41 protein-coding genes (2 of these 41 cut by a window edge) are annotated in these 57671 nt (G+C 46.1%); 32 read left to right on the top strand and 9 right to left on the bottom strand.

Annotated features, from left to right (window positions below):
* The 12 genes from AC1DM9_RS02445 to AC1DM9_RS02500 all read left to right on the top strand — a co-directional run.
* Window positions 1-1201, top strand: the 3' end of a protein-coding gene (locus AC1DM9_RS02445; RefSeq protein WP_477578326.1) for an extracellular solute-binding protein. 1754 nt of this gene lie to the left of the window's left edge; the window shows 1201 of its 2955 coding nt (coding positions 1755-2955); its start codon lies off the left edge, out of view; it ends in the stop codon at window positions 1199-1201.
* Entirely contained in the window at window positions 1191-2087 is an 897-nt protein-coding gene (locus tag AC1DM9_RS02450) for a carbohydrate ABC transporter permease (protein ID WP_083682186.1), read from the top strand. Before AC1DM9_RS02445 ends, AC1DM9_RS02450 begins: the two co-directional genes overlap by 11 nt.
* Window positions 2088-2135: 48 nt before the next feature.
* On the top strand, window positions 2136-2939 hold the full coding sequence (locus AC1DM9_RS02455; protein WP_477510653.1) for a carbohydrate ABC transporter permease: 804 nt from the start codon (window positions 2136-2138) through the stop codon (window positions 2937-2939).
* A gap of 12 nt (window positions 2940-2951) precedes the next feature.
* Window positions 2952-5105 (top strand): SMP-30/gluconolactonase/LRE family protein, encoded by a 2154-nt coding sequence (locus AC1DM9_RS02460; protein WP_477510652.1) that lies wholly within the window; start codon window positions 2952-2954, stop codon window positions 5103-5105.
* Window positions 5102-7372 carry a DUF5696 domain-containing protein gene (locus AC1DM9_RS02465; RefSeq protein WP_477551778.1) on the top strand — a complete coding sequence of 757 codons (2271 nt, stop codon included), beginning with the start codon at window positions 5102-5104 and terminating at the stop codon, window positions 7370-7372. Before AC1DM9_RS02460 ends, AC1DM9_RS02465 begins: the two co-directional genes overlap by 4 nt.
* A complete protein-coding gene (locus AC1DM9_RS02470; RefSeq protein ID WP_076269028.1) occupies window positions 7369-8235 on the top strand; it encodes a carbohydrate ABC transporter permease in 867 nt (288 codons plus the stop codon). Before AC1DM9_RS02465 ends, AC1DM9_RS02470 begins: the two co-directional genes overlap by 4 nt.
* A gap of 23 nt (window positions 8236-8258) precedes the next feature.
* The gene (locus AC1DM9_RS02475; protein WP_339204716.1) at window positions 8259-9233 is read left to right on the top strand and encodes a carbohydrate ABC transporter permease; all 975 of its coding nucleotides are present in this window, start codon (window positions 8259-8261) and stop codon (window positions 9231-9233) included.
* A 197-nt stretch (window positions 9234-9430) separates the two neighbouring features.
* Entirely contained in the window at window positions 9431-10765 is a 1335-nt protein-coding gene (locus AC1DM9_RS02480) for an LLM class flavin-dependent oxidoreductase (RefSeq protein ID WP_477578329.1), read from the top strand.
* A complete protein-coding gene (locus AC1DM9_RS02485) occupies window positions 10765-12081 on the top strand; it encodes an LLM class flavin-dependent oxidoreductase (protein ID WP_477578331.1) in 1317 nt (438 codons plus the stop codon). The genes AC1DM9_RS02480 and AC1DM9_RS02485 overlap by 1 nt, the downstream gene beginning before the upstream one ends.
* Window positions 12082-12109: 28 nt before the next feature.
* Window positions 12110-13480: an ABC transporter substrate-binding protein gene (locus AC1DM9_RS02490; protein WP_477510648.1), complete on the top strand. Its 1371-nt coding sequence runs from the start codon at window positions 12110-12112 to the stop codon at window positions 13478-13480.
* 25 nt (window positions 13481-13505) lie between these two features.
* Window positions 13506-14828, top strand: coding sequence for an LLM class flavin-dependent oxidoreductase (locus tag AC1DM9_RS02495; protein ID WP_441883636.1), 1323 nt, complete (start codon window positions 13506-13508; stop codon window positions 14826-14828).
* A 73-nt stretch (window positions 14829-14901) separates the two neighbouring features.
* Window positions 14902-16287, top strand: coding sequence for an ABC transporter substrate-binding protein (locus AC1DM9_RS02500; protein WP_441883633.1), 1386 nt, complete (start codon window positions 14902-14904; stop codon window positions 16285-16287).
* Window positions 16288-16423: 136 nt separating this feature from the next.
* On the opposite strand, the gene AC1DM9_RS02505 is transcribed toward AC1DM9_RS02500, so the two are convergent.
* Window positions 16424-17548 (bottom strand): NAD(P)-binding domain-containing protein, encoded by a 1125-nt coding sequence (locus AC1DM9_RS02505; RefSeq protein ID WP_477578334.1) that lies wholly within the window; start codon window positions 17546-17548, stop codon window positions 16424-16426.
* A 286-nt stretch (window positions 17549-17834) separates the two neighbouring features.
* Between AC1DM9_RS02505 and nfsA the strand changes: the two genes are divergently transcribed.
* From nfsA to AC1DM9_RS02570, 13 genes are all read left to right on the top strand, one after another.
* A complete protein-coding gene (gene nfsA, locus AC1DM9_RS02510) occupies window positions 17835-18587 on the top strand; it encodes an oxygen-insensitive NADPH nitroreductase (protein ID WP_477578336.1) in 753 nt (250 codons plus the stop codon).
* A gap of 414 nt (window positions 18588-19001) precedes the next feature.
* Entirely contained in the window at window positions 19002-20360 is a 1359-nt protein-coding gene (locus AC1DM9_RS02515) for an LLM class flavin-dependent oxidoreductase (protein ID WP_477578338.1), read from the top strand.
* 82 nt (window positions 20361-20442) lie between these two features.
* Entirely contained in the window at window positions 20443-21417 is a 975-nt protein-coding gene (locus AC1DM9_RS02520) for an aldo/keto reductase family protein (protein ID WP_477578340.1), read from the top strand.
* 149 nt (window positions 21418-21566) lie between these two features.
* A complete protein-coding gene (locus tag AC1DM9_RS02525; RefSeq protein WP_477578342.1) occupies window positions 21567-22157 on the top strand; it encodes a PadR family transcriptional regulator in 591 nt (196 codons plus the stop codon).
* Entirely contained in the window at window positions 22154-23995 is a 1842-nt protein-coding gene (locus tag AC1DM9_RS02530; protein WP_477578344.1) for an ABC transporter ATP-binding protein, read from the top strand. The genes AC1DM9_RS02525 and AC1DM9_RS02530 overlap by 4 nt, the downstream gene beginning before the upstream one ends.
* A 27-nt stretch (window positions 23996-24022) precedes the next feature.
* Window positions 24023-25786 carry an ABC transporter ATP-binding protein gene (locus AC1DM9_RS02535; protein WP_477578346.1) on the top strand — a complete coding sequence of 588 codons (1764 nt, stop codon included), beginning with the start codon at window positions 24023-24025 and terminating at the stop codon, window positions 25784-25786.
* Window positions 25761-27644, top strand: a complete 1884-nt coding sequence (locus AC1DM9_RS02540) for an ABC transporter ATP-binding protein (protein ID WP_477578348.1) — start codon at window positions 25761-25763, stop codon at window positions 27642-27644. Before AC1DM9_RS02535 ends, AC1DM9_RS02540 begins: the two co-directional genes overlap by 26 nt.
* 73 nt (window positions 27645-27717) lie before the next feature.
* A complete protein-coding gene (gene cysK / locus AC1DM9_RS02545) occupies window positions 27718-28662 on the top strand; it encodes a cysteine synthase A (RefSeq protein WP_339204702.1) in 945 nt (314 codons plus the stop codon).
* Between the two features lie 824 nt (window positions 28663-29486).
* Window positions 29487-30419 (top strand): AEC family transporter, encoded by a 933-nt coding sequence (locus tag AC1DM9_RS02550; protein WP_477578350.1) that lies wholly within the window; start codon window positions 29487-29489, stop codon window positions 30417-30419.
* A gap of 135 nt (window positions 30420-30554) precedes the next feature.
* Window positions 30555-31247, top strand: a complete 693-nt coding sequence (locus tag AC1DM9_RS02555) for an ABC transporter ATP-binding protein (protein WP_339204699.1) — start codon at window positions 30555-30557, stop codon at window positions 31245-31247.
* On the top strand, window positions 31231-32256 hold the full coding sequence (locus tag AC1DM9_RS02560) for an efflux RND transporter periplasmic adaptor subunit (protein WP_441883600.1): 1026 nt from the start codon (window positions 31231-31233) through the stop codon (window positions 32254-32256). Before AC1DM9_RS02555 ends, AC1DM9_RS02560 begins: the two co-directional genes overlap by 17 nt.
* A gap of 81 nt (window positions 32257-32337) precedes the next feature.
* Entirely contained in the window at window positions 32338-35229 is a 2892-nt protein-coding gene (locus AC1DM9_RS02565) for an ABC transporter permease (protein WP_477578353.1), read from the top strand.
* A 3-nt stretch (window positions 35230-35232) separates the two neighbouring features.
* Window positions 35233-36120: an ABC transporter ATP-binding protein gene (locus AC1DM9_RS02570; protein ID WP_076269010.1), complete on the top strand. Its 888-nt coding sequence runs from the start codon at window positions 35233-35235 to the stop codon at window positions 36118-36120.
* A gap of 69 nt (window positions 36121-36189) precedes the next feature.
* Here AC1DM9_RS02570 and AC1DM9_RS02575 read toward each other — a convergent pair whose 3' ends face one another.
* The 8 genes from AC1DM9_RS02575 to argH all read right to left on the bottom strand — a co-directional run bounded on the left by AC1DM9_RS02575 (window position 36190) and on the right by argH (window position 44158).
* Window positions 36190-37056, bottom strand: coding sequence for a sulfurtransferase (locus AC1DM9_RS02575; RefSeq protein WP_477578394.1), 867 nt, complete (start codon window positions 37054-37056; stop codon window positions 36190-36192).
* 26 nt (window positions 37057-37082) lie between these two features.
* The gene (locus tag AC1DM9_RS02580; RefSeq protein ID WP_477578355.1) at window positions 37083-38393 is read right to left on the bottom strand and encodes an LLM class flavin-dependent oxidoreductase; all 1311 of its coding nucleotides are present in this window, start codon (window positions 38391-38393) and stop codon (window positions 37083-37085) included.
* Between the two features lie 16 nt (window positions 38394-38409).
* The gene (locus AC1DM9_RS02585; protein WP_477512513.1) at window positions 38410-39273 is read right to left on the bottom strand and encodes a carbohydrate ABC transporter permease; all 864 of its coding nucleotides are present in this window, start codon (window positions 39271-39273) and stop codon (window positions 38410-38412) included.
* A 15-nt stretch (window positions 39274-39288) separates the two neighbouring features.
* On the bottom strand, window positions 39289-40221 hold the full coding sequence (locus tag AC1DM9_RS02590) for a carbohydrate ABC transporter permease (RefSeq protein ID WP_477512514.1): 933 nt from the start codon (window positions 40219-40221) through the stop codon (window positions 39289-39291).
* A 63-nt stretch (window positions 40222-40284) separates the two neighbouring features.
* The gene (locus AC1DM9_RS02595; protein ID WP_477578357.1) at window positions 40285-41430 is read right to left on the bottom strand and encodes an extracellular solute-binding protein; all 1146 of its coding nucleotides are present in this window, start codon (window positions 41428-41430) and stop codon (window positions 40285-40287) included.
* Window positions 41354-41629, bottom strand: a complete 276-nt coding sequence (locus tag AC1DM9_RS02600; RefSeq protein ID WP_477578359.1) for a hypothetical protein — start codon at window positions 41627-41629, stop codon at window positions 41354-41356. Before AC1DM9_RS02600 ends, AC1DM9_RS02595 begins: the two co-directional genes overlap by 77 nt.
* A gap of 35 nt (window positions 41630-41664) precedes the next feature.
* Window positions 41665-42633 (bottom strand): amidohydrolase family protein, encoded by a 969-nt coding sequence (locus tag AC1DM9_RS02605; protein WP_477512516.1) that lies wholly within the window; start codon window positions 42631-42633, stop codon window positions 41665-41667.
* A gap of 13 nt (window positions 42634-42646) precedes the next feature.
* Window positions 42647-44158: an argininosuccinate lyase gene (gene argH / locus AC1DM9_RS02610; protein ID WP_477578362.1), complete on the bottom strand. Its 1512-nt coding sequence runs from the start codon at window positions 44156-44158 to the stop codon at window positions 42647-42649.
* A 376-nt stretch (window positions 44159-44534) separates the two neighbouring features.
* Between argH and AC1DM9_RS02615 the strand changes: the two genes are divergently transcribed.
* The 7 genes from AC1DM9_RS02615 to AC1DM9_RS02645 form a co-directional block, all read left to right on the top strand.
* Complete coding sequence (locus tag AC1DM9_RS02615; protein WP_477578364.1) at window positions 44535-46175, top strand: extracellular solute-binding protein; 1641 nt, start codon at window positions 44535-44537, stop codon at window positions 46173-46175.
* A 94-nt stretch (window positions 46176-46269) separates the two neighbouring features.
* Window positions 46270-47157 carry an ABC transporter permease gene (locus AC1DM9_RS02620; protein ID WP_430060408.1) on the top strand — a complete coding sequence of 296 codons (888 nt, stop codon included), beginning with the start codon at window positions 46270-46272 and terminating at the stop codon, window positions 47155-47157.
* A 33-nt stretch (window positions 47158-47190) separates the two neighbouring features.
* Complete coding sequence (locus AC1DM9_RS02625) at window positions 47191-48075, top strand: carbohydrate ABC transporter permease (protein WP_477578366.1); 885 nt, start codon at window positions 47191-47193, stop codon at window positions 48073-48075.
* Between the two features lie 39 nt (window positions 48076-48114).
* Window positions 48115-49848, top strand: a complete 1734-nt coding sequence (locus tag AC1DM9_RS02630) for a sensor histidine kinase (protein ID WP_477578368.1) — start codon at window positions 48115-48117, stop codon at window positions 49846-49848.
* Window positions 49849-49861: 13 nt separating this feature from the next.
* Window positions 49862-51553: a response regulator transcription factor gene (locus AC1DM9_RS02635; protein ID WP_477512518.1), complete on the top strand. Its 1692-nt coding sequence runs from the start codon at window positions 49862-49864 to the stop codon at window positions 51551-51553.
* 89 nt (window positions 51554-51642) lie between these two features.
* Complete coding sequence (locus AC1DM9_RS02640; RefSeq protein ID WP_430059633.1) at window positions 51643-52917, top strand: Gfo/Idh/MocA family protein; 1275 nt, start codon at window positions 51643-51645, stop codon at window positions 52915-52917.
* 1081 nt (window positions 52918-53998) lie between these two features.
* On the top strand, window positions 53999-57671 hold the 5' portion of the coding sequence (locus tag AC1DM9_RS02645; protein ID WP_477512519.1) for a DUF4855 domain-containing protein. The gene runs 749 nt beyond the window's last position; 3673 of the gene's 4422 nt are visible here — the first part of the coding sequence; the start codon lies at window positions 53999-54001; its stop codon lies beyond the right edge, outside the window.

A 57671-nucleotide genomic window follows, 5' to 3' on the forward strand; every position in this document is an offset into this window, starting at 1 on the left:
GCTTGCTGATGAGTCGTTCACGCCAGAAACAGGCATTGAGGTAAAGGTGAACCTGCTTCCAAATGCTGAGCTTTTGCTTATGTCTAATGCAGCTGGCGTGCAGCCGGATATTGCCCTTGGCTTGACGCAGGATTTGCCAGTCGATTATGCCATTCGCGGTACGCTGCAGGATTTAAGCAAGTTTGAAGATTTTGATCAGTTGTATCCGAAGTTTAGTCCGGGATCGTGGCTGCCGCTGCACTACGATGGCGGTTATTATGGCGTGCCGGAAACGCAGTCGTTTCAAGTTCTCTATTAMCGCAAGGATATTTTGAAGCGTATTGGAGCTGAAATTCCCGAGACATGGGAGGACGTATATCAGCTATTGCCTACGCTGCAGCAAAACTTTATGAACTTCTACGTAAATCCGAAGGAGTTTACGCATTTCTTCTATCAAAATGGCGTCGAGTTTTATGAACCCGGCGGTGTGAAATCAGGTCTCGATGGTCCAGAGGCTTATCGTGCTTTCAAGCAATGGACGGATCTATTTAATACATACGCTGTGGAGCGGGAGGTGCCGAGCTTCTATCAGCATTTCCGCAGCGGAACGATGCCAATCGGCATATCGGATTACAACATGTATGTGCAGCTTTCGGCTGCTGCGCCTGAGCTGAATGGACGCTGGGGCATCGCGCTTATTCCCGGTACGAAGCAGGCGGACGGATCGATAAGCCGCTGGGCTGGCGGGGGGCAGCGTACGGGTGTCATTTTTGACAAGTCCAATAAAAAAGCAGAGTCATGGCAATTCCTGAAGTGGTGGTTGTCAGCTGAGGTGCAGGAGCAATATGGCTCTGATTTGGAAGCGGTCAATGGCGTCGCTTTCCGCTGGAATACGTCCAACGTGGAAGCCTTCACGCATCTGCCGTGGAAAAAGGAGGATGCTGAAATTATTTTGAACCAGTGGAAATGGTATAAGGATATTCCGAATGTGCCCGGCGGATATTTCTTGGAACGCGAGATTCATAATGCATGGAATCGATCCGTTGTTGGAACAGCGAATTATATGTCCTCCTTGGAGCAAGCCGTTCGGGACATTAACCGCGAGCTTCTAAGGAAGCAGCAGGAATTTGGCTACATCAATGAGCGAGGCGAACAGGTGAATAAGCTGGACATTCCTATTGTCGATCAGCCTTGGGAAGGGATTGATCGTTATGTGGAGTAGATTATGGTCGTATCGTATTTCGTATTTGTTTATCGCGCCGTTTCTGATATGCTTCGCTCTGTTTATCGTTATTCCGATTCTTGCCGCGGTAGGCTTAAGCTTTACCTATTACAACGGGATTGAGCCTCCTCGCTTTATTGGCTGGAGCAACTTTCAGTATTTGATCGCGCAGGATCTGCTGTTCCTAAAATATGCGCTGCCCAATACATTTAAGTTTGCTGTCATTGTTGGTCCCGGCGGTTATGCTGCCGCCTTCCTGCTCGCATGGCTTATTTCACGGCTGCGCGGCGGCGTTCGCAAGTGGGTGGCGCTTGCGATGTATACGCCATCGCTTACCGTTGGCATAGCGATGACGATTATCTGGCTTCCCTTGCTGTCGGGCGATCGCATTGGCTATTTGAACAGCTTTCTATTAAAAGCAGGCCTTATCGACGTGCCAAAGTTATGGGTGACCAGTCCAGAGTTTCTTATGAACTCGATGATCGTCGTCACATTGTGGTCGAGCATGGGTGTAGGCTTCCTAGCAATGCTGGCGGGTATTCTTAACGTGGATACGATACTTTATGAGGCAGGAAGAATCGACGGCATCAGAAACAACATACAGGAGCTATGGTATATTACGATTCCGTCCATGAAGCCGCAAATGCTGTTTGGCGCCGTAATGGCGATTGTTACGACCTTTAAGACCGGATCAATTGGTGTTGAGCTATCCGGTCAAAACCCGACGCCCGAATATGCCGGGCATTTGATCGTGAACCATATTAACGATTATGGTCTCATCCGTTTTGAAATGGGTTATGCGGCGACGGTTTCGGTGTTTCTTCTTATATTTATGTATTTCGCGAACAAGCTCAGCTGGGGATTGTTCGGTACGAAGGAGGAGTAACAGCTGAAACAATCAAGCCTTGGTATAAAAATAAGCTTTAATCTGTTCATGCTTATCATATCCGTCATCATGATCCTGCCGATCATTTATATTTTTAATCATGCCTTCAAGCCTTATCATGAATTGTTCGTCTATCCGCCGACCTTCTTTGTGAAGGAGCCGAACATTCAGAACTTTGTTGAGCTCTTTTGGGTAACGTCCAATTCAATCGTTCCGGTATCGCGCTATTTGTTCAATAGTTTGTTCATTTCGGCTGCGAGTGTTGTTGGCGTGACGACTGTGAGTGCGCTTTGCGCTTATCCGTTGTCAAAACATCCTTTTCCGGGCCGCGCATTCATCTTTGCTACGATTATTCTAATGCTGATGTTTACGCCGGAGGTTATTCAAATTCCGAGGTATTTGGTCGTCAGCCACCTTGGCATTATGAATACGTATTGGGGGCATTTGCTGCCCGTACTTGCTTTGCCGGTGGGCGTGTTCCTGCTCAAGCAATTCGTGGATCAGATTCCTGATTCACTGCTGGAGGCTGCACGAATAGACGGGGCAAACGAATTTATCGTATTTGCTCGTATCGTCATTCCGATGTGTATGCCGGCCATCGCAACCGTTGCGATACTCTCCTTTCAGAACTCTTGGGGCAACGTGGAGACATCGATGCTGTTCATGCAGGACGATGAAATGAAAAACTTTCCGTTTTTCCTATCGACATTGACCAATAACTTGGCGAACAATGTGGCACGTCAAGGCGCCGCTGCTGTAGCAGCGCTTATTATGCTCGTTCCGAATTTAATTTTCTTTGTTATTTTGCAAAGCAAGGTCATTTCGACAATGGCGCATTCCGGTATTAAATAAGGGGGAAATCGTTTGAAGAACAGGAGGCTGCGGATTCGTCCGATCATTATAATCCTGATTACGGCGATTTACATAGCTTGGCCCATCTCACCGGCCACAGCCTCGCAGTTACCGTACGAAACCTACTATAAGGATGGATTCGGACAGCTGGTGAAGACGCAAGCGGCTTACATTCCTGCTGGCATTATTGGCACGGATGTTGAGATTACGGAAGCAAACCAAGCTGCGGGAGCCGAAGGGAAAACAAAGCTGCAGCTTAATCAGCCCAAGGATCTATTTGTGGATGATAAGGATCATATTTACATCGCAGACACGGGCAATAATCGAATCGTACACTTGGATGAGCAAGGCCAATATATTCGTGAAATCAAAGTAACAGAAAGCCCCCTCAAGAAGCCAAGCGGCATTTATGTCGATGAAGCTGGAGAGATTTACGTTGCAGATACGGGCAACAACCGGGTTGTAAGGCTCGATCAAGAAGGCAAGCTGCTAAAAGCATTTGGCCGTCCGGAGTCCAGCTATTTGCCGCCGGCTTTCAAGTATGATCCGGTTAACCTCATTGTAGATAAGCGCGGCTTTATTTATGTAACGACGCTTGGCGCTTTTCAAGGCTTGGTGCAGCTTGATCCAGAGGGCAATTTCATTAGTTTTTTTGGGCCGAATAGCGTAAGCTTCTCTTTGTTTGATGCATTTAAGCGATTTGTATATACGCGGGAAATGTATCAAAGGGAGCTGAAGAAGCTGCCTGGAGCTATCGCCAACTCAACGATAGACAAAAACGGATTTATTTATACGGTGACGAAGGAAATTAGCGCGGATCAGGTGAAGAAGCTCAACATCGCGGGTCTCGACCAGCTGGTAGGCAAAGGTGAATTTGCTGCCCTGCAGCCGGTGCGTTCTTACGGAGAGGTATTTCACAGAACGAAGCAAAGTGTAAGTCCCCAGCTCAATGATATTACGGTGGATGCTGCCGGCAACTTTACTGTGATCGACTCTGTAGGCAATATGATTAGTCAATATGATTCGAATGGCAATCTGTTGTTTTTCTGGGGCGGGGATGTCATTACCGCTACGTCCAAGACAGGAATCGTCAAAGCGCCAGCAGCTATTGCGAGCAATTCCAAGGGTGAGCTGCTCGTGCTGGACAGCGTCAATAATTTCATTCAAGTGCTGCGGCTGTCTGAGTTCGGCCATCTCGTCCACGAAGCGAATCAATTAACGCAGGAAGGCAGATACGAGCAAAGCGAGCCGCTCTGGAGCGAGGTTCATCGTTTAAATGCACAATATACACCGGCACTGATCGGTTTGGCGAAGGCCGCTTACAAAAAAGAGGAGTACGCAAGATCGGAGCAGCTGTTTTATCAGGCAGGCGTAGTAGGCGGCTATTCAGAATCCTTTTGGCAAAATCGGTTGACGTGGTTCCAGAAGCACTTTGGCGTCCTCATGAATGTGGCGCTCGTGCTTGGCATCGTGTATCTTCTCTGGAATGTTTTATCCAAAAAGCTTCGCTTAAAAGGCAAACCATCAGCTAAACGCAGTGCTAGGCATCCGATACTTGAACAGCTGCAGCATATGTTCTATTTAATAAAACATCCTGTAGACGGCTTCTATGCTATTCGGTACGAAAACAAAGCAGGATGGTTAAGCAGCATACTGATACTTGTATTTGCATTAGCATCGTACGGATATATGCAGGCGGGCACAAGCTTTGTCTTTAACCCTGCTGTGCATGTCGGTATTGATTTGTTTCCCATTACGATTCAATTTATCGGAATTTGGCTCGGCTTTGTCGTCTCCAACTATTTAATCAGCTCGCTTCTTAGAGGTGAGGGACGGTTCCGAGACGTATTTTATGGCAGCTGCTATGCCTTATTTCCGATTATTCTCATCGGTATACCTGTAACTCTACTCTCGAATGTACTGACCTTAAACGAGCTGGCGATCTTTAAGTTTTTGAAGCTGTTTATCGTTTTATGGGTAGTATTCCTGTTCATATGGATGGTGCAAGGCATACACAACTATACCTTCATCGAAGCTATTTTTATTATCCTCTTATCGTTGCTTGCGCTTGCGATAATCGTCATTCTTATTTTCATCTTGATTAGCCTAAGCATAGAATTGGTCAACTTTATTAATTCCTTATATCAGGAGGTGATCATCCGATGACTGTACGCAAAATAAACATAAAGCTCGTTATGAAGCTGCTGCTCTTAGCTGTTTTGCTGACCGGTATAGGATGGTTTGCTCTTGTGGCGGTCGGGTTATGGGGTAAACCCGCCGACGTGGCCGTAGTTGCTGCAAATCCATTTGAAACGAAAGGCACTGTTCCCTATAAAGCGGGATTGCCAGTTGAAGCAAATTTTGAGCAAATCGCAGAATCAGACCAATTACTGTTGCTTGTAGATAAGGAATCAGCTCACTTCCAAGTAATCAATAAAGCAACAGGGAAGATATGGCGTTCCTATCCAGAGCCGAAGTATTGGGAGGAAGAAACGGTACCGAATACGTGGAAAAATAATTTAACTTCTCCCGTCATCATTGAATACGTAAATGCTAAAAACTACAAATCCTCTTCTGTAACTGCCGGATTAATCGAGAACCAAGGTTACTTGGAAAACTTCCAGGCTGCGGAAAATGGATTTTCGGTCACCTTCGCGCTGCCGAAGGTGCAGTTGAAAATTCCGATTGAGGTGCGTCTGCACAAGGACTATGTAGAGACGAGAATTTTGGATGAGGGAATCGTCGAAGGCGCTTTAAGCTTATTGAATATTAAGCTTTACCCTTTGTTTGGGGCTCAGCCGTCTGCTGGCCAAGAGGGTTACCTTTTGCTGCCGGACGGCTCCGGCTCGTTGATCCATTTTGAGGCAGATCGCTTGATGCAGCAGTTGACCTACAATGAGAGTGTTTATGGGCAGGATCTATCCTATTACAACGAAAATACAGGCAGACAGGGGATTACGATGCCTGTATTCGGCTTAAAGTCAGGGGATCAGGCGTTTGTTGCGATCATCTCCGAAGGGGAGTCGTTCGCGAATGTTTATGCAGCGCCGTCAGGCGCGGTGGGCCGCTCGAACTGGGTGACGACCGAATGGCAGTATCGGAAAAAGTTTTTCCAAAGTGTAAGCAAGAGCACGGGTGAAGGCTTCTATACATACAGCGGCGATAAGTTTATAACGAAAGCTCGCGCAACGCGTTATTATCCACTGCTCCCTAATAAAAGCGATTATGCTGGCATGGCGGAGGTTTATCGCAATTATTTGATTCAAGAGCAGGGTGTAAAACCGCTGGAAACAAACAAAAAAGACATTCCGCTGTTTGTAGATATTGTAGGCGCAGACATCGAGAAGGGGCTTTTTGCAGATTCATATTTAAAAGCGACTACGACAGAAGAGGCGACCGAGCTTGTTCGTTCGATTTATGACAGCGGCATTCAGCATCTGCAAATTCAATTCTCAGGGTGGCAGCAGGACGGTTACAGCACGCATGGCGGCTACTTTCCTGTAGATAAGCGCTTAGGTGGAAACAAAGGGATGAAAAGCTTTATCTCCTTCGCTCATACCTTGGATATTCCTGTTTATTTGACGGCGAATTATACGCTCAATACGAATGGCGATGATCGGTTCTGGTGGAGGCGCGACGGCTTGCGCAATTTGGCAGGAACGGTGCTGGAGGAAAGGGGAAATGAGGACCAGGATGCAGCGAAGTTTGTAAGCCCGAGGTTTTATGAGAAGGTGGTCTCGGCCGATTTGAACAGCTATAAGAGCTTGGGAGCAGACGGCATCTATTTCGAGGATGGCATTGGCAAGCAGGTCAATACGGATTTCAACAGCCGATACTTGGCGAGCAGGGCAGAGGTTGTCGATGTACAGCGCAGCATTTTGAACAAGAGCAAGGAAGCACTCGGGTCGCTTGTGGCGAATAATGTGAATTTCTATGCGCTAGCTCAAATCGACCATATCCATCGCCTAACCGCTGATTATTCGTATGATGTCTTCATCAGTGAAGCGATTCCTTTTGCCCAAATCGTTCTCCATGGCTTGCGCACATATTCGCTGGAATGGTCTAATTTGCGCGATGAGTTTGATGATGAGCTGCTCCGCAGCATTGAATATGGGGCATACCCTGCTTATGTGCTTAGCGGCGACAAGGCAGCTGATTTGAAAAATTCCTATTCCTACTGGTATTACAGCTTGAACTATAAGGATTGGATCGATCATTTAAGTGCTGAATATGCCAAAACCAATGAGGCGCTTGCAGCTGTGCAGGAGCAGTTTATTACGGGACATCGTACGCTCGCTCCAAATGTGAAGGAAACAGAGTATGGCAGCGATTATCGCATTATCGTCAATTATAATCAGACCGATTACAGCAAGAATGGCATTATCGTTCCAGCAAAAGACTTTGTCGTCATAAAAGGAGGAACGAAGCCATGAGATGGAGTCGCAAGCTGGAAAATACGACAGTTAGGAAGCTCGAAGGCTCCCTGTTTATCGCGCCTTGGGTGTTTGGCTTCCTCGTTTTTGTGGCGTTCCCGCTCGGCTATTCGCTGTACATGAGCTTTCATCAGGTGAAAATTACGGTGAGCAGCGTCAACTATACGTTTATTGGACTCAGCCATTACCGGGAAATTTTGATCGCGAACGGAAGCTTGCTCTATGAGGAGCTGTTCCCGTTTCTAAGGGAGTCTGCCATGATGATTCCGATCATTCTTGTCTTTTCCCTGTTTGTCGCCATTTTGCTTAATTTGCGTTTTCCAGGCAGAACGCTGTTTCGGGTCATCTTCTTTTTGCCTGTTATTTTCTCCTCTGGCCAGATTGTGCAGGAGTTTATTGCGCAGGGGGAAGGCTCTCTCAGCATTATGGAGACGCTGCGTATCGACTATTATTTGCGTGAATATGTTCCGGGATCATGGGCGGCTCCGATTCAAAAGGTCATGAGCTCATTTGTTCTCGTCCTTTGGTATTCAGGCGTGCAAATCCTTATTTTCCTTGCTGGACGCCAGACGCTGCCAGCATCTGTGTACGAGGCTTCCCGTATTGACGGCTCGGGACCTTGGAATACATTTTGGAAAATAACGCTGCCCGGTCTTGTCCCTTATATCTTCTTGAACTTAATGTACACGGTAGTCGATTTATTCACCTTCCCATCCAATCCGATTGTCAGCCGAGTGAATACGAGCAATTATGGCAGCTCCAGCGCTTTGGCATGGATCTATTTCTTAATCATCCTAACCTTCGTACTCTTGACCTTATTGCTATACAGCCGAGTGGATAAGTCGCTTTCAGGAAAACGATAAGTGGGAAAGAGAGGTGAGCGTTCATGAAAATTGTGAAAAAAGGAAATGAGATTGCGGCTAATCTATATAGCGATGAAAAGCTGCGAAGAAGCTTGATTGGTCTCAGGTATCGGCTGCTTGGAGCAGAAATTGATAAGGGCATTCTCTTCAAGCTGTTTGTTTATATTATTCTGATTAATGTCGCCTTCATCTATATGAAGCCGATTCTATACATGGTGACGACGATGGTTAAGGATGCGAGAAACATTCTTGACCCAACCGTTATTTGGGTGCCGCGGTCCATATTTTTGGGGCATCTGCAGCAGGCGAGTGAAATGCTGAATTACACGAAGAGTTTCCTCATCAGCGTCTCGCTGGCTTCTTCCGTAGCGGTGCTGCAGGTATTCTCCTGTGCAATTGCCGGTTATGCGTTCGCAAGGCTGGAGTTCCCCTTCAAAAAAGTATGGGGAGCTCTGCTGTTGTTTACGTTTATTATGCCGCCGCAAATTACGATTTTGCCATCGATCATGCTCTTTAAAGAGTTCGGCTGGCTGAACACGTTTTTGCCGATGGTTGTCCCCGCTCTATTTGGCCATGGATTGAAAGGAGCAATGTTCGTTATCATCTATCGATCCTTCTATTCCACACTGCCCAAAGAGCTGGATGAGGCTGCGCGTATGGACGGAGCAGGCCCTTTCCGCCTGTTCTTTCGCGTCATGTTTCCGCTGTCGAGGTCGGCTACCGTTGTGGTCGTACTATTTTCCTTCGTTTGGAACTGGAATGATTTTTACTTTCCGTCACTCTTTATGTTTACTGCGGAGAACGTACCTCTCTCCATTACGCTGGCAAGAATGGCTGGCGAGATGAAGCTGGCTGAAGGGGCAGGGGAGATTACGGTTTATGCCGAAGCGATCAAGATGGCGGCCTCTTTCCTAATTATTATGCCGCTGCTTGTCGTGTATTTGTTCGCTCAGCGGTGGTTCATTGAAGGGGTTGAACGGACAGGATTGGTAGAATAGTAAATCAAAAAAACATTGACATTACGAAGTTGAGATGATAAATTCTTAGCACTTACTATAATCCTTATAAAACAAATTGGTTTAATTGGAAATAATCGACCGGATAGCCGGAGATTGCCTTAGGGCAGCTCTGGCTATTTTTTTTGGGAATTGAACAACGGTAATTAATTCGAAAATGACTTAAGGGGAGTCGTGCGATGAGTGGATCGGAGAGAAAACTAAATCTTAATGCGTTTCTGGCCGCATCAGGCCATCATGAAGCATCGTGGCGGCATGCGGATACGCAGCCGGAGCGAGGCGTTGATATTAAGCATTACTTGAAGCTGACTCAAATTGCCGAACGCGGCTTGCTCGATTCTGTATTTCTGGCGGATGGCTACTGGGCGGGATCGGGATCGCTTGAACCGTTCACCATGCTGTCAGCATTAGCAGCAGCAACCAAACATATCGGTCTAATTGCAACGGTAGAAACGACCTATAATCAACCGTTTCATATCGCAAGGAAGTTTGCATCCTTAGACCATATTAGCAAGGGTCGTGCAGGCTGGAATATCGTGACGGGAGCGGGACCTGCTGCAGAGCAGTTCAGCAGGGAACAGCATCCGGAGCATCATGATCGTTATGAATCAGCGGAGGAATTTGTAGAGATCGTCAAGCAGCTGTGGGACAGCTGGGAGGATGACGCGCTGCCAAATGACAAGATCAGCGGCATCCTGATCGATGAAGCCAAGGTTCATACGATTGATTATGCTGGGAAGTATTTCAAAGTAAAGGGACCGCTGAATATCGCGCGACCGCCGCAAGGTTATCCTGTACTTGTTCAAGCGGGCTCATCTGAGACGGGCAAGGAATTTGCCGCTAAGCTGGCGGAGGTCATTTTTACTGCTCAACTAACCTTCGAGGAGGCAGCAGCTTTTTATAAAGACGTGAAGTTACGTTTGGCGAAGTATGGCAGGACGACGGATCAGCTGAAAATATTGCCTGGGCTTAGTCCGATATTGGCGGATACAGAGGCAGAGGCGCAGGATCTGGAAAATGAGCTGTTTGCGTTTATCGATCATGAAGGGGCGATTAAGCGGTTATCGGGTCGCTTAGGCGTTGATTTGTCTAATCATTCACTTGATGACCTTGTCAATCTGGAGGGCGCACAAACGACAGATCAGGTAAGCGGCATGAAGAGTCGTCACCAGCTTATTTTGGATTTAGTAGAACGCGAACAGCCGACGCTCAGGCAATTGATCAATCGCTTAGCAGGGGCAAGAGGGCATTTTACTTTTACGGGTACACCGCTGCAGCTGGCTGATGTCATTGAAAAGTGGTTCAAGAATGGGGCGGCCGATGGCTTTAATGTGATGCCGCAGGTGTATCCGAGCGGGCTGGAGCGCTTTGTCGATAAAGTTATCCCTGAGCTGCAAAATCGCGGATTGTTCCGTACCTCCTATGAAGAGCAAACGCTGCGCGGAAATCTAGGTTTAGCGAGACCTGCAAATAGCTGGCAGGCCAAAAAAACGGAAGAAGAGGTGCATTCCTAATGAGTGAAGCGAGTCGAAAGGTTCATTTGAATGTTTTTTTGAGAGCGACAGGCCATCATGCGGGAGCTTGGCGGCATCCAGATGCGCGTCCGGATTTGGAGCTGGACATTGATTATTTAGGGCAGCTGGCTCGAATTGCTGAGCGAGGCAAGCTGGATTCCGTATTTTTAGCAGATGGATATGCAGGCGGCGGCAGCAAGCTGGAGCCGTTTACGCTGCTCGCAGCACTTGCTTCTGTAACGGAACATATCGGCTTGATTGCGACAGTCGGGACCGTATATAACGATCCGTTCCATGTCGCAAGGCAGTTCGCCTCGCTGGATCATATTAGCGGCGGCAGAGCTGGCTGGAATATTGTGACGGGTGCGGGCTCAGCTGCCCATAACTTCAGCAGAGACGAACATCCAGAGCATGCGCAGCGCTACGAGACGGGCGAGGAGTTCGTGGAAGTGGTGAAGCAGCTATGGGACAGCTGGGAAGACGACGCCCTTATTTTCGATAAAAAAGCGGGTATATTGCTGGATGCAAATAAGGTGCACGAGATCAACTTCAAAGGCCATACCTATTCGGTGAAGGGACCGCTTAACATTCCGCGTCCGCCGCAAGGTTACCCGGTGCTCGTGCAAGCAGGCTCCTCCGAGCAAGGCAAGGAGCTGGCAGCGAAAACGGCGGAGGTTATTTTTACGGCGCAGCAAACGTTCGATGCAGGCCGTGCCTTCTACTACGATGTGAAATCACGTTTAGCGAAGTATGGGAGAACCGTTGATGAGCTCGTTATTTTGCCGGGGCTCGCTCCGATTGTGGCTGATACGGAAGCGGAAGCGCGCGAGATCGAGGAGGAGCTGCATGCTTTTGTAGATACAAGGCGTGCACTTGATAGTTTATCGGAGCGATTCACGGTGAATTTGAATGATTATCCGCTGGATGCGCCGGTGCCGCTGGGTAAAGCAAAACCTGCTGAGGAGTTCAACGGCATTCGCAGCAGGCAGGAGGTTATTATCGATGCGGCGCGCAGAGAAAGCTTTACGATTCGCCAGCTTCTTTATCGCAGCAATGGAGGACATGGGCATATCACGTTTACCGGGTCTGTGCTTCAAACGGCCGATTTTATTGAAAAATGGTTTAAAAACCATGCGGCTGATGGCTTCAACGTGCTGCCGCAGCTCTTTCCTACAGGGCTTGAGACCTTTGTAGACAAGGTCATTCCAGAGCTGCAAAACCGTGGGTTATTCCGTACCGAATATGAAGGCAAGACGCTTCGTGACAGCTTAGGGCTACAGCGTCCTGCCAATACGCGCCATCTTCAGCAAATATAAATAAATAATAGAAATGAGAGGATATAGGATGAAGAAACTAGGGGTTATCATCGTCATATTTGTTCTTGCAGCATCGATCTCCGCATGCGGGGGAGACAATAACGCACCTGCAAAGCAGAATGATGCATCAGGCAAGAAGGAGGCAACGAACAGTGCGACCGAAACCGCGGATTTCAAGAAGCTTGGGGATGAGCCGCTGAAATTATCGTTTTATTCCACTGGCGCTACCTTTACAGACGTGGAATTCGAAGCAATGATTGCAGGTCCCATTCATGCGAAGTATCCGAACGTAACCATTGAACGAATAACGCCAGCAGCGACGACGACTCCGGAGGAAGTGCTGTCCACACATGTGCCGGACATTATATTTGGCAGTGTGCAGCAGCGGGTTATTCGGACGGGTGTATATCAGGATTTAAGAGAATTAATCAAAAAACATCATTTTGACGAGAGCCGTCTCAAACCGATTGGCTACGACTATATCAAGGACATAACGAAGGGCAAAGGAGATGCGGTTCTCGCACTTCCTTTCAATATCAATCAGCATGTTTTGTATTATAACAAAGATATTTTTGATAAATTCGGCGTTTCTTATCCAACCGAGAAGCAGTTGACATGGGACGAAGCGGTCGAGCTTGGCACGAAGCTGACCAGAACAGAAAACGGCATTCAATATATCGGGCTTGTTGTAGACAATTTAACTGGTTTGGGTAAATCGCTGGGCATTCCTTACTTGAACCGCGAGACGGGGCAGGCTGCACTCGATACGCCGGAATGGCTTCGTGTCTTCGAGCTGCAGAAGAAGATTTTTGAAATACCGGGTTATGTAGCGCAGGACGGCACATGGAACTGGACTCGTGACCATTTCATGAAGGATCAAAACATTGCCATTCGGGTTTCTTGGCTTGCCAATATGGTTGGTCCGCTTGAGGAGCTGCGCCAACAAGGTGTGGAGTTCAACTGGGATATTGCGCCGGCGCCAAACTTCAGCGATCAGCTTGGCAATACAAGAGAAGCGCAAATCCACTCGATTGCGATCAACAGCCAAAGCCCGCATCAAGATGAGGCGTTTCAAGTGATCGCGGAAATTTTATCGGATGAGGGGCAGCGGATTACTGCTAAGAACGGACGTGTTCCAGCTATTATCAATCCGGAACTGGAGAAGGATTACGGCTTAGAAATACCGGTTCTACAAGGCAAAACCGTTCAGAATGTTTTTATTGGGAAGCCCATTCAAGAGCATTTCATTCATCCTTATGAATCGAGCATTACGATACGGCTTACCGAAGCAGCTGAGGATCTTGCCATCCATGGTCTAGATGTTAACTCGGCTATACGCAAAGCAACGGATGCGATCAATAAAGATGTAGAGACTTTAAAAACGACGATCGGTCAATAAGCAGACGATGGAGAGGGGATTAAATATGGGAGAATCGGAGCGCAAATTAAATCTCAACGCCTTTTTGTTCGGGACCGGCCACCATGAAGCTTCATGGCGGCTCCCGGAGGCGGAGCCGAGCCGCAACCTTGATTTCGAGCATGTGCTGCAAATCGTTCAGACGGCTGAAAGAGGACTAATGGATTCCGTATTTTTGGCTGATGGCTATATCGGACGCTCCAATAAGCTCGAGCCATTCACGGAGCTGGCTGCGCTGGCAAGCAGGACGAAGCATATCGGTTTAATTGCTACGGTTGGCACTACGTATAATGAACCTTTTCATGTGGCGCGGAAATTTGCCTCCCTAGACCACATAAGCAAAGGCAGAGCGGGCTGGAATATCGTTACGGGTGCTGGATCAGCCGCACATAATTTCGGGAGGGAGGATCATCCCGATCATGCACTGCGTTACGAGGAAGCAGATGAATTCGTAGAAATCGCCAAGCAGCTGTGGGACAGCTGGGAGGATGAGGCGGTCATTAATGATAAAACGTTAGGAACTCGCGTCCATAAGGACAAAGTCCATACGATTGATTTTAAAGGGAAATATTATTCGGTGAAGGGACCTCTAAATATCGCAAGGCCGCCGCAGGGTTATCCTGTGCTGGTGCAGGCGGGTTCCTCGGAGAGCGGCAAGGAATTTGCGGCAAAGGTAGCGGAAGTTATTTTTACCGCGCATCAAAGCATTGAAAGTGCTCAGCAGTTTTATAAGGATGTAAAAGCAAGACTGCCGAAGTATGGAAGAGAGGCGGACCAGCTGAAGATTTTGCCGGGTATTAGCCCGATATTGGCAGACACGGTGGAGGAAGCGAGAGAAATCGAGAGCGAATTATTCAATTATGTAAATAAAGATGGTGCAATTAAACAGCTATCGGAGCGATTAGGCATTGATTTATCCGCGTATCCGCTTGATGAGCCGCTTTCTTTGGAGGGTGTGCGTGAAACGGATGAGGTTAATGGCAACAAAAGCAGGCATCAGCTTATACTGGATCTCGTTCGCCATGAGCAGTTAACGCTGAAGCAATTGATTAATCGTCTAGCAGGAGCCAGAGGGCATTTTACGTTTACAGGTACACCTCTTCAGCTTGCAGATGTGATTGAAAATTGGTTTGTTAACGGCGCTGCTGATGGGTTCAATGTTATGCCACAGATTTTCCCGAGCGGCCTTACGCAATTTGTAGATAAGGTGATTCCAGAGCTGCAAAATCGCGGATTGTTTCGGACGGAATATTCGGGAACGAGCTTGCGAGAGCAGCTTGGATTGAAGCGGCCGGCGAATATTCGTTATGAGAGTAAAGCTGTACTTTAAAAGACTAGGTGAGAGCTTGTTGGCTATTAAACGACACAGCTGTACCTCATGATAGAGGAGAGAGAGTTTAATCATGAAAAAACTTACGATAGGCGTAGTTATTTTAATGTTGTTTGCTTTATTGGGGGCTTGTGCCAGTAAGGATAATACACCGGCCAATAAGGCTGGGAGCAATGCAAATAAGCAGCAAGAAACGAACGCAGCCGTAGCGGAAGAAGCGGACTTTAAAAAGCTTGGCGACGAGCCGCTCACGTTAACCCTTTTCAGCACGAGCGGTACTTTTCCAGACGTGGAATTTAATACGCTCATCGCGGACCCGATTAAGAAAAAATATCCAAATGTAACCATCGAAAGAATAACGCCTGCAGCAACAACTACAAATGAAGAAGTGCTTTCCACACATGTTCCAGACATTATTTATTCCTCCTCTTCGTCCCATCAGCGCATTATTCGAACGGGCGCCTATGAGGATTTGAGAGAGCTGATTAAACGCCATCATTTTGATGAGAGCCGGATCAAACCGATTTTGTATGACTACATCAAAGATATAACGAAAGACAAGGGAGGCGAAATCTATGCGATTCCGTTTAACTCCAATCAGCATATCCTCTACTATAATAAAGATATTTTTGATAAGTTTGGTGTTCCGTATCCTACAGAAAAACAGCTGACCTGGGATGAGGTGCTGGATATTGCTGCAAAGCTGACTCGTACGGAGAATGGCGTGCAGTATATTGGTCTATCGGTTGATAACCTAACGGGGCTAGCCAAAGGGCTGGGCCTGCCGTACGTCGATCATGACACGGGAAATGCTGCACTCGATACGCCCGACTGGCTGCGCGTGTTTGAGCTTAACAAGCGCATCTTTGAAATTCCTGGTTACGTAACGCCAGATCATACTTGGAACTGGGGACGCGATCAATTTATGAAGGATCAAATTATCGGCATGCGGGTAACTTGGCTGGCGAATATGATCGGTCCGCTGGAGGAGCTGCGTCAGCAGGGCGTTGAGTTTAATTGGGATTTCGCTCCGGCACCAAACTTTAGCGACCAGCTGGGCAAAACTAGGGAGGCGCAAATTCATTCGCTTTCGGTGAACAGCCAGAGCAAGCATAAGGATGAAGCTTTCCAAGTCATTGCTGAAATTTTATCGGATGAGGGCCAGCGGATTTTATCTAGAAATGGCCGGGTTCCGGCTGTTATTAATCCAGAGCTGGAGAAGGAATATGGACTGGACATTCCAGTGCTGCAGGGTAAAACGGTGCAAAATGTGTTTATTGGCGAGCCGCTGCAGGAGCATTATGTTCATCCCTACGAACTGGAAATAACGACAAGATTGACAGAGGCGGCTGAGGATTTAGCCATCAACGGGTTGGATGTAAACTCTGCGATTCGCAAAGCAACGGAGGCCATCAATAAAGACGTTGAAACGCTCCGAACGACAATAGGAGATAAGTAGATTAGAGAGCCAGAGCAAAGGTGCAGCGTAAAATGCGGCCCCTTTGTTTTGTGCTGTTCATTTAAGCGGATTGGAATGCGTTAAGGAAGGAAAGCGAAGGAGCAAGTGAATGTAACATTCATTTGCCCCTGCTTTATTACGTATGCTGCTGGATATGAGGAATAATGCATCGGCATGCTTGGCGTAAGCCTGCAACGAAGCCGAAAGCGGGACCATGAGTAAAGGTCGCTAGTGGGCCGGCAAAGTAAAGTCCAGGTATGCTGCTTTCAAATTGCGCGCTTAGCAGAGGGAATTTTGCATTAGAATACGGCTCTCGCTCGATATGCTGCAATACATGGGGCGGCAGAAAAGGTACTTGGTCAAGATTGATCTGATAGCCGGTAGCGGCAATAACATGATCGACGAGGCGAGTTTCATTGTTTCCAAGCTGAAGCAGCACCTTGCCATCAATCGTAGCTTCTGCATGTGTAATGGCTGCGCCGCCAGTCATCGTCACTTTCCCTTCTACGTAGGGCTTTAAGAAAGGAGCAACACTGCTTTGACGCGGTGTATTTCGCCGCTCCGCCTTGAGCTGGTCGGGCTGTAGATAGAACTGTTCAGCGGAGTCGATGAGCTTCTGGCCAGATTCGACATTATCCTCGCTTGAATACTGAACGGCGTCACGCCGGAACAAAAGCTCAACTTCGCTTCCAGCCATATGAAGCAGTGCGGCAGCTTCCCAAGCGCTTTGGCCGCTGCCGATAACAGCTACCTTCTTGTTTGCGTAGGGCTTAAAATCACGATGAGCGAAGGTGTGGGAGATGAGCTGAGGCGGCAACGAGCTTAGTACTGGAGGGATGTAGCTATAATGCTGCAAACCTGTAGCTATGACCACATGTTTGGCTTGATATTGCTCACCTTCGTGAGTGATCACGCTGAAGCCTGAGGATGAATAATGAAGCTCTGATACGTGCTCCGATGTGAAGGAGATGTCGGTTTGTTTGGCAAACCATAAGGCATAATCAACAAAATGAGGACGAGGAAAGGGAGGCTGCAGTTCTATGCCGGTTTCGCAGCTAAATCGTTCGATGGTGAATTTATCATCCTTATCGGAGAGACTGATGTAGCGGGGATGGGTGCGAATGAACATATTTTGCGGCATTTGCTCCTTCCAGAAAAACATAGGTTTACCCAAAAGGACATAGGACATTTTGCTTGCGGTTGCATGAGCAGCAAGTGAAATTCCGTAGGGGCCGGCGCCAATAATGATGAGATCAACCACAGATTTCACCTCCATTTGAGTTGTTTTGATTTTATGCCGAGTATTATACTAAGAATAATATGTTTTGCAATATACTTTTTTCTAAAAGGTACGATAGATCGTATTGCGATAAACAATGATGATTGACAAAAGATTTATTACGTGATAAATTTTCAGTACATTTTTCACACTAAAACAGTTTGAATAATCGGAATTATAGTTCTACCGGAAAACCGGAGACTACAGTTGATCTGTGTCTTCGGTTTTTTGTTTCAAGAGCACTTATTCATGTAGAGGAGGTATAGCAATGAACGAAGTTATTGCTTTATTAAAAAACCATCGCTCCATCCGCAAATATAAAGATTCACCCATTCCTGAGCATCATTTGGAACAAATCATATTGGCAGGGCAAGCAGCCTCCACCTCATCCAATATCCAAGCTTACAGCGTAATTGCTGTAAAGGACTCTGAGCGGAAACGAAAGCTTGCGGAGCTTGCCGGCAATCAGCAGCAAATAGTTGAAAGTCCGGTGTTTCTCATCTGGTGTGCCGATCTAAATAAAGTCAGATTAGCAGCGAGGCTGCATGAGGATGTAGAGCTTCGTCAGAACGTGGAGCTGTTTCTGCTCGGAACGATTGACGCGACTCTGGCTGCTCAAAATGCGGCAATCGCTGCGGAGTCACTTGGTTATGGGATCGTTTATATCGGTGGAATTCGCAATAATCCTAAAGAAATAACTGAATTGCTTGAACTGCCTGAGCTTGTTTATCCGGTGTTTGGCATGTGCGTAGGCGCTGCTGATCAAGAGCCTGATCTTCGTCCAAGATTGCCGCTCGCAGCTGTCTATCATCAAGAAACGTATAAGCAGAGCGGGTTGGAGGATGAAATTATTGCTTACGATTCGATCACTCGGGAGTATTATGCTACGCGCAAAGGTGGAGGCAAAGGCGGAGAGCAGGAAACAAGGTGGTCTCGTGAAATGTTAAGAAGGTTTAAGTCGGACCGGCTGCGTGATCATTTGCATGACTTCCTTGTAGGTCAAGGGTTCAAGCTGAAATGAATTTATTTATAAAAGGCACAATCCATACCATACGACCGGACCACCGGAGATTTAGCTGACGATAAGCTAAGTCTCTTTTTATTTAGTTAGACTCATTTTATTTGGATTCTTATCTTGTTTATTAATCTAACGTGAAAAACTCCAGCTAATTTTGAGAATTAATCAGATTGGTGCCATTTAACAGGAAAAGTTCCTCTTAAATAGGCGGAAATAAGCGATTTTATCAGCAAATGTCTAAATTAACAGGAGAAATTCCTGTTAACTCTCTTTTCTATTCGAATTCCGCTGAATGAACAGGAGAAATTCCTGTTAAGTACTCCAATGGCACCAAATATCGTGGTGAAGAAACGATGCCTGAGCAGCAGCATTGAACTTAAAGTGTTTTCATAATGAACCGAAAATGAGGGATGGCAAATGAGCGAGATTAAGCGGGACAAGAAGGCGCATTTTAACGTGTTTTTGCGTGGAGCGGGTCATCATTCTGCCGCGTGGAAACACCCGGATTCGAATCCAAAGGAAGATTTGGATTTGGAGTATTATGCGAACATTGCAAAGATTGCGGAGAGAGGGCTGTTTGATTCGTTGTTTACAGCAGACAACTATTCCGGACTTGGCAGGAGACTGGAGCCATTTACGCTTCTCTCGGGGCTTGCTGCGCTGACTAAGCATGTTGGACTTATCGCAACCGTTAGTACAACCTATAACGATCCTTACCATGTAGCGCGGAAATTCGCTTCGCTGGATCATATCAGCAAAGGGCGGGCTGCTTGGAATATCGTAACGGGGCATTCGCAAGATGATGCTGAAAACTTTAATAAGACGGAGCATCCAGACGTGCAAAAGCGCTACGAAATCGGCGATGAATTTGTTGAGGTGACGAAGCAGCTTTGGGATAGCTGGGAAGAGGATGCGCTGATCTATGACAGAGCCGCAGATGTCTCATTGGACAAAAGCAAAGTGTACGAAATTAACTTTAAGGGCAAATATCACACGGTAAAAGGACCGCTTAACATCCCTCGGCCACCGCAGGGGTATCCGGTTCTAGTGCAAGCGGGCTCCTCGGAAAACGGCAAGGAGCTGGCAGCCAAAACAGCGGATGTTATTTTTACAGCACAGCAAACATTAGGTGCTGCCCAGGCGTTTTATACGGATGTGAAGGGAAGATTGCAGAAGCATGGAAGGACGCCGGATCAGCTGCTTATTATGCCAGGGCTTAGTCCAATTGTTGCTGATACGGAAGCAGAAGCCCGCGATATCGAAGACGAGTTTAATGGATTGCTGAATACGAAGCAAGCGTTAAAGCGGCTTTCAAACTATTTTACAGTCGATTTGTCAGAATATCCGCTTGATAGTCTTGTTCCAGTCGATAAAGCAAAGCCATACGGAACGATAACGACAGGCATTACAAGCCGGCAGGAGGTAGTGGTGGATGCTGCGGTACGAGACAAAATGACGATTCGGCAGTTTCTTGCTCGAAGCGCAGCCGGTCATGGTCATGTATCGTTTACGGGTTCTGTATTGCAAACGGCTGATTTCATTGAAAGCTGGATTAGAAATAACGGCGCGGACGGCTTTAATATTTTGCCGCATATTTATTACAGCGGGTTGGAGACGTTTGTTGATAAGGTCATTCCTGAGCTGCAAAATCGCGGACTCTTCCGAACGGCCTATGAGGGCAAAACGCTGCGCGAGAATTTAGGGCTGGAAAAGCCGGAAAACAAACATAAAGCGATATGGGCTTTAAGCAGAGAAGCAGAAAAGATAAACGGCTGATTCCCATAACGAGGCAGCAGTTGTCATTCCGCTGCCGCAGCAGAAAACTAACATTTGTATACATTTTGAGGAGGTTGTTCATATGGCGATTCAATATCGAAATTTAGGCGCAAGCGGGTTAAAGGTTAGTGAGATTAGTCTCGGGAGCTGGCTGACGTACGGCGGTTATGTCGAGCGTGAAAATGCAGTGAAGTCGATTCAAACGGCGTATGATCTTGGCATTAATTTTTTTGATACAGCTAATGTGTATGCGAAAGGTGAAGCCGAGAAAGTAGTCGGAGAAACGCTGCGTGCTTATCCCCGTGAATCCTATGTGCTGGCGACCAAGGTCTATGGAAAAATTGGCGATGGACCGAATGATCGCGGACTCTCTCGCAAACATGTTATTGAATCAGCAAATGCAAGCTTGAAGAGGCTTGGACTTGAATACGTAGATGTGTTCTACAGCCATCGCTTTGATCAGGAGACGCCGCTTGAAGAAACGCTGCGCGCCTTTGAGGATTTGGTCCGTCAAGGTAAGGTGCATTATGTCGGCGTCAGCGAATGGACGGCTGCTCAAATAACCGAAGCGTTCGCCATCGCAGACAAATATTTACTCGATCGTATTGTCGTGAATCAGCCAATCTATAATTTGTTTGAGCGCTATATCGAGAAGGAGATTATACCGCTAGGCATTAAAARGGGCTTTGGGCAGGTCGTGTTCTCGCCGCTAGCGCAAGGGCTGCTCACAGGGAAGTACTCTTCCAATCAACAAGTGCCAGAAGAGTCGCGAGCCGCGAAGCAAGAAAATTTTAAAAACCGCATAACGGAGGAAAAGCTGGCGAAGGTTGAGCTGCTGAAGGAAATCGCATCCGAATTGGAGCTGACGGTGGGTCAGCTGTCGCTCGCATGGATTTTGCGCCAGCCGAACGTATCGAGCGCTTTGATTGGTGCAAGCCGTCCCGATCAGGTCGAAGAAAACGTGAAGGCATCAGGTATTGAACTTGATCATGAGACACTAGAACGTATTGCAGCGGTTATCGATAACGGCCCTGTATCTACACGAGGTTCATTCTAATCATCTCTGGCCGAAAATGAGTAAAGTCCAGTAAAGAGCATCTCGTTACTGGACTTTGTCATGAAATCGCAAGAAGTAATTGCCAGTTAACGATATATCGTATAGTATGTAAATTAATACGATATATCGTTAACGAAGGAGATTGCACAATGACGAAAGAATGGCAGCCAGAGGAACAGTTGTTTTTACATCATGCGAATGAAAGGGAGGGACACGGCTCGGGCAGACGTTTTTTCAGCCGCGGCGGAGTTAAATATGCTTTGCTGGCACTGCTTGAACAGGAGGGCATGCACGGCTACCAAATGATGAAGGCGCTTGAGGAGCAATCAGGAGGCACCTATAAACCAAGTGCTGGCTCCATTTATCCCACGCTGCAGATGCTGCGGGATCAAGGATTTGTAGAGTCCTCCAAGCAAGACGGCAAAAAGGTGTTTGAGATTACTGAGGAAGGCAGAGCTTATTTGCTGGAGGAGAACGATAATGCTGGAACGGGAATGGAACGCCCTGAGCAGAGTGAATCCGAAGACGAAGGCGCTCCCTTTGAGAGAAGAAAGCCGAACCGACGATTAACGCCTGCTGGCAAGGAGCTGCTGCATTTGCTGAAGGCTGCAGAACGAGCGGCTGTCACTGATCCGAGCAAAGCTGCGCAGCTGCGCGTCATCCTGGATGACCTTCGAGTATCGCTTCGCCAAATCACAACAGAAACCGACTGTGACAGCAAAGAAGGCGGCGCGATATGAGAGAGCAGCACAATTCAGCGCCGGCATTTCGAGGCGGGGCAGGAATGGGCGGCATGAGAAAATTCGGAACAGGCGAGAAAGTAAAGCCTGCCAGCATTTACAGCATGTTTATACGAATATATGCGCATGCGCGGACGCAATTGCCCGCATTGATTGCAGCAGTTGCCTGCGTTATCGCCATATCGCTGCTTGAATTCATCGTTCCGCAGCTAACGAGACTGACGATTGACCACATCATTCCGAATAAGCTTTTTAATAAACTGCTGCTTATCGGCGGCGGCGTCATGGGAGCAGCTGTTGCGCTCGGTGCTTTGCGCTATATTAGCACTTCCCTTATGGCGTCTATCGGTCAAAGGGTGCTTTACAATTTGCGAAACGACTTGTACCGCCATATGCAAAGCCTTGATATTTCTTTCTTCGATCGCAATCGTACCGGTGATTTAATGTCTCGGGTTACGAATGACGTAAGCATCCTACAGCAAATGATTTCCTCCAGCATGATGCAGTTGTTTACCGATTTTTTCACCTTTACGGCCATTGCGGTTTATATGCTGTGGATCGATTGGAAGCTGACGCTAATGCTGCTTGCGACCTTCCCGTTTATGATTTTGACAACTAGATTTTTCAGCAAAAGAATGCGCTCCTCGTTCCGAACGGTACAGGAATCGGTGGCTGATGTTAGCGATCATCTGCAAAATACGTTAACCGGCATCCGCCTTATTAAAGCGTTTACTGCCGAGAATTACGAGTCTGAACGATTCTCCGAGCGAACACAGAAAAATATGGATGCGAATATTCAGGTGACTCGCCTGCGAGCCGCTTATGAACCTATTATTGATTTTCTTAATTTTCTTGGCCTTGCAATCGTCCTTGTTTTTGGCGCATGGCTTGCGATGAAAGAACAAATGACAGTGGGTACAATCGTTGCTTTTATAGCTTATCTCAGACTGCTGCAAAACCCGATTCGTCACTTTAGCCGCATTATTAATACGATTCAGCAATCGGCCGCCGCTTATGAACGCATTATGGAGGTCATGAATACGAAGGCTGAAATTATTGAGAAGAAAGGAGCTGTGAAGCTTCCGCCAGTGAGCGGGCATATTGTTTTTGATCATATTGATTTTTCTTATTCAGAAGATTCGACTGTGTTAAAAGATTTTCAATTGGAGCTTGCGGCAGGCAAGGTGACAGCGCTTGTTGGATCTTCGGGCTCTGGCAAAACAACCATTGCACATCTTATCGCTAGATTTTATGAACCTCAGTCTGGCGACATCACGATTGATGGTTATTCCTTAAAGGATATAACGATCGCGTCTCTTAGGGAGCAAATCGGCATCGTATCTCAGGATATCGTGCTGTTCAATGGCTCTATTGAAGAGAATATTCGGTACGGCAATCTGCATGCAACAGATCAGGAAGTGTTGGCAGCGGCAAAAGCGGCAAATGCTGCCGGCTTTATAGAATCGTTCCCGCAGGGCTATGAGACGCAAATTGGTGAGCGCGGCGTGAAGCTGTCTGGCGGGCAGAAGCAGCGGCTTTCTATTGCACGGGCGATTCTAAAAAATCCGCGGATTATTATTTTGGATGAAGCTACTGCATCACTTGATACCGAATCAGAGCAGCATATTCAAGACGCGCTCGCACAATTATTGCAAGGCCGCACTTGTCTCGTCATCGCGCATCGTCTGTCTACGATTCAGAAGGCGGATCGGATTTACGTGCTGGAGCAAGGAGAAATCGTCGAGCATGGAACACATGAAGAACTGCTAAATCATCAAGGCCGGTACAGTCAGCTCTATGAGCTGCAATTCCCGCAAAAGGATGCTTCAGAACAATAATTTTGAAAAATAGGAAGTGGTCGCTTCTTGAAATCAAAAAGGCTGTTGGCCGATTTTTTTCGGAGTACGTGGCATATTTACCTGTTCTCTCTCTTTTTCCATCTGATTTCTAACCTGATCAACGTTTTTTTTCCAAAGGTACTGGGACAATTCACGGATAAGCTGCAAATCGGTGGATTAACAAGCCAGCTTATTGTGGATTACAGCTTATTGCTGCTGCTTATTGGCGTTGGGCAGGTGCTGTTTAACGGCATCGCAATGTATTTGGTTATGTATGTAGGAAGAAAATTTGAGTTTGTTGTTCGCAGAGGGCTATTCAAGCATTTTACACAAATGGGCGAACGGTTTTATTCGAAAAATGGTGTAGGCAAGCTGCTCAGCTACTTTATGAACGATGTTACAGCTGTAAGGGAATCGATCTCGATGGGGGTCAATTCAACAGCGAATGCGTCGATGCTGCTCGTGGCTTCCATAACGATGATGCTTGTCAGCCACATTCCTTATTATTTGATATTGGCTTCGATATTTCCGCTGCTGCTTATCCCTTTTATCGTCGTATATCTCGGGCCTATTATTAGAAAACGGTCGCTTGAGGTGCAGGAATCTCTAGGCCTCATGACAGAGACAGCAGAGGAGCAATTCGGCGGCATCCGTGTAACGAAAAAATTTGCGGTAGAAGACATTATGAATGAGCGCTTCGGCAAAACGGTCGACCAGATCAGGCTGAGGCAATTGCGGCTAGTGCGCGTTTCTTCTTTTTTCCAAGCGTTGATTCCGTTTCTAGGAGCAATTTCTTTAATCGTCGCGCTTGCTTTTGGCGGTTACATGACGATCACGAAGCAAATTACGCTGGGCAACTTCGTTGCATTGACGCTTTATATTAGAATGCTGATGAATCCACTCCAGCAAATCGGCAATGTTATTAATTCCATTCAGCGCTCTCGCGCTTCACTTGAGCGCTTAAACGGCTTATTGTCGCAGCAAACCGAAATTATGGAGCTTCCTAACGCGAAAGAAGTGAATTTGACAGACGCGGGCATTGCGATTCGTAATCTATCCTTTTCATACGATCCATTGTCTAGTCCAGTACTGAAAAATATAAACCTGAACGTTAAACCAGGCTCAACGCTTGGTATCATCGGGCGAACAGGGAGCGGCAAGACAACATTGATGAAGCTGCTGCTTCGCACCTACGACCCGCCTCCAGAGACGGTCAGGTATGGAGAAACAGATATAAGAGAAATGACGCTTGAAAGCTTGCGAACTCAAGTTGCCTACGTACCGCAGGACGGCTTTTTGTTCAGTACCACAATTAGAGAAAATATTGCTTTCTCTAATCGCGAGCTTAAGCTTGAAGCGGTTGAGCAAGCTGCGATGCAAGCTCAAATTTATAATAATATTGCTGAGCTGCCTGATCAGTTTGAAACGAGGCTCGGCGAGCGCGGATTAACTTTATCCGGCGGTCAGCGTCAGCGCACAAGCTTGGCCCGCGGAATGATTAAGAATGCTCCGATTATGATTTTGGACGATAGTGTCAGTGCCGTAGATGCGGTGACAGAGAAGGATATTATAGAAGCGATTCAAACGGAAAGAGACAGCAAAACGACGATCATTATTGCGCACCGAATTAGTGCAATCAAGCATGCGGATGAAATCATTGTGATGGATGACGGCTTGATTGTGCAGCGGGGCACTCATATAGAGCTGCTCTCGCAGCAAGGACTCTATGCGACGCTTCATGCGATACAGGAGGAGGGAAGTCAACATGCGACCGGCACAAGCCATTCATAATTGGCAGGCAGATCAGAAGGCTGATCCGAATCAACCGGAGCAGAAACCGGAATATGTCTCGGCCTTCCGCACATTGTTCGGGTATGCGAGACCTCATCTATGGGCTTTTATTGGTGTGTTTTGTTGCACGTTAATCGCGATTTTATCTGATTTGTTCCAGCCTTTTTTAATGAAAATAGCGATCGATGACAATTTGTTATCCGGCAAAAATGACTACAAAGGGTTGTTAACCATTTGTTTCATATATCTGGGCTTATCCATGTCTAGTTTGCTGTTTAGCTATTTGCAAAATAATCTGCTTCAAAATATTGGGCAAAGCATCGTGTCGCGCATTCGCAAGCAGCTGTTTGGTCATATTTTGAAGCAGTCTATGCGGTATTTCGATCGGATGTCGAGCGGCAGCTTAATTACGCATGTCTCAAGCGATACAGAGGCGCTGAACCAGTTTTTTAATCAGGTGCTGCTGAGCCTGTTTAGGGATGGGCTTACACTCATTTTTATCATGGTGATGATGTTTCAATTAGACACGGAGCTTGCGCTTTATTGCTTGATTTTATTGCCGATCATATGGGCGATTGCAATTGCCTTCCGCTCGTTTATGCGCACGACCTATCAGCTTGCTAGAACGAGGCTATCCCGGCTTGTAGCGTTTGTTGCCGAGAACCTGTCGGGGATGAACCTTATACAGGTGTTTCATCAGCAGAAGGAGCAAGAGAAGCAATTCAACGAGAGAAACAGCTTATATTTTAAAGCAAATCTTCGGGAAATTCGGACGAATGTTGTGTTTGGCCGAACCTTTGATATTTTGAGCAATTTATCGATTGCCTTTGTGACATGGATCGGCGGGAATGCTGTTCTTGGCCACCAGCTGGAATTCGGCGTATTGTATGCGTTTATTACGTATATCCGCCAGTTTTTTCAGCCGATTAATACGATCACGCAGCAATGGAATACGTTGCAGTCTGCTACCGTTGCCATTACAAGAATTTGGGGCGTATTCGCGAATAAGCCGGACATTACAGACCGCGAGCTTGATTCGATTGAGCTGCATAAGACGGATAGCGAAGAAGAGGCGGATGAACGTCAAGCGTCTATATCCACTTTGAGCTTGGAGCAGGTGAAGGGCCAAATCGATTTTAATCGGATCTCCTTCTCCTATGAAGAAGGAATTCCGATCATAAAAGATTTGGATTTGCATATCCATTCGGGTGAGCTTATTGGCGTCGTAGGTACGACAGGAGCGGGCAAAAGCTCGTTGATCAGCTTATTATGCAGATTCTATGATGTGAAGGAAGGCAGCATAAGAATAGATGAGATCGATGTAAGGGACATCCCGCAAGCAACCTTGCATCGACTAGTCGGCTTGGTTCAGCAGGAGCCTTATCTGTATTCGGGCAGCATTATTGAGAATATAAGAATGTTCGACGATTCCATTTCTCGCGAGGAGGTTATTCGTGCCTGTGAATTTGTAGGCGCGGATACGATTATCCATAAGCTGAGGGATGGCTATGATACGATGCTGTCAGAACGCGGCAGCGGTTTATCCGCAGGTGAGCGGCAGCTGATTTCTTTTGCGAGAATTATTGTGTTCAAGCCTAAAGTGCTTATTTTGGATGAAGCGAGCGCTAACTTGGATTCTCATACGGAACAATTGATTCAAAATGCGCTTCAGGTCGTATCGCAGGATCGAACAACTATTGTAATTGCACATCGCTTGTCGACGATCATGCAGGCGGATCGGATTATTGTGATGAGCCACGGTGAAATCGTGGAGCAAGGCAATCATCAGGAGCTGCTGGAGCATGATGGACATTATAAGGAGCTGTATGAGCATTCGCAAGGCAATATTGCTGTATAAAACTCTTTTTGCGCCATATTTACTTATTTCGGCACGAGCCGCTAGGCCATTCATCATATAGGAGGCAGATTAGATGAGTCATGTTGTCAATCATATTACGGATTTGATAGGAAACACGCCTTTGGTTCGTTTGAACAGGGTCGTGCCGGACGGAAGTGCAGAAATTTATTTGAAGCTGGAGTTTTTTAATCCGGGCAGCAGCGTAAAGGATCGGATTGCCATCAGCATTATTGAAGAGGCGGAGCGGGAAGGGAAGCTGAAGCCGGGCGATACGATCATTGAAGCGACGAGCGGCAATACGGGCATTGGCATTGCATTGGTAGCCGCAGCTAGAGGCTATAAAGCGGTGCTTGTTATGCCGGAGACGATGAGCTTGGAGCGCCGCAATCTGCTGCGGGCATACGGTGCGGAACTGGTGCTTACGCCCGGAGCTGAGGGAATGAAGGGAGCGATTCGCACCGCGAAGGAGCTGCAAGAGAAACATCCGGATTATTTTCCGGCGCTGCAATTCGATAATCCGGCAAATGTGAAAATTCACCGGGAAACGACTGGCCCTGAAATCGTAAGAGCGGTGGAATCGCTTGATGGCAAGCTGGACGGTTTTGTAGCAGGTGTGGGCACAGGAGGTACGATTACGGGCGCTGGCGAAGTACTGCGCGATCGTTTCCCTGATATCCATATTGTAGCTGTTGAGCCGTCCTCATCGCCGGTTTTATCGGGAGGTGCTCCTGGCCTGCACAAAATTCAAGGCATTGGCGCGGGTTTCGTGCCTTCGATATTGGATGCCGATATTTATAACGAGATTATTCAAGTGAGCAATGATGATGCATTCGAGACAGCTAGAAGAGTGGCCAAGGAGGAAGGGATCTTAGGCGGCATTTCCTCAGGAGCAGCTATATATGCCGCTATTCAATTGGCGCAGAAGCTGGGCACCGGCAAGCGGGTAGTTGCTGTAATCCCAAGCAACGGCGAGCGGTACTTGTCAACGGTGCTGTATCAACAGGAGCAGCAGCTTTGAGGTTTGGTAATAGTAGAAGGACAGACAGCCCGAGGCTTCATAGCCTAAGGCTGTCTTTTATTTGCTGCGTATGGTGGGAGCGTAAGGCAGTAACAGGCTCAGACTGTTTTGGAGTAAGCGGTAGGTTAACATGATTGGTTAATTGACTAAACGATTGTTTGCTTTGTTGATTGAGCGCCATATCGGGTGTAAGTCTGGTTTCTAGACTTATTTGCACGAATCAGGCTGGATTGGTGGGAATAGATCTAGTTTCTAGATCTATTTTTGCTGATTTGTTGCTTAGGCGAGGATAGTGTGGCGATTTATTTATAGATAAGACTAGTTTTTAGTCTTATATGCACGAAATAAGCAAATTTGATGGAAATAGAACTAGTTTCTAGTTCTATTACTGTTGATTCTCCGATTAGACGAGGATAGTGTGGCGATTTACATGAGGATAAGTCTAGTTTCTAGTCTTATTCGCACGAAACAAGCTGATTTGATGGAAATAGAACTAGTTTCTAGATCTATTTCAGCCGATTCGCGCGGCTTAGAGGGAGTATGGGCTGATTCGCCGAATGGATGAGCATGCGAATCGATTTGCAGCATCGCACATCACAGAGCAAGTAACATAAGGCGCAGATTCACACAAATCACAGCTAGTCACAGAATTCACAGCAAATCACTGAAGACCAAACGCCTTGGCACAACAACCAGCCCCACATGAATGCTTGCCTTATCAAGCATGAACCTATTAAAATGAGGAAGCGATCTTAGTCGCAATCATGGCCATTTCCGATACTATCATTTTTCACACTATATAATAGAAAGAAGCAGATGCAGCGATGAATATTTTCTTTCACATTTTAATGACAAACGTGCTTCCGATGGTCATCATGATTGGGCTTGGCATTGTCATTCAAAGAGCGTTCAAGCTGGATATTAAAACGTTATCGAAGCTGAATTTTTATTTATTTTCACCAGCTATTATGTTCGACCTCCTATATAAAACGGACATTTCTGCCCAAGTGGTAGGGAGAATCTTATTGTTTTTTGTGCTGTTTATGGTTACGCAATATATTATCGTTGAGCTGGTTATTAGAATAAGAGGGTATCAGCCAAGCATGAAAAGCGCGATGCGTAACAGCGTCTTGTTCTACAACAGTGCAAATTACGGCATACCGCTCAATCAGCTGGCTTTTGCAGGCAACGAGAAGACACTCGCTATTCAGATATTAATTATGATGATGCAATCTCTTATACCGAACACGTATGGCATATATAACGTTAACGCGCACAAAGCCGATATGCGGGCGATTTGGCGGACAATTATCTCAATGCCGATTATATATGTCATCCCGCTTGCCTTCCTGCTCAGAGGGTTCGACGTTCCCATCCCGCAGCCTATAGCTACACCGATCGGTTACTTATCAGCAGCGTTTATCGGTACAGCGCTTATTACGCTGGGCGTACAGCTGGGCAATATGGAGTGGAAAATAAAGCGATCACTCCTCATTGATGTCAGCATATCGGGCATACTCAGACTGATTGCCGGTCCTTTGCTCGCGTGGCTGATCGTCTGGCTGACGGGACTCGACAAGCTGACGGCAGCCGCACTCATCGTTTCATCAGCCGTCCCCACTTCACTCAGCAGTGTGCTGCTCGCTGTAGAGTTCGACAACGAGCCAGAGTTTGCCTCGCAATCTGTTTTTGTCTCTACCATTTTAAGCATAATCACCGTTACTGCAGTCATTTTTTTCTTAAATCTTGATATCTAGAAACTAGTAAACCTATCAACCTCTTAATTTTGAGTTTGTTAGGTTTTTTATTTCTTGTGCAACAAGATGGACAAGGTTAAAATGGAAAAAGATACAAGGGTAATCGATTTATTGGAAATGGAGGTCTATTACTAGATGCTGCCTATCACGCATGATATTATTCATGCAAGCGCTTTAAAAAGAACATTTGGACGTGGAAGCGGTGCAGTTACCGTATTAAAAGGTGTTGATTTGTCGATACCATCCGGCAAGCTTATTGCGTTTAAAGGAAGATCAGGTTCTGGAAAAACGACGCTTATTAATTTGTTAAGCGCACTGGATCGTCCGACCGAAGGAAATATTACGTTTGCTGGACGCGATTTGACGGCGATGTCGAATCATGAGAGAGATATGGTACGCCGCAAGGAAATGGGGCTTATTTTTCAATCCTTTGCACTCATTCCTCTAATGTCCGCCTATGAGAACGTGGAGTTTATATTAAGAGTTTCAGGTATGGCGGCAAACGGCCGCAAGGAAGCAGCGATTAACGCTTTAGAGCAGGTTGGCTTAAAAAGCCGCATGCATCATCGGCCATTCGAGCTATCGGGCGGAGAGCAGCAGCGAACAGCTATAGCACGGGCAATTGCCCATAAGCCGAAGCTTCTTTTGGCAGACGAGCCTACAGCTGAACTGGATAGCCGCACAGGCTTGCAAATTATGAAAGTGTTTCGTGATTTGGTAGAAATGGCAGGAATGACAATCATCATGACGACACATGATCCTGCAATAATGGAAATTGTTGACCATGTTTATGAATTGGAGGATGGACAAATTGTCGCAAAAGCTTAAGCCGATACTCGGCTGGTCATTCGCGCTGCTTCTTAGCGCTTCACTAACAGGGTGCTCCTTGCTTCCTGCCGAGGAGACTGCCTTGAAACCTCCTCTTGTTAAGCCGGCGCAAGAAAATTACCGCACGGTAACGGTCGAGAAGGGGACAATCACACAAGAAATTAAAGGAAGCGGAAGCCTGGAGTCTACGCAATCGGAGATTGCACAGTTTAAAGGACAAGGCGGCCGTATTGCGAAGATGATGGTAACCTCGGGAGCGCAGGTGAAGAAAGGAGATGTCTTGGTTCAGCTTAATGTAGATGGACTGGACATTCAATTAAAGGAACAGCAGCTCGCCCATGCCAAAGCTAAGCTTTCATTTAAACAGGCCAAATTAGGAGGTGACAATGATGCGATCGATATCGCTAAGCTGCAAATGGATATTGAACAGTTAAAGCTGGATCGTTTGACGGCGACCTTTAACAGCAAGCAGCTTGTTGCCGAAATGAACGGTCAAGTAACTTTCGTTGAGGATCTGAAGGAAGGCGATTTTGTTGAGGCTTATCAAACGCTTGTTGTCATATCCGATCCATCACAGCTGCGTCTAGCGCTGCGAGTTGAATCAGGTGCGGAAATTAGCAGCGTTGATGTTGGTTTCCCAGCAATGGTTACCTTCGGGTCTGAAGAAGTGAAAGGGAAAGTTGTACAGACACCATCATCGGCTCCTTCGACGCTGAACCAGCAGCTTCAGGATCGTTACTCCAAAACATTATTTATTGAAGTGCCGAAAGTGCCTGGAAACGCCACAATCGGAGCGTTTGCTGATGTCAAAATTATTTTGCAGCAGCGTGATGATGTACTCAAAATTCCACGCAGCGGCGTGCGCAGCTTCCTTGGCAGAACCTTCGTAAGAACGCTAGAGGATGGCAATAAAATTCGTGAGATTGATGTCGAAACGGGCATAAAAGGCTCGACGGAAATTGAAATTACGAAGGGCTTGGAAGAAGGCGCGATTGTTGTACTTCAATAATGAGTCTGTATAGAACGATTGATAACCATCAACTAGCTTGATAGGAAGGTTATGAGCCGTTTACGCTTGGGAGGTTTTGAAGTGGCTTTGTTTATTATGATTATTCGTAAAATGGTGCAAAATAAGTGGTTGGTCGGGAGCTTGTTTATAGGCTTAGTCATGTCCGTAGCCTTGGTAAGCAGCATGCCGATTTATTCGGAAGCCATTTTATCGAGGATGCTGGTCAAGGATTTAGAGACTATGCAGAGCGAGCGGGGGATATATCCCGGCAATCAATACAATAAACTTTTTTACACGAAAGAAACACCGGAGCAAGTAAATAAGATTTATACAAAAGTAGATCGCTACATACGTGAGCAAGCACAATCCAACTTTGGCATACCGGTGCAGGAGCTTATCGTTGATTTTCAATCCAGATCAATGAAGATCAGGCCGGAGAATGATCCAGAGCCAGATACGAAAAAAAATCTCAAGACGATGTCGCTTCGCTCCTTCAGTGATCTTGAAGAGCATATTACGCTGACGGACGGCAGAATGCCGGCTGAGCAGCAGCCAGTTGATGGCGTTTATGAGGTGCTTGTTACAGAACGAAGCCTGGTTCAGTTCAAAACAGTACTGGATTCAAAGTTTTATGTGAACGACGATAAAATTGCCGGGGAAATAGCATTTAAGCCGGTAGGCGTGTTCAAGAAAAAGCAGGATGACGACCCCTATTTTAGAGATACGGATCTAAGTGAGCTAAGCTCAAGCTTTGTCATTAGTGATAAAATCGCTAAGCAGCAGCTCATGCAGGAAAGCCGGATTCCGGTAGCGTCCGTTGGTTGGTTTTTTGTATTGGATTATTCTAAGCTTGAGCTAAGCTTGGTAGATGGCTTCATACAGACAACGAATAAAATTCGCAACGTTATGCTTAATAATGTAACGATGTATCAAGCCGTCTCGGAAACACCGGCGCTGGATACGATTTCGAAATACATGGTACGGGCAGAACAGCTGAAGACGCTCATGTGGTCGCTTAATGTTCCTGTTTTGATTATGCTCGGGTTCTACATGTTCATGGTATCTAATCTAATTGCGGATCGGCAAAAAAATGAGATTGCTGTTCTGCGAAGCAGAGGAGCTGCACGTTGGCAGGTTATTAGCTCTTATGCAGTGGAAGGCATTATTTTATGCGGCATCGCCTTTGGTGTGGGTCCTTTGCTTGGCGTCATCCTAACCGAGATGCTTGGTGCATCCAATGGTTTCCTTGAATTTGTACAGCGCGTTCGGCTCCCTGTCAAACTTACGGACGAGTCTTTCCGTTATGGAGCGGTTGCCTCCGGCGTTTGTTTTGTCATTATGATGATTCCTATCATTATGGCTACTCGCGTCTCTATTGTTGGTCATAAGCAGCAGCTGGCTAGACTTTTGAAATCACCGTTATGGCACAAAATGTTCCTTGATGTGATTGCATTAGCGTTAGCTATTTATGGCTTATATACATTCCGAAAAAGGCTTGCTGATTTGCAGAGCTTAGGTTTAAATGCAGATGATTTGAACATCGATCCGCTGCAATTTGTTGTTCCTGCTTTGTTTATTATGGGTGCGGGTTTGCTCTTGCTTCGTTTGTACCCTTGGGTTCTTAGACTCATCTATTGGATCGGCAAGAAATGGTGGCCGCCTTCCGTATATGCAACATTAATTCAGGTTGGACGCTCCAGTTCGCAATATCAGTTTTTAATGATTTTTCTTATTATGACGATTGCTACCGGCGTATTTAGCGCTTCAGCGGCAAGAACGATTAACAATAACACAGAGGATCGAATCAGGTATGGCAATGGCGCAGAGGTCGTATTGACTACACAATGGATGAATGATGCACCGCCGCCTCCACCTCCGGGAGCACMGTCAACGCCGGCGCAGGATTTAGCTATGCTCGCGCCTGTCCATTACTTGGAGCCGGCATTCGAGCCCTTTAAAGCACTCAAAGGTGTAGAGCATGCAGCTAAAGTATTCAAGAAAGAAGTCGCCTTTAGCGTAAATGAAAGTAATGGTCCTGCAACATTAATTGGTATTGATTCCGATGAGTTCGGTGAAACAACATGGTTCCGTGACAGCTTGCTTGACTATCCGCTTAATGATTATTTGAACCTGCTTGCAGCAGATCCGCAGGCTGTTCTCATATCGCGGACGTTAGCCGATCAGAACAAAGTGATGCCTGGCGACACGATTTGGGTAGGCTGGAGCGACGTACCGCAGCAGCCGTTCAAGGTGTATGGCATCATTAATTATTTTCCAACCTTTAATCCGAACCCTGCTGTAGGCAGCGTAAATGTTAGTGAAGATAAAGATACATCGGGTGGCCGAGCTCCGATGCTGATCGTCGGCCATTTGCCGCGTATTCAAGTTCAGCTTGCACTTGAACCTTATGACGTCTGGCTTAAATTAAAGCCGGAGGTGAGCACTTCCGAGTTTTATGAGGGGCTTAAGGAATCGAAGCTTCCGATTACGAATATTGTCAATACAAGAGAGAAGCTGGTGACTGCCAAAAACGATCCGTTCCTCATGGCACTAAACGGTATTTTGACATTAGGTTTCGTCTTGTCGATTCTTGTTAGCTTTATCGGGTTTCTATTATATTGGGTATTATCACTCCGAGGCCGGACCTTGCAAAATGGTATTTTGCGCGCGATTGGCCTATCGCTGAGACAGCTCATCGGCATGCTTGGGGTTGAGCAGCTGTTAACTTCGGGCGTTGCCGTTCTTATTGGAATAGGTGTCGGAAATATCGCGAGTCGATTGTATGTGCCTAACTTCCAAATTGCGTTCAATCCAAGCAGCCTTGTACCGCCATTCAAGGTCATGTTCGATGCGACGGATTTAATACGGATCTATGTGCTTGTCGGCTTTATGTTGGTCATCGGACTTGGCATATTAGCTTATATGCTATCGAAGCTGCGTATTCATCAAGCGATCAAGCTAGGGGAGGATTGACGGATGATTCATTGCGAAGGGCTTGTCAAAATATACAAAACAGCCGACCTAGAGGTATTCGCCCTGCAAGGCCTCGATCTTCAAATTGAAAGCGGCGAGCTGATGGCCATTATTGGCAACAGCGGCAGTGGCAAATCAACGCTGCTGAATATGCTTGGCGGGCTTGACCGTCCGACGGCGGGGAAGCTGACCGTTGACGGAAGAGACATGCTGAAGTTTAAGGAGCGCGACTTCGTTCGGTATAAGCGAGAGAGCGTAGGTTTCGTCTGGCAAAATAATGCGAGAAACTTGATTCCTTATTTAACCGCGCTTGAAAATGTAGAGCTGCCTATTTTGCTAACAGGCAGTCGCAAGCGCTGGAGAGCGAAGGAGCTGCTTGACGCCGTTGGCTTAAGCCACCGTGCTTCAAATAAGCTTTATGAATTATCAGGGGGAGAACAGCAGCGGGTGGCAATCGCCATTGCGCTCGCCAATCATCCTAAGCTGCTGCTTGCGGATGAGCCTACTGGGTCGGTAGACTCGCGAATGGCTAATCAGATTTTGGACTTATTCCGTGAACTGAATCGTACGATTGGCATTACCGTTGTTATCGTTACGCATGATCCAGAGCTTGCGAAGAAGGTAGATCGTGTAGCGGCCATCCGAGACGGCAAGATTTCATCCGAAATGCTGCGCAAACGTTCATATGCGGAAGAGCTGGCGGAGCTTGAGCAGGAGGATGAGGAAGGCACGCATGTAGAATATGCGGTGCTTGATAAAGCGGGCCGATTGCAGGTGCCTTCCAACTATTTGGAATCCATCGGTGTGAAAAACTCGAATAAGCTGCGCGTAGAGCTTGGAGAAGGAAAAATTATCCTGCTGCCTCCTGAGGAGAAAGAAAAAGCCGAGTAAAATATTGGGTGGCAAAAAGAGCTGTGCATGGTCTGCAATGACCGTTGCACAGCTCTTTTTCTTGCAAGCTTACGAGTTAGATAAGTTAGAGAATGAGGCGTTCGATTGGCTCACTTCGGTAAACTCGTCATTGCCCCATTCATCCCAAGAGCCTTCATAGGGGCGAATATGAGGATAGCCCATTAGTCGTAAAGTAAAATAAGTGTGCGCTCCGCGTTGATTTGTCTGGCAATAAGGCACGATTGTTTTTGCAGGGTCAATGCCAAGAGCATCAAATTGCTGCTTTAAATCTCGATAAGCTTTGAAACGCACGACGCCATCTTGATCTGCCCCTTCTAGGGAATCGTTCCACTCTCTATGGACTGCGCCAGAAATATGCCCGCCCTTACGATTCGAGCGTTGATCAGCTCCGGTGTATTCTAAAGAGGAACGTGTATCGACAAGAAGACAATTATCGAGCCCAGCTTGGATAGATGCTTTCGTGGCAACCAGCTCTGAATGAGCAGATAACGTCAGTGTTCCTTTAGAGGGCAGCGGCAAATCTATTGTTGTCTCATAGCCTGCCGCTGTCCACGCTGCGAAACCGCCATTCAATAGCTTCACTTGATCCTTCAGACCATAATACTCCAGCACATAAAAGACGCGCGCCGCTAACACTCCGCCTCCATCATCATAGGCGATAATTGTTGAATCATTGCTGACGCCAACATTTTCAAGCAAATAAGCAAGAGCATCCGCGGCAGCAATAGTGCAGCGTGAGCTATCCTTTAATGCTTTGGCGTCCAGCCAGTACGCCCCTGGAATGTGACCTGATTCATATCCGCTGGGTCTTACATCTAACAAAATGACGTTCGGCTCTTGGTAATGGTTTTTAAGGCAATGAGCGTCTGCCAGCAGATGTTCATTAGGGTAATGTAAATCGCTCGTATTCGTTATGTGAGCAGCCTCCTCATCTTTATAAGTTACAACGGACTGAAGCCGAGGTTTTCACGCAAATGTTGTCCAGCATACTCGCTAGGAAATAATCCTCGCCTTTGCAGCTCAGGAACGACTAGTTCCAGAAAGGCGTCAATACCGCCAAATGCCAGCTGAGGCATAACGCTAAAGCCATCAGCAGCACCATTCACGAACCAATGCTCCATAATATCAGCTACTTGGTTAGGTGTTCCAGCGATGCTTAGCTGACCGTTGCCTACCCAATATTTCTCGAGCAGCTCCCGGAGTGTCAGCTGTTCATTATCAACAATCTTTTTGACCATCTGATAGAAGGTTTGATACGCATTAACTTGGCCCATATCAGGCAGCTTAGGAAAAGGATCATCCAATGCATATCCCGAAAAATCGATGCCAAGCAAATTGGAAAGAGACATGACGGAACGTTCTATTGAACCGAGCTGCTGCAGTTCTCTCGCAATGTCACGAGCTTCAGCCTCCGTTTCACTAACAATAACATGAATGCCCGGCAATACTTTAATATCATGCGGGGAACGTCCGGCTTTGACAGTTCTTTCTTTGATGTCTTGATAAAACAGCTGCGCGTCTTCCAATGAGTTTTGGACGGTGAATATAAGCTCGGCATATTGAGCAGCTAAATTTCTGCCATCCTCTGAGGCTCCGGCCTGGATAAGCAGAGGTCTTCCCTGTGGAGGACGCATCATATTAAGCGCACCGCGTACGGAATAAAAATCTCCCTGATGCTGTATATCATGAACCTTGTTGACGTCGGCATACACTCCTGATGTTTTGTCTTGAACGAGCGCAACGGCTTCCCAGCTGCTCCACAATTTGAGCACGACCTCTGTGAATTCCCGCGCTCGCTCGTAACGTTCTGCATGAGCTGGCAATTGCTCCAGCCCAAAGTTGAAGGCTGTACGTTCTACGCCAGTAGTTACAATGTTCCAACCAGCTCGCCCGCCGCTTATATGATCAAGCGAGGCGAATATTCTAGCTGTGTTATAGGGCTCGGTGAAGCTTGTAGAAACGGTAGCAATAAGGCCGATTCGCTCCGTTACGGTCGCAATTGCAGATAACAATGTCAGTGGTTCGAAGCCGAAGATCGGACCATGCTGGACTGCTTTTGCCTCAATCGACAGACCGTCCGCGATAAATAGGGAGTCTATCCGGGCGGCTTCCGCTTTTTTGGCGATCCGCAGGAAATGATTGACGTCATGAATTTCATCCAGCTTCGTGCTTGCATGACGCCAAGCTCCTTTGTGAGCGCCCGCATTGTGTAGAAACAAATTTAAAATCATTCTGCGATTAGGCTCGCTCATCTGGATCACCTCCTGTTTATTTCATGCCGCTAAGCGCAATTCCACGAATGATTTGCTTCTGGAAAATAAGAAAAATAACAATAAGCGGAGCGATTGAAATCGTTGTTCCTGCCATAATTAAAATCCAATTGCTTGTATCCTTCAGCTCGCTGGAAAAATAAACAATCCCGACGGGCAGTGTGAATTTCTCCTCCGTTTGCAGCACGATGAGCGGCCAGATGAACTGGTTCCAGTTCCCGATAAAGGTAAGAATTATTAAAGTGATAATAGCTGGCTTCACTAGTGGGATGGCGATATGCAGCAGAATACGCCATTCATTAAGTCCATCAATGCGAGCCGCATCCAGCAAATCGGAAGGAATGGAGTCCATAAACTGCCTCATAAGAAAGATGCCGAAGGCCGTAATAATGCCGGGAAACAGCACGCCCCAATAAGTATCGGACCAGCCTAATTCATTCGCAATTAAATACCAGGGGATGATGAGCATCTCTGTTGGAACCATTAAGGTGCTGATTATGAGCAGAAAAATGAGCTGTTTACCGACGAATGAAAATTTGGCGAGCACGTACCCTGCCGCTGTATCGAAGATTAGAACAGTAGAGGTTGCAATCAGAGAGATGATGAGCGTATTTTTGATCCATTGTGCGAAAGGAGCCTTCTTGAATATGGCAGCGTAGTTGTCAAAGGTTATCGTCTCAGGAATTAAGCGAAGATTGTAAACGTCCTGAGGAAGCTTGAAGGAGGTAGCGACCATCCATAAAAACGGAAACAGCATGATGCCGACGCCGAGCGTTAGCAGAAAATAAATGACAAGCGTGCGCAGCCTCTCTGCGGGGGACTTGGCGTTTTTCTGTGTTTTGTAAACGCTTTGTGTGCTCACTGATTCGTCCTCCCATCAATATTCTACTTTTTTGTTCAACACTTTTAATTGAAGCAGCGTAAGCACCAAAATGACGACGAACAAAATAACTGTAGCAGCTGCGGCGCTGCCCATCTTAAACTGCTGAAACGCTAAATTGTAAATATGGAGCACCATCGTCGTTGTCGCATTTAGCGGTCCTCCATTTGTCATGCTCAGCACCTGTCCGAATGATTGCAAATAAGAGATAACGCCAATGACAGCCGAAAAAACGATGACGGGATTAAGCAGCGGAAGCGTAATATGACGGAATTTCCGCCATGCGCTTGCGCCATCGATAGCCGCCGCTTCATAATACATGCGCGGTATCGCTTCAAGCCCTGTCATAAAGATAAGCATTTGAAAGCCGGTGCTTTGCCATATCATCGTTAATGTAATGAGAATAAGCGCCTGACGCGGCGATTGCAGAAACAATTGCGGTTCGAGACCGAGATTTAATAATATCTCGTTTAACCAGCCGTTGCGCATGAGAATCCACCGGAATACCCAGCTTACTGCGACGATGCTTGTGACGTAAGGGATGAAGTACACGGTACGGAACAAGCCGCGCAGCCGCTTGATATTGTGAAGCAGCAATGCGACAAATAGCCCAACGATCAGCTGTCCGGGAACACCAATAACAACAAATTTGAACGTATTGGCGATCGACTTGAGGAAGATTTCATCTGTGAACAGCGTCTTGAAATTCGCCAGTCCAACATAAGGTTTGCTCGGGGACAATAAATCCCATTCACGAACGCTCACATTGAAGGCATACAGGATGGGGAGCAACCGCGTGCTGAGGAAATAAAGCAGAGGAATTCCGAGCGTAATATAAATAAACAAATAACGCTGCGTGCGGTAGGACAAACGGGTGAGAAACAGTTCTCGGCTTTTGCGTACGGTTAGCTTTAAGGCATGTGCAATCATAATGGAACTCACCTCCATTTCATCAAAAGAAAGGCGCTCGCTCTAGGCCGAGCGCCCTTATTATTACTTTTTGTCTGCAGCAGCCCAATAATCGTCATAGAGCTTTTGCGTTTTGGCTACAAGGTCTTGGAAGGCCTTCTCGACCGGAACTTTATTGAGCAGCACTTCATTTGTCGCATCAACAAACAATGTTTTTTCTTGGGTTTCGTCGATGAAGAAATGCGCGCGGCTATCGTCCAATTGGGAAATAAATGGCCCTAGCTTCTCATCGTTTACGTATTTATCCTGCGTCGCAACTGCTTTTTGTGCTGGAAGCTCTCCGATTTGCTCCACCCATTTCTCCTGAACCTCTTTGCTCGTTAGAAATTCCAAAAATTCAGAAGCAGCCTTCAGCTTGTCGCCTTCAACATTTTTGGGAATGGCGTTCGCCCAGAAGGAGGACGGGGCTGATTTGGTTTTGTAGGATGGAAGAGGTGCAACGCCATAGTTTAAATCTGGAAAGTCCTTCTTAATGGAGCCAAGCCGGAAGGAACCGTCGATATTAATAGCTGCATGACCGGTCATAAAGGCATTGCTGTCATTCTCATAAAATCCGTTGATCCCAACCTTATGCTTCACGGCAAAATCGATTAAATATTGAAATGACTCCAAACCTGCAGGTGTTTCTGCCCATAATATTTTGCGACGATCATCGCTTAAGTCTTGACCGCCTGCTTGATGCAGTAGACCGTCTCGATACCAGTGATGCAGCTGCGCGCCAGGCTCCCATGCGAAACCTTCAGTGACAAATTGCCCTTTGGCATCTGTTTCTGTCAGTTTCTTGGATACGTCTACCAGCTGCTCCCATGTTGTAGGAAGCTCAGTAATATTGGCTTTGGACAATAAATCCTTATTGTAGAACAAGGCGAGTGTGCGTACGGCAGTAGGAATAGCGTAATAGGAGCCATTAATTTTTGCGGCGCTGACTAATGGGTAAAAGTTGCTTTCAATTTCCGCAGTTGGAAAATGATCCTCAGGCAGCGGCTGCAAGTAACCGGATGAGACGTATTTCGGCAGCCAGCCATAGTAGAGGTTAATAACATCTGGGCCTTTGCCGGCTGGCACCAGCGTAGCAACCTTCTGATTGTATTGATCATAAGGGAAGTTGGTTTGTTTTACGGTAATATTCAGATGTAAGGTTTGGAATTCTTTTATGAGTTCGTTGATCAACCTTGGCTGGAAATTCATATTGCCAATATTCAATCGTCACTTTTTTATCTGTTTCTTTGTCTGTTGCCTTATCGGTTGGTTTTTCCGTTGCTTTATTTTGTTCTGTGCTGTTTGCTTGATTGCTGCTGCCGCAGCCTGCTAGAGCAAGTGCGATGATAAGTGATCCTGTAACGATAGAAACTGAGCTTTTTTTCTTCAATGGTATCCACTCCTTTTTTTATAAAAAAACGGTGCTTAAGCTTGGCTTGCGATGTCGGATTTCTTGGTAATCGTGTTTGGCGGCAGCTCAAGACCGAGCAGGCGCCTAGCGTTATTGCCGAATATGTTCTCGATATCGTCCTCTCCGAATCGCAGCTCGCGGCAGGCGCGAACTTGATCCTGCAGATAACGATACGGGTAACCTCGAGGAAACCCGCTGGCATCCGTACCAAAAATAATACGTTCAGGCCCGATCAGCTCATAGGTTTTGCGAAGCGCGAATTCCAAGGTGAGCTCATAGGGCATCCAGCGCATCCATTGATTGGAGCCGGAAGTATCGACATATACATTCGGGCAGCTCCAGCACAGATGAAGCAGCTCTTGGAAATAACCTGCGCCAAAGTGAGGAATGATGAACGGAATGTCCGGAAATTCTCTTGCCGTGTTGAAAATTGCTAGAGGACTTATATTCGGATGATGGGCAATTCCTCCCGCATGGCCGAGTAAACCGAAGTGGATCAACACAGGAAGCTTCTTCTCTGCGAGAAAGGTCCATACGGGCGTGAGTGACGGATCATCAAAAGGGATGGAAGTCAGCGGGCCGAACAGCTTATAACCTTTAAGCCCTAACTCATTAACTGCCCTTCGAAGTTCTTCCTCTGCGCCAGCATCCTCGATGGCGTGATGGGCAAAGCCGGTAAAACGATCAGGATGACTGGCTAGATGATCGGCCAAATTGTCATTATCAAGCGCGGTGAGGAAGTTGAGTCCTCCGATCCCGTACTTATCAAGCTCCTTCACCCATCGGTCAATTAACGGCGTGTTTTCATTTTCAGTATCGTTGTCTGCAATCGTTGCATCTGGAAAATCCCAAGTGAGCCGCATTCGCTCGCTTCTCTCTGCACCATAGCGAGCAACGGATTCATGTCGTTTGTTATTTCCTAGCACTAATCGGTAAGGAAGATGTCCATGCACATCAAATACTTTAAATTGGCTGCGAAACATAGCTTCACTCCATTCATAATTCCTTGATGATCCAATCGGTCAAAATCAAATCAATCTCTGCAGCACCAGCTGCCAATCGAGATTCTCGTTCCTCCAGCCATAGCGCAAGCTCTGATAACCTATCTTGCTGAACGGTAAGCGCCCGGTTCATCTCGGCAGGGCTAGGGCCGCCCCGCAGACTGCGAATATTTACAAAATGCGCAGGCTCCAGTGCTAGCTTTAATTGCTCGTCAGTTAACCCAAGCGGGAAGCCGATGGTTTGAATCGCAGCTTCGTTTAATTCTTCAATGTTCAAGTCAGCTATCTTGTTGCCATGCTGAACGGCATGCTTGACGAGCTTGCTTACGATTGAATGTGCTTTATGAAAAGATAATCCTTCATCTCTGACGATCGTATCAGCAAGCTCGGTAACAGTAGCGAAGCTTGCAGCAGTGCGCTGCCTCAGAACATCCTCGTTTAGCTGCAAGGTAGAGATGACCTTGGACAACAATCGATACACAACTTCAAGCGTCTCTAGGCTGCGCCAAGCATAGGGCTGCATATCGTCTTCGGTATCCACAATATCGCCAAAAGGCGTATTGTGAATCATCGTAAGGACGGTCTGAGCATTGCCTGTAATGCTGGATAAGAGTGAACGGATATGCTCAACGGAAACTGGATTTCTTTTTTGCGGCATAATGGAACTGATTTGGACGTATGGGGCGGCTATTTGAACGACTCCAAATTCCTGTGTGCACCACAGCAGCAGCTCCTGCGTAAACCGTCCAAGATTAATCGCTGCGAGCGTGATTCCTGCGGCGATTTCACCGACATAATCTGCTCCGCTTACAGCGTCATAAGAGTTTTCAATTAATCCGTCAAAAGCAAGCAGCTCGGCAACGCGTTCCCGGCTAATGGCAAAACCCGACGTTGTCAGAGCGGCAGCTCCCATGCTGCTTAAATTACAATTTGCGTAGGCCGCCTGCAATCTGCGTATATCCCTTGCGAGCGAGTCTGTTACCGCTGCAATGTAGTGGGCGATTGTCGTCGGCTGTGCTTGCTGGGTATGCGTATGAGCGATAAAGATCGTTTCCGTATGTTTCTGGGCGAAAGCGAGCAGTTCAGTGTGCAGCTGCAGGGCAGACGAGATCGTTCTAAGCAGTTTTTCTCGTAAAGTGATTCGGTATATGGCAATACCCATGTCATTGCGGCTTCGAGCCAGATGAAGGCTGCCGGAGGCTTCATCCGATAATTTAAGCAGCTGGTGTTCCACTTCAAAAAACAAATCCTCAAATTGGCCGGTATAGGTACCGCTGTTTAACTGCTCCAAATCAAGTGAAAATAATGATTTGGCGATTTTATGGCCTTCTTCCTTGCTAAGCAGCCCTTGCTCAAGCAGCATGATGAGATGCGCTTTATGCACGGAGATCATTGGAAGCAGAAGCTCCTTCTTGGCTTGGTCATAGGCAGGCGCAAGTACCGCTTCAGCATAGGTTCTGCCAGGGAACGAGCTGCCTTCAGCTGAATCGCTCCGTCTAATCGTCATCGTGTACGCCCTCCTTCGTAAAATAACTTTTTATTTGGCAGATGTTGAAGTTGCATGAGAATATAAAAACAGCCGGAGCTATCGCATAAAGCGATTTCTCCGGCTGTCCGGTCGTTTTCCATATTATTCCTAGTGGAATTGTATGATTAGAATAGTATCACGGTTTTATTTGGAGCGCAACTCTTTTTATTGTCCTTTAGATCTTCAGCATTTCATCGCTTGGTACAGGCAGGAGCTCACCCGAGTCAAGAGGTGTATACGAAAGTAAAGACTAGTATATGGATCAACATTGCTCACCTTTCTATACTAGAACTAAGAAGGAAAGCTGCATAAAAGCAGCCGCATTATTATTATGAAGACCATGTGGAGGGGTAGTATGAAGAAGAAAAGGAAGGCGCTCTTGAGTATCGCATTGGTTCTTAGCTTGGCCGTTGCTGGGTGTGGCAAAAACACGAATGAACCGGAAAAATCGACTAACACGCCCGTTGAAAAAGGAAATGAAGTGATTGAAGTATCGACGGTTTCGCCAAGCGATCAATATTTAAAGTTTGATGAGGGCGAGAGTTTCGAGAAAAATTCCGTATACGATGCCTATGAGAAAGACATTGGCGTCAAGATTACGAACAAGTGGGTAGCTGATACGAGCCAATTCAAGGAAAAGGTAAAGATTACGATCGCATCCGATGATCTTCCCGATTTTCTCTTAGTTAATGCAACGCAATTGAAAGAGCTGACTGAAGCGGATATGATTATGGATTTGACCAAAGTGTATGACGAGAATGCCACAGAGGAAACGAAAAAGTTTTTGACGATGGATGGAGGCATGCAGATGAAAACAGCGATGTTTGACAACAAGCTGATGGGTATTCCGAGCTCATACAATCCGTACCAATATCAGTTTTTGTATGTGCGTACAGACTGGCTGAAGGAGCTGAATTTGCCTGAGCCGAAGACGATGGCAGATTTCATGGCGATTGCTGAAGCTTTCAAAGCCAAAGATCCAGGCGGCACAGGCACATCATACGGGCTTGCCGTAAGTAAAAATCCATTCAGTATGGATACAGGAGTAACGGGACTACGTGCATTCCTCAATGGCTATCATGCCTATGAAAATATTTGGATCGAAGATGGCAAAGGCGGCTTGGTCAATAGCGACATTCAGCCGCAAGTAAAGGATGCGCTTGCTGCACTGCAGGAGATGTTCAAAAAAGGGCTGATTGATCCTGAGTTCGCTGTAAAAGATGTGGAGAAAGCGGCAGAACTCGTTTACAACAATAGCATTGGCATGGTTTATGGCGCATCTTGGACACCAGCTCAGCTTGTGAAAGGTGCTGTGAAGGACGGAAAAGTGGTTCAGGAGTGGGGAGCATTCCCGATTCCAACGGTAGACAGCAGCCCTGCATTATCCCAAATCGGGCTGGGTGTTGATGAATATTATGTCATCTCCAAGAAGGCGAAGCATCCAGAAGGCGTTATTAGGCTGCTGAACCAGTGGATTGCCGTCGACAATCATCCAACTGATGAGCAAAAGGTATACGAATTCGGTAAAGACTTGAAAGAGAAGGGCAACAACTACTGGCTGCTTAGTCCGCTGCGCGTAGGTAAACAACTGGATAACAACGGCGAAATACTGCCAAAAGCGATTGCCAATAAAGACACTAGCATTTTGGTGACGAAGGATCATAAAACGCGGTATGAGCGGGCAATGAAGTATGTTGACGGCGATACGAGCATGTGGTGGGAGTATTTGATTTCAGGCCCAGGCGGCGCGTTCTCTCATGTACCGGAAATTCAGAAAAATAAGCAATATTTGCAAAATAAATTTTACGGCGCGCCAACTCCAACTATGGTAGACCGACAAGAAATTTTGCTCAAGAAGCGGGATGAAGTTTTCTTCAAAATCATCATGAATCAAGTATCGGTGGATGAATTCGATAAATTCGTCGTGGAATGGAAAAAGCTTGGCGGCGATGAAATTACAAAAGAAGTAAACGAGTTTTACGCTGCTCTGAAATAATTGCAAAACGAATGAGTAGAGGGATTGGTTGAAGCAATCCCTCTTTTTATTAACCTTAAACAACGAGGTGAATGGCTTGAATGTACTGACACGGATGTGGAAGAGGGAATGGCCTCTTCATCTGATGCTGCTTCCGGGAATCGTTTTGGTTTTGATTTTTAGCTATGTCCCGATGGTCGGCATCATTATGGCTTTTCAGAAATATGTACCAAACAAAGGGTTATTCGGGTCTCCTTTCATTGGACTGAAAAACTTTCAGCTATTGATTGATTACCCTGATATCGGACGTATTTTCTTTAATACGGTCTATATAGCCGTGATGAAAATCATAGTAGGTCTCATTGTACCGATCACGATTGCGATATTGCTTAATGAGCTGCGGAGAGAATGGATAAAACGGACGTTTCAGACGCTTGTTTACTTGCCACATTTTCTATCATGGGTACTGCTAAGCGGAATTATCGTTGATGTTTTTTCTCCATCCTCAGGCGTTTTCAATCAAATATTAGGCTTGTTTGGGATAAAGCCTATTTTTTTCTTAGGGAGCAATGATTGGTTTCCATATGTTATGGTCGCCTCGGATGTATGGAAGGAGTTTGGATTTGGTACAATTGTGTACTTGGCTGCGCTGACGGGCATCAATCCTTCGCTTTATGAAGCAGCCGAAATTGACGGTGCAGGGCGTATCAAACAGACCTTTCATGTCACACTGCCTGGAATGATGCCGATTATCGTGCTTATGTTTACGCTTAATATCGGGAATGTACTCAACGCGGGCTTCGAACAAATCTTTAATTTGTATAGTCCGCCTGTCTATGAAAGCGCAGATATTATTGACACCTTTGTCTATCGAATGGGTGTGCAGCAAGCGCAATTTGGTTTCGCCACGGCAGTAGGCTTATTGAAATCTATCGTCTCTTTTATATTCATTTCTCTATCTTATCTGTTAGCTTATCGTGTAGCGAATTACCGCATTTTCTAACGATGCGTTCGTAATTCAGAAGGGAGACATTACGTGGTTACAAACCGATCATTTAGCAGACGACTATTTATAGCGTGCAACTTTACTTTTCTCATGCTGACATCCTTCTTATGCCTCATGCCTATCATTCATATTTTGGCGATCTCATTCAGCTCTGGAGCTGCCGCGGCTGCTGGGAAGGTTATTTTATGGCCGGTTGAATTCACCACTGCGGCTTATGATAATGTATTTGGAAAACCGGAATATTTGCGTGCGTTCTGGGTATCGATTCAGCGCGTTGTTCTAGGAACCTCCATTAGTATGGTTTTGATGATTATAACCGCTTATCCATTATCCAAAGATCCCCGTCAATTTCGGCTTAGAACCTTATATGCTTGGTTATTCGTGTTTACGATTTTGTTCAGCGGCGGTCTGATTCCTTCTTATTTGACTGTAAAATCGCTAGGTTTAATCGATACGATGTGGGCGCTAGTCCTGCCAACGGCTATTCCGGTGTTTAATGTTATTTTATTGCTTAACTTCTATCGTAATTTGCCTAAAGAACTAGAGGAATCCTCGCGTATAGATGGTGCAGGTCATTTCACTACATTATGGAAAATATATGTACCGCTATCGTTACCAGCTTTGGCAACGACGGGACTTCTTACGATGGTGGGGCATTGGAATAGTTGGTTTGACGGCATGCTTTATATGAATCATACTGAGAATTATCCGCTTCAGACGTTTCTGCAGACGGTCATTATTAAGATGGATTTCCGCTTTATTAAAGCGGAAAATGCCGAATTAATGCTCAAGCTGTCTGATCGCACAAGCCGAGCGGCACAAATTTTTGTCGCAGCATTTCCGATTCTGATTGTGTATCCTTTTTTACAGAGGTTTTTCATCAAAGGAATCGTAATGGGGAGCGTAAAAGAATAGTGCCGGAATGGTCCACTACTACTAGCAGGAGTTAAAACGATGAAAAACCTATTCTTTTTGCATGATTCCTCCATATTCAAAAAAATTATGGCTGCCTTTTTGGCGGCCTTGCTGCCGCTGATGGCCATTACTTGGATGATAATAGAGAAGGGCTCGGAAAATATTCGCAGCGAGATCTCAGAATCGATACTGAATACGACTAGGTTTTATATGGACTCTCTCGACAAGGAAGCGGATCGAATTAGCCGTTACTTGCCGAACTATGTGATGGACAAAGATTTGATGGAAATTGCTACAACGGGCAATGACATGAGCTCATATGAGCGTTCGCGCAAAATATTGGATATCCAGCGAAGGCTTGAGCTTATGAAAAATTCAAGTCCGTTTATTAAAGAAGCTAAGGCGTATATTCCATTAATCAAGCGCACGATTCTGAGCAATGATTTTGAGACCTCTTTGAATGAATCGGAGTATACCGCCATGCAGGCTAATGTGAAATTGTATGAAGAGCCGTTCATTTTTTGGGAGAACCGATTGTTTATAACGATGCAATATCCTATTATTTCAGTTAAAAATCCGTTGTATATTGTAGGGGTTGAGCTCTCAACGAGCAAAATAAAGGACACGTTATCGCAAATTGGCGGAACGCGAGACGGACACAGCGTGCTTCTTAATTTGGAACGCGGCTGGGAAATTGAAAGCGGGGTAGACCCGGCTTTACTGGGGCAAATGAAAGCTTTGGCTGTTAAAAAGCAGCAATCAAAGTCCAATGAAGGTTACGAAACGGTTATCTACAATGGTAAGCGCTTTCTTACAGTATATAAATATTCTACGCTTTGGAATTCCTATTCGATTACCTGTATTCCCGAAGAGAAGGTTCTTGGATCATTGCAAATGTACAGAACATTATTTTTATGGGCTTGTGCTCTTTCGGTAGGTATCGTCTTATTTTTCACCTATTTCCTATTGCGCTTTATTTACCGGCCTCTTATGAAGCTGGTGCAAGCCTTTCGCCGTGTTCAGCAGAATAGGCTGGAGCCGATTGTGATTGACCGTGGAGGAGATGAATTCGGATATTTGTACAAAGCCTTTAATGACACGGTACGATCGCTCAATACGTTAATTAAGGAAAATTACGAGCAGCAAATTCGGAATCAGCGCTCGGAGCTGAAACGACTGCAATCGCAAATTAATCCTCATTTTTTATATAACTGTTTTTTTGTTCTGTGCCGATTAATTAAATTGGACAGTCAGAAGGAGAAGGCCTATCAATTTTGTTTATACATTGGGCAATACTTTCAGTTTATTACTCGCGATGATGAGGATGAGATCCCTCTCGAGCTTGAGGTAGAGCATTCGCGTACTTATGTTGACATGCAATCGATCTGTTACGGGGAACGGATACAGGTTTCTTTTGCAGGAGATGTCCCAGCTATTCACGTACCAAGGCTGATTTTGCAGCCTATTATTGAGAATGCCTATAAGCATGCTTTAGGCAATATGGTACTGCGCGGCGAATTGAAGGTACACAGTGACCAAACGGAAAATGAATTCACGATTTATGTGGAAGATAATGGCCAGAGCATTACGGATAAAGAGATTGAACAGCTTCAGAAGAAGCTGCGGCATTCAACAAATCATATCGAGGAAACAACAGGAATTATTAATGTGCATCGTAGAATTCAACTGCGTTACGGAGAGAAGTACGGCATTGCGCTGTCACGATCTGATTTAGGCGGATTGATGGTCACAATCAAACTGAGTGCAAGCTAGAGGAGGAAACAACATGTACAGACTGCTCATTGTAGATGACCTGCCCATTATTGTTGATGGTTTAGTAGAGCTGTTCGAGCAGACAGAGCATTTGCAGCTCGAAGTGATGAAAGCTTATTCAGGGGAAGAAGCATTGGAGGTATTATCCCAGCATCGCATGGATATCGTCGTATCCGACATTAAAATGCCGGGAATTGAAGGAATCGAGCTGTTGCAGGAAATAAAGGCACAGTGGCCTGCCTGCAAAGTTATTTTTCTAACGGGATATAACGATTTTCAATATGCAAGAAACGCCATTACTTACGGTGGTTTTGATTATATTCTAAAAATAGAAAGCGACGAGAAAATCATCCAGTCTGTCGAACGAGCCATCGAGAAAATAGAAGAGGAACAGGATCAAGTACAGATGATTACGAGAGCGCAAACCAGTATGAGACTGGCATTGCCCTCACTGCAAAAAGAGTATATATGGGGGCTTCTGCAGGGTAAGCATGCAGCGGAGAATCAGTTAAAGCAGGCCTTCAATGAATTAAATATTCCGCTCGATGCTGCCCTGCCGGTTTATGTACTCATTGCCAGAATCGATGTATGGAAGGAAATGTTCACTGCGCCGGATAAAGCATTATTAACCTATGCGCTGCAAAATATTGGCGACGAATATTTGTCTGCACAGGTAAGAAGCTATTCCGTTGTATTTGAGCTGTCAAAGATCGTCTGGCTGATTCAACCGAAAAGCTGTGATGAGTTATCTGCTGATACCAGTTCCAGCAATTTGGATTTTGTTAGAGCCTATCGCTATACGAGCGGCATATTGGAAACGATTCAAGGTACATGCAAGAGGCTGCTGGGAACGACCGTTTCTTTTCTCCTTGGCAGCGAAGTGACGGAATGGAATGATCTATCGGATCGTTTTCATGCGAACAAATATGGTTTGGTGCAAGGGCATGGATTGTTTAATGAGGTCATTATGACCGATAAAGACATTCAGAATCAAGAGACAGACGATAAAGCCGGCAGCATTCATGATAGCTTTTACCATGCTCGGGTTCAATTGCTGATGAGCTGTCTGGAAAATAACAATCGGGAGCAGTTCAAYAAATTGTATATGGAGCTTACTGCAATTTGGAATGTCCCAGGAACGCCTAATGAGCGCAAAATAGAAATGTATCATTCCCTCTCGGCAGTGTTTCTTTACTATATACACAAAAACCGGGACATTCGGGATTACATGAATACGCAGCTCGACTTGGAGAAGTTATACCGCTATGGGGACTCTACCTCATGGACGGAATTGATTCAGTATTATAGGCAAATGGCGGACTGTTTTTTTGAATGGAATACGCTGCGCGGCTCGCAATTGCCGACTGAGGTTGTGAATAAAGTACATCGCTATATCGAAGAGAATTTGTCTACCGATATTTCCTTAACCGCTTTAGCGGATTACGTAAGCTTAAATCCTTCTTATTTGTCCAGGCTTTATAAGCAAATAACGGGCATAGGCTTATCGAAATACGTGAACGACTATCGGAATTTGGTTGCCAAAGACTTGCTTCTGAACACATCCATGAAAGTTAATGAAATTGCGGCTGCGCTCGGGTACAATTCCGCGCTTGCCTTTATTCGGTTTTTCAAGAAGCAGAACGAGACGACACCGCAGGATTTCCGCATGGCAAGGTGCCAGTCGCAAATACAAGGTCAACAATAGTATATGGATTGTAAACAACGATCTCTGTCTCCTCCTGAACGCTCCCCTTACAATTGAGGTATAGAAAGCGCACAAGAGGAGGAGAAATTTTGAGAACATTAACAGCCGTATTACTAGGCGCAGGCAGCAGAGGGAGATACATTTATGGGCCGTATGCGGAGAAATTTCCGAATGAATTAAAAATGGTTGCTGTAGCTGAACCAAATGAAGAACGCAGAAATCGGTTTGCAGAAATCCATCAAATCGACCAAGAGCATGTGTATGACAGCTGGGAAAAAGTATTTGAGCAAGGGCGTATAGCAGATGTCATGATCATCTGTACACTCGATCGGATGCATTATATTCCGGCGATGAAGGCCATGGAGCTCGGTTATCACGTTCTGCTTGAGAAGCCGATGTCGCCTTCACTTACGGAATGCATTCAGCTTGAGCAGGCATCACTGCGGCATAAAAGGCTGCTTGTTGTTACGCATGTGCTTCGGTATTCACCATTTTGGTCTGGGATTAAAAAATGTATCGAGGACGGCGAGCTTGGCACGGTGGGTACGATTCAATTAACGGAGAATGTCGGTTATCAGCATATGACGCATAGTTATGTGCGCGGCAATTGGCGGAATTCAGAGGAGACTAGTCCAATGATTTTGGCCAAATCGTGCCACGATCTGGATATCATCTCCTGGCTTATGGATCAGCCTTGTACAAGCGTTAGCTCGTACGGCTCTTTACTGCATTTTAGATCGGAGAATGCTCCGGATGGTTCAGCGGAACGCTGCATTGATGGCTGCGCTGTCGAGAAGGAATGTGCTTTCTCAGCGATAAAGATGTATATGCAGGCGCCGGATCACGCTTGGGCGAGATATATGACGAATGATTTGTCACAAGAGGGTATTCTGAAAGCGCTGAAGGAAGGACCGTTTGGACGTTGTGTATACCGCTGCGATAACAATGTCGTTGACCATCAGGTTGTGAATATGCAATTCGAGAATGGAGCGAATGCATCGTTCATTATGTCAGGATTGACGCAAAGCGGTACACGCCGTGTTCAAATGATGGGCACAAAGGGTGAAATTATTGGCGATATGGAGAAAGGTTCTTTTACGCTGTATCGTTATGCAACGGGAGAACAGCTTGAAATTCGCTGCAGCGTCCAAGGGGATGGCCACGGAGGCGGAGATGATCGGATGGTCAGCTCGTTCCTGCGAAACGTTTGCCAATTTGACAGCAATCCTTCACATGGCTTGACCTCTGCAACGGCGTCGCTGCAAAGCCATCTGATAGCATTTGCGTCGGAGCATTCGAGGCTGCATGAGGGGCTTGCGATCAAAATGTCGGATATGCTTGAGAAGCAAGAGCTGCCTGCATAAGGTAAATAGGCAGGGTTGAGATAAGGTGTCTCCATAGTGGTCAGCTCGCTGGAGCAATAGTTCGCTTTGGACAAAAATGATGGATCATATGCTGCAAGACAATGGTACAAGAGCTGTTTAGCTAATCATGTACTGCTATTTCCTGTTCTGGTCGATGGCTGTTTGCTTTAAAGCATACGATGGGTAGGCGAACGAACGCTTTGGCTTACTGGTTAGCAAGAGCCTTGAGAAAAGAAATGTTGGGATCTCTAGTTATTCTTCATCTGCTAGTTGCGCTTATGTTTTTAATAGTTATTTCGCCGTCAGCGGCGCACAACATGCTAAGAGCACTCCCCTAACGAACTGTATTAAGCTTATTGTACAGAAAATTACCTGTTTTAAGTTTTAACGAATCTTAATGTCGTTATTTCATGCTTTATAAGATGTTATGCCTCATTTTTCTCGATATAATGCTTCTGGAGTTCGTTGGAATTTCAAAGCTATACGAATAGTCTAAATAAGAGCTGCTAGGTTCGTTAGCGATATATGCTTTAACGATGGCCGCTAGCAACAGAGCATTTTGAGCGTCAACAGTTGAGGCGGATTGTGTGAATACGCATAAATGCGAAAATAGAATGCGTTGCAAAATTAAACCTATCGTTTCCATACAAGGCACGATGAAATAGGGCGAGTCTCAAAAGAGATAAACTCACTGGAGAGATAGCTCGATTTCATTAATAATCATGCAGCTGATGAAAAAAATGGCGTCACAGAAATTTTTTCTGTGACGCCATTCCCTATTTGAGTCTATTTATTTTGAGATAGGCCCATTTATTTGTCCATGACAAGAGCAATCTGAGCGGTGAAAGGAGACAAGTAAACAAATGTATATCAAAGTCATAAGTTATCTCTTTGAAAGTCGGGTCAAGTTTCTTAAAGTAACAGTAAGAACATGGCCTGCAAGCTTCTACATCGGTTGCGATGGAATCTTAGGAAGGAGGATTGAGTGCTGCAAAAGACTTAAAGCAGGCTTGAAATGAAACCTATTGTATTGCATGTCTAGTAGTCTTTTTATTTGAGAATAGAAAGGGAGCTGTCATTAATGAAAAGAAGTAAAAGCTGGATAGCTATCGCATTGATAAGTGCCCTGTTGTTGACACTGGTTCCGGCAGTACAAGCGGAAGATGGACAAGATCAAGGACAGGATCAGGGACAGTCTGCATTCCGTAATCTTGCTGCGGGGCTTGGATATGAATGGTCCGAAGCTCCGGAGGCCAAGTACCCGGATGATCATAATAAGCTGACCGATGGCATTTATGGAAAGTTGGATATGTCGGACCCGGCTTGGGTAGGGCATGTGAAGAAGATGACACGCGAGGTTGTGTTTGATTTAGGGGAGAAGAAATCTATCTCGAGCATTAAAGCGCGATTTTTGCAGGATTGGCCTGACAACACTATGCTTGTGCCGTTGACGGTCTCAATGTACGTATCCGACGACAAAGAAAATTGGGGAACGCTTTCACACAATTCAACCAAGCTGCTTTGGGGGGATGGGCCGCCAAGAGAAGAGGTATATGACTGGAATGGAAGCAGAGATGGCATCAAAAGTGGGAATTCTGATGCGGAGATGGCTTATGCCCGTTATGTGAAAGTAACCTTCTCGATGCATACGAGAGCTTGGACCTTCATTGATGAAATCGAAATATGGGGCGCAGATGGAAAAGTGGAAGGAGCGGAAGAAGTTGCCGCTGAGCAGCCGAGCTACTTAGAGCCGGGAGAAGCAACGGCTGGCATTCGTAATCTTGGATTGCTCTATAACGGACAATATGCGAATGATAAGGGTACCTGGACGAAGGATCGGATTATTCCTAATATCAGTTACGTAGATCGGTCCGGGGAACCAGTGGATTGGCTTTTTGACGGCGTTCTTTATCTTGGACTTACATCGCCGGCCGGAAATGCGTTTGGCGGAGGAGCTACGCTGGAGGACTGGAAATGGTACCTGAACAAAACATTTGCAGAAACAGGCGATATGCAGCAGCTAAACGAAGCGGCGATGGAAGTTGGAAGCAAGCTGAATCAGCCTGATCATAAGGTAAAGGTTGTTTTAATGATTCCAGACCCAGGTGAGTATGTGAACGATTTCGGAGATATTGACGGTGATGGTATATCTGAAAGCTTCAATGCTTCTGAAGTTGGAGAAATGAAAGCGTATGCAAATAGAGAGAAAGCGATACAGTGGTGGTTAAATGAAGCGGAACAAAAATGGGCATCAAACCATTACTCTCATCTTGAGCTTGCCGGCATGTACTGGCTGGAGGAACAAATCAGTACAAGCGCGACAGGGCCGGATTTAATTCGTTCGACGAGTAATAAAGTGCATGCTCAGAACTTGAAGCTTTTCTGGATACCGCACTTCTTAGCTTACAAAAGCCATATGTGGAAGGATGTCGGGATAGATGCTGTAGCCTTCCAGCCAAACTACTTTTTCGAGCCATTGGATGAGGATCGTCTGGAAGACGCCACGAACATAGCGAAGCGGTATGGGATGGGCGTTGAGCTTGAGTTTGATGATCGTATGGTGACTGATGGCGTGTTTAGGGAGCGGTATGTTGATTATTTAAACAGCGGCGTCCAAACCGGCTTTATGCAATCAGCCTTTAAAGCCTACTACCAAGGTAATAATGCTGTATTTGATACGGCGGTAAGTGCTGATCCTGCAACACGCATTTTGTACGATTGGCTCTATCAATTTATAAAAGGAACGTATCAAGCGAACAACGCTGCCCCTCCAAAGGCAGAAGTACAAATGAATGGCCAAGTGCTTCAAAGCGGAGTGGCTATTTCGGAAAGAGAACCCATTTCGTTTACATGGAAATTAATCAATGATGATGGAAGTGGATTGAATAAAGTAACAGCTACCTTTAATGGCAAGCCTTACACAGAAGGAACGGTTATAAATTTGGCAGGCAAGCCAGGAAAACATGAGCTTGTCATTACCGTAGCAGCAGGCAAATCGGAAAAAACATTTTATGTGATTGAAGCGGGTACCAGCGCATCCGATTTGAAAACATTAATTGAAAGCTACAAGGAAACCAAACAATTCACAAATGACGAAGCAGCTCGCTCGCTGAACAATTATTTGGAGATGATGAGCCGGTTCGAAGGAAACGACAAGTCGAAGTTTACCAAGTACTTAAAAGGCTTTAATGCGAAGCTGGAGCTTCTGAAAAAAGAGCATATGATTACAGACGGGGCGTACAGCACGCTGAAGGAAGACGTCTATTACCTGCTTGGAAATTTGGCACAGAATAAAGCCGCGGAAGCATCTACAGTAGAAGCCGGTAATCCAAATTATGCTCCGGGGAAAGCAGTTGATGGATTCCCTTCAACAAGATGGGCAAGTGAACTGCTGAACAACACATGGTTCCAGGTCGATCTCGGTGAAGTGACGGAGATGGACACTGTAACGATTGATTGGGAATACGCTCGCGCAAAAACCTATAAATTACTCGTCTCCGATGATAAGCAAAATTGGAAGAGTGTGATCAAGGAAAATGACGGCGTAATTACGGCGAAGGACGGCAAAGAAACGGTTCATTTTGACCCGATCAAGGCTAGATACATTAAATTTGAAGGGATCGAAAGAGCAACATTTTACGGATATTCGTTCTATGAATTTGGCGTTTATCACTTTTCGGGAGCAGAGGAAGCCAAGCCTATTGAAGGCATTAAAACTACGGTAGATGCGGCATCCAAAAAAGTAACTTTAGACGGTCTGGTAATGAATGGCGATCTTGCAAACGTAAGTTTGAAAGTCGTCGATCCACAAGGCAAAGTTCACTATGAAGCGAAGAAGATGAGTGAAGCTGCTGGAAACTTTCAATTCGACTTTACACTTACAGGTGAACTAGAGGGAACCTATGAGGCCTATCTAGCAACAGATGATATGAGTGAGCCGGAGAAGATTACTTTTGAATACAAGAAAGAGATTGAGCTTATTAAGACGATAGAAGGCGTTAAAGCAGGACTGGATACTGCGGCAAAAAAGGTAACAATTGATGGGTTAGTGGTGAATGGCGATCATACAAAAGTAAGCTTGAAGGTGCTTGATCCACAAGGCAAGGTAAATTACACAGCCGAGACGACGAGTACAGAAACTGGAAACTTTCAATTCGCATTTACATTGACAGGTGATGTAGAGGGGATCTATGAGGCGTATCTAGCATTAGATGATATGAGCGAGCCTAAACGGGTTACTTTTGAGTACAAGAAAGCATCGACTGGCGGAGGAGGCGGGGACTCGGTCATTTCCACTCCTGACTTGTTCCAGCTGCAATCAGATGGTTCTGTCAAAGCGGAAATGAGCACTAAGCTTGATCCAAGTGGAACGATGGCTGTCGGTGTGGTCAGTGAACAAGACCTGCAGAAGGCGATAGCTCGGGCGAAAGCAGATAAAGACGGAAAGCTGAAAGCAATTATTGTGCTTAACAAAAACGGCGAGGCAGCGAAGTATGCTTTGGATCTTCCTGTATCCTTCTTGTCTGAGCATCCTAACTTGCTTATTGAAGTAACGACGCCTAAAGCAACGATCTTGCTTTCTGGACAGATGCTGGTGAAGTCAGCAGAGCTTGGCAAGGAGCTGCGGCTTATCATCGGCGAGCGGGACCTTAAAACGTTGAAGCAGGATGTACAGATCCAGATAGGTGAAAGAGCAGTCGTTGAGCTTTCGGCGCTATTGGATGGAAAGGCTTATACATGGACCAATGCAAAGG

The sequence above is a fragment of the Paenibacillus sp. 01T431 genome (genome assembly GCF_056398625.1).

Coding starts and splice junctions, on each gene's coding strand:
- AC1DM9_RS02450 (WP_083682186.1), top strand. CDS start 1,191: ATGTGGAGTAGATTATGGTCGTATCGTATTTCGTATTTGTTTATCGCG.
- AC1DM9_RS02455 (WP_477510653.1), top strand. CDS start 2,136: ATGCTTATCATATCCGTCATCATGATCCTGCCGATCATTTATATTTTT.
- AC1DM9_RS02465 (WP_477551778.1), top strand. CDS start 5,102: ATGACTGTACGCAAAATAAACATAAAGCTCGTTATGAAGCTGCTGCTC.
- AC1DM9_RS02470 (WP_076269028.1), top strand. CDS start 7,369: ATGAGATGGAGTCGCAAGCTGGAAAATACGACAGTTAGGAAGCTCGAA.
- AC1DM9_RS02475 (WP_339204716.1), top strand. CDS start 8,259: ATGAAAATTGTGAAAAAAGGAAATGAGATTGCGGCTAATCTATATAGC.
- AC1DM9_RS02480 (WP_477578329.1), top strand. CDS start 9,431: ATGAGTGGATCGGAGAGAAAACTAAATCTTAATGCGTTTCTGGCCGCA.
- AC1DM9_RS02485 (WP_477578331.1), top strand. CDS start 10,765: ATGAGTGAAGCGAGTCGAAAGGTTCATTTGAATGTTTTTTTGAGAGCG.
- AC1DM9_RS02490 (WP_477510648.1), top strand. CDS start 12,110: ATGAAGAAACTAGGGGTTATCATCGTCATATTTGTTCTTGCAGCATCG.
- AC1DM9_RS02495 (WP_441883636.1), top strand. CDS start 13,506: ATGGGAGAATCGGAGCGCAAATTAAATCTCAACGCCTTTTTGTTCGGG.
- AC1DM9_RS02500 (WP_441883633.1), top strand. CDS start 14,902: ATGAAAAAACTTACGATAGGCGTAGTTATTTTAATGTTGTTTGCTTTA.
- nfsA (WP_477578336.1), top strand. CDS start 17,835: ATGAACGAAGTTATTGCTTTATTAAAAAACCATCGCTCCATCCGCAAA.
- AC1DM9_RS02515 (WP_477578338.1), top strand. CDS start 19,002: ATGAGCGAGATTAAGCGGGACAAGAAGGCGCATTTTAACGTGTTTTTG.
- AC1DM9_RS02525 (WP_477578342.1), top strand. CDS start 21,567: ATGACGAAAGAATGGCAGCCAGAGGAACAGTTGTTTTTACATCATGCG.
- AC1DM9_RS02530 (WP_477578344.1), top strand. CDS start 22,154: ATGAGAGAGCAGCACAATTCAGCGCCGGCATTTCGAGGCGGGGCAGGA.
- AC1DM9_RS02540 (WP_477578348.1), top strand. CDS start 25,761: ATGCGACCGGCACAAGCCATTCATAATTGGCAGGCAGATCAGAAGGCT.
- cysK (WP_339204702.1), top strand. CDS start 27,718: ATGAGTCATGTTGTCAATCATATTACGGATTTGATAGGAAACACGCCT.
- AC1DM9_RS02550 (WP_477578350.1), top strand. CDS start 29,487: ATGAATATTTTCTTTCACATTTTAATGACAAACGTGCTTCCGATGGTC.
- AC1DM9_RS02555 (WP_339204699.1), top strand. CDS start 30,555: ATGCTGCCTATCACGCATGATATTATTCATGCAAGCGCTTTAAAAAGA.
- AC1DM9_RS02570 (WP_076269010.1), top strand. CDS start 35,233: ATGATTCATTGCGAAGGGCTTGTCAAAATATACAAAACAGCCGACCTA.
- AC1DM9_RS02580 (WP_477578355.1), bottom strand. CDS start 38,393: ATGAGCGAGCCTAATCGCAGAATGATTTTAAATTTGTTTCTACACAAT.
- AC1DM9_RS02590 (WP_477512514.1), bottom strand. CDS start 40,221: ATGATTGCACATGCCTTAAAGCTAACCGTACGCAAAAGCCGAGAACTG.
- AC1DM9_RS02605 (WP_477512516.1), bottom strand. CDS start 42,633: ATGTTTCGCAGCCAATTTAAAGTATTTGATGTGCATGGACATCTTCCT.
- argH (WP_477578362.1), bottom strand. CDS start 44,158: ATGACGATTAGACGGAGCGATTCAGCTGAAGGCAGCTCGTTCCCTGGC.
- AC1DM9_RS02615 (WP_477578364.1), top strand. CDS start 44,535: ATGAAGAAGAAAAGGAAGGCGCTCTTGAGTATCGCATTGGTTCTTAGC.
- AC1DM9_RS02620 (WP_430060408.1), top strand. CDS start 46,270: ATGTGGAAGAGGGAATGGCCTCTTCATCTGATGCTGCTTCCGGGAATC.
- AC1DM9_RS02630 (WP_477578368.1), top strand. CDS start 48,115: ATGAAAAACCTATTCTTTTTGCATGATTCCTCCATATTCAAAAAAATT.